Origin of the sequence: Novispirillum itersonii (assembly GCF_014205675.1) — a bacterium.
Lineage (GTDB): Bacteria > Pseudomonadota > Alphaproteobacteria > Rhodospirillales > Rhodospirillaceae > Novispirillum > Novispirillum itersonii_A.
The window spans coordinates 54,226-110,496 of record NZ_JACIIX010000013.1 but is presented as its reverse complement, the minus strand read 5'-3'; the positions used below and the strand labels follow the sequence as shown (position 1 = coordinate 110,496).

Genomic DNA, 56,271 nt, shown 5'->3' with positions numbered 1-56,271 from the left:
CGCCCTTGCCGCCGGCACCGCCGGGGCGATGGCCGGGATTCCGGTCGGCATCAAGGATCTGTTCTGCACCGAAGGCGTGCTGACCACCGCCGCCAGCCATATTCTGGATGGTTTCAAGCCGCCCTATGAAAGCACCGTCTCCGCCAACCTGAAGAAGGCCGGTGCGGTGATGCTGGGCAAGCTGAACCTTGATGAATTCGCCATGGGCGGGTCCAACCAGACCAGCTATTACGGCCCGGCGAAAAACCCGTGGAAGGCCGAAGGCTCCGATGCCGATCTGGTGCCCGGCGGGTCCTCCGGCGGGTCTGCCGCCGCCGTGTCTGCCCGCATGGCGCTGGCCGCCACCGGTACCGACACCGGCGGGTCGATCCGTCAGCCTGCCGCTTACTGCGGCATCACCGGTATCAAGCCGACCTATGGCCGCTGCTCCCGATTCGGGATCATCGCCTATGCCAGCTCGCTGGATCAGGCCGGTCCGATGACCCGCACCGTCCGCGATGCGGCGATCATGCTCGGCTCCATGGCCGGGTTCGACCCCAAGGATTCCACCTCGGCCGATATCGCCCTGCCGGACTTTGAGGCGGCGCTGACAGGCGATATCCGGAGCCTGAAGATCGGGATTCCGCAGGAATACCGCCCGGAGGGTCTGGATCCGGAGATCAACGCCCTGTGGGACAAGGGGATCGACATGCTGAAGGCCGCCGGGGCCGAGGTGGTCGATATCTCCCTGCCGCACACCAAGTACGCGCTGGCGACCTATTACATCATCGCCCCGGCGGAAGCCTCTTCCAACCTTGCCCGCTACGACGGCCTGCGCTTCGGCCTGCGGGTCGAAGGCAAGACGCTGGACGAGATGTACGCCAGGACCCGCGCCGCCGGGTTCGGCGAGGAAGTGCAGCGCCGGATCCTGATGGGCACCTATGTGCTGTCCGCCGGGTATTACGATGCCTATTACCTGAAGGCGCAGCGCGTCCGCGCCCGCATTGCCGAAGACTTCCGCAACGCTTTCAAGACCGTTGATGTCATCCTGACCCCGACCGCGCCGACCCCGGCGTTCGGCATCGGGGCCAATATGGATGACCCGATCGCCATGTACCTGAACGACGTTTTCACCGTGCCGACCTCGCTGGCCGGTCTGCCGGGCCTGTCGGTGCCGGTCGGGCTGTCGTCCACCGGTCTGCCGCTGGGCCTTCAGCTCATCGGCCGCCCGTTTGACGAAGAAACCGTGCTGCGTGCCGGTGACGTGCTGGAAAAGGCTGCGGGCTTCTCCGCCGTGCCGTCGCTGGTGAAGGGATAAGAGAATGACCTACATCATCAAAGGGGAAACCGGCGACTGGGAACTGGTGATCGGGCTGGAAGTCCACGCTCAGGTCATTTCCAACGCCAAGCTGTTTTCCGGTGCCGCCACCGTCTTCGGGGCGGAAGCCAACACCCAGGTGTCGTTCATTGATGCCGGGTTCCCCGGCATGCTGCCGACCATCAACAGCGTCTGCGTGGAGCAGGCGGTGCGCACCGGTCTTGGCCTGAAGGCGAAGATCAACAAGCGCAGCGTCTTCGCCCGCAAGAACTACTTCTACGCCGATCTGCCGCAGGGCTACCAGATCAGCCAGTTCGACCTGCCGATCATCGGTGAAGGCGAAATCATCCTCGACCTGCCGGACGGCACCAGCCGCACCGTCGGGATTGAACGCCTGCATCTGGAACAGGATGCCGGGAAGTCGGTCCACGACCAGCACCCCAGCAAGTCGTTCATCGACCTCAACCGCTCCGGCGTCGCGCTGATGGAAATCGTGTCGAAGCCGGATATGCGCACCCCGGAAGAAGCCGGGGCCTACCTGCGCAAGCTGCGGGCGATCCTGCGGTATCTGGAAACCTGCGACGGCAACATGGACGAAGGCTCCATGCGCTGTGACGTCAACGTCTCCGTCCGCAAGGCCGGGGAGCCGTACCGCACCCGCTGCGAGATCAAGAACGTCAACTCCGTCCGTTTCGTGATGCAGGCGATTGAGATCGAAGCGAAGCGCCACGTCGAGGTGTACGAAAGCGGCGGTGACATCGTGCAGGAAACCCGCCTGTTCGACCCCAGCCGCGGGGAAACCCGGTCGATGCGCAGCAAGGAACATGCGCACGATTACCGCTACTTCCCGGACCCGGACCTGCTGCCGCTGGAATTCGACGATGCCTTCGTTGAAGCCATCCGGGCGACCCTGCCGGAGCTGCCGGACGAGAAAAAGGCCCGCTTCGTCGAGACCTACGGCATGACCGGCTATGATGCCGGGGTGCTGGTGATGGAAAAGGAAACCGCCGCTTACTTCGAAGAGGCCGCCAAGGGCCGCGACGGTAAGCAGGTGGCCAACTGGCTGATCACCACCCTGTTCGGCGGCCTGAACAAGAAGGGCCTGTCGATCACCGAAAGCCCGATCAGCCCGGCCCAGCTCGGCCAGCTGGTCGATCTGGTCAACGACAACACCATCTCTGGCCGTCTGGCCAAGGACGTGTTCGAGATTATGCTGGAAGAGGGCAAGGACCCCGCCGTCATCGTCGAAGAACGCGGCATGAAGCAGGTGACCGATACCGGTGCCATCGAAGCCGCCTGTGACGCGGTGATCGCCGCCAACCCGGAGAAGGCACAGGATGTGCGCGACGGGAAGGAAAAGCTGATCGCCTGGTTCATCGGGCAGGTGATGAAGGCGACGCAGGGCAAGGCCAACCCCGGCATGCTTCAGGAGATCCTGAAGAAAAAGCTGCTGGGCTGATTTTTGTCTGCGGACAGGATACGGAAAAAGGGCTCCGGGATACCGGGGCCCTTTTGCCATGCGGAGGAGGACTGACGATGCCGGTAACGCTGCAACAGTGGGATGGCCTGTACGCGGTGGCGCAGTTGCCGCCGGATGCCCCCTTCCCCGGCTGGATCACCGGGCCGGGGATGGTGACCCTGACCCGCGCCGATGATGAACTGTCGGTGGTGTGCCGTCAGGACCGGATCCCGGCGGACGGGGTGCGGGTTGACCGGGACTGGTGCTGTCTGAAGCTGCTGGGGCCGTTTGCCTTCAACGAAACCGGCATTGTGCTGTCGGTGATCCGGCCGCTGTCGGAAAACGGCCTCGGCATCTTTGTGGTGCCCACCTTCAACGGCGACTTCCTGCTGGTGAAGGCGGCGGACCTGCCTGTGGCAGAAACCCTGCTGACGCAGGCAGGCCATACGGTCAGGCGTATTACCGGCTGAGGCCCTTGTGCGGGGCTGCCATTGGTGCCACAGGGGGCTGGATCGGCGGAACGACGGCACTGCGGCACTGATCAAGGGATGGGGCGTCTCCGTCCGCCCATGTCACCGGGATCAGGATGCCGCGATAGCCGATAGCCACCGGATACTGGTAGGTGCGGCTGAGGGTAATGCTGCCGGATCCACCCCGGGCGACCTGTGCGGAGACGCCGGGTTTGCCGTTCAGCGGGGTGATGGCCCCGCTGGCAGCAGCCTGCGCCTGAGCCGCCGCCGCCTGTGCCGGAACCGGCTGTTCTGGCGGGGTTTGCGGGGCGTCTGCACCCGGCACCGTCTTTCCGGCTGGCAGGGGCAGTTCTCCCTTCAGGCGGGCGGCGGCCTGCTCGGTCATCGACAGGGTGACGTCGAGGCTCCGGGCATAGAAAACTTCGGTGATCACCATCAGGGTCGGGCAGTCCTGCGGACTGTCCGGGCCACAGTGCCGGGGTGCCGGGGTTTCGGCGGGCAGATGGCGGAAGGTCCGCAGGGCTTCCCGCTGCTTTGGATCGGCGCAGAAGGCATCCAGCACCGTGCTGGCAGGCAGGCCATAATATTCGGCAGCGGGGACTTTGATCGCGGCGCTGTCGATATCGGCATAAGAGATCCCGGCGGCAGCGCTCAGGGCCTCGCCGGGGATGACGGCTCCGGCCTCGGCGGTGGTGGCGGTGCTGCGCATGAATTCGGGGAAGGCCACCTGCTTCAGGCGCTGGACCGTGCTCTGTCCGCTGCCGGGGAAAATCCCGGTGGGATTGGTCGGAATGGGCACCTCACCGCTATCGGAGGGGCTCCCCCCGCTGCCGCCAAAGGTGGCGGCAAAGCTGGGGCGCTGGGCGTAGAAGGCATTGACCTGACTGTTGAGGTCAACCGAGGAAATCCACTGCCCGACCGGCAGGGGCGCATCTTCGCTGGCCGGCTTGATCTGGTCCCGCAGCGGGATCGGCATCAGGTAGACATCCCCGGCCTGCACATCCTCCCGGGGTGGAAACAGCGGGTAGATATTGTATTCCCGCATGTTGCTGACCCATTGGCGGGAGACAAACCCCTCATCGGGGCCGCCGCAGGCAGACAGGCTGCCTGCCAGCAGCAGGGCGGTCAGTCCGGTTCCCCGGAGGAGATGGCGACAGAAAGGCATAGGGCCTCCGGGTATTTTAGTTGTGTTTATGAATTTTATCTCCAAATAAGGGTATCGTGAAAAATACTCTTATAGGTTTTTCTGTGTGGAAAAATCCCTCAAAGAGAATGATCGGCGATTATCGCCCCCACGGGTCGGCAAAGCGGGGATCCGTGGGCAGGGTCAGGTCGGTCAGGCTTTCGAGAAAGGCCACCAGATCGGCCTTTTCCTGTCCTGACAGATCAATCCGGGCGATCAGGCCGCTTTTGTAGGGATTGCTGCGGCCGTCTCCCGCCAGCGGGCCGGAGGTCAGCACCCGTCCGCCATCGGAATAGAGATCCACCACCCCGGCCAGCGTTGCCACCGATCCGTCGTGCATATAGGGGGCGGTCAGGGCGATGTTGCGCAGCGACGGGGCGCGGAAGGCCCCCATATCCTCCGGCTGGCCGGACAGTTCATAGAGGCCCCGGTTGGGGAAGGGGTAGGCCCCGGTGCCGCCGATGTTGTACAGGCCGGTATTATGGAAGGGCGTCTCCACCTCGCGGCTGCGGGCATGTACCACCTGATCGTTGAAATTGAAGCTGCCGTGGCAGTGATGGCATTCCGCCCGTTCCCCGAAGAACAGATCCCGCCCGCGCTGTTCGGCCGGGGTCAGCTCCAGTGTGCCCTGAAGGCTGCGGTCGTACCGGCTGTCGGCGGAGACCAGCGCCCGCTGAAAACTGGAAATCGCCTGAATGATCCGGTGCAGGGTCATGGGCTGCGGATCATCGGGGAAGGCGGCGGCAAACAGCGGCGCATAGCGCGGCTCGGCTTTCAGGCGGTCAAGGATCAGCGGTCTGGTCTGGTCGTTGACCCCCATCTCCACCGGGTCATCGCCAAACAGCGGGTTTTCCATCTGGCTTTCCAGCGACACCAGCGCCGGATTGGCCCAGGTGTAGGTGGCATGCCAGGCTGAATTGACCACCGTGGGGGCGTTGCGGTGGGTCAGCACCCCGGTGGACCCCGGCGACAGCGCCCGGCCATCAGTGAAGGCCAGCGCCTGCACATGGCAGGAGGCACAGGCGATGGTGCCGTTGCCGGACAGGCGGCGGTCGTAGAACAGGTGGCGGCCCAGCTCCACCGCCTCCACCGTCATCGGGGTGTCAGCGGGGATCCGGGGCGGCGGGATATAGTCCGGCAGGGTCCACGTCCAGGCCTCTGCCGCCGCCGGATGCGGCAGCAGAAGCAGCAGAAGCAGCAGGGCGCGGCGCATCACCGGGCCTCCACCGGGCGGAACACCGGCGGCTGCGGCGGGGCCAGCGGCTGGCCGGTGGTCAGCGACAGGCCGAGGGCGGCAAACACCGGCGGGCAGTCGGCATCGGTCGGGCCGCTCATGCAGCCGACCGCGCCGCCCTGATCGCGGGTCAGGTCGGTGCCCCGGAACAGGGCGGCCAGATCCAGCGCGACGGCCTGCCGGACGGGGTCGAAGGCGGGCAGGGTCACCGGCAGGCGGTTGGGCCGCTGACAGGTCACCGCGCCGCCCTGTACCGGGTTGCCGGTGCAGTCGGTGGAGCCAAGATGCAGGAACCATGTCGGGGCGGTGGCACCATCGGGCTTCCGCACCCCTCCGGCGGGGTTGACCTCCACCTTCATGAATTTCCGCCCGGCCTGCCAGCTCCAGTTCATCGCCACCACATCCAGCGGGGCGGGGGTGACTTCGACGCTGGTATGGTTCAGGGCCGGGGGCACCCCGACGGTAAAGCGCAGGCCGGTGTAGGATCCGGCGGGGACCGTGCCGGTAACGGCGGTGTTGACGGCGGCATTCCCGGCACAGCCGGGGCTGCCGCTTTCAAAATCCAGCAGGGCGACGCCCTGCCGCTGCCAGTCGCTGTCCGTCAGGGTCAGCGGCACGGCGGTGCCACCGGCCTCAATCAGGGCGATATCCTGCACATACAGGCGGGCATCGCGCAGGGTGACGGCGGGGCCGCCGCTGCCGGGCAGGCTGAACGGGGTGCCGCACTGGACCGGGGTGGCCCCGGCGGTCAGGGTAAAGGGGATGCGCACGGTCTGCGGACCGGGCGGAGTGGCGCAGGCGGTCAGCGTGACTGCACCAAGGGCGAGGGCGGCAAGGCCCCGGGTGAAACGGGCGGAACGGCGCATGGCGGGACTCCCGGAGGCCGGTCCGGCCCCGGGAACCCCGGAACGGCCGGACGGCGGCTCGTCATGAAAAGGCACAGGGCGTCCCCGCCCCGGAAGGCCGGAGCGGGGACAGAGTTGGGGGATCAGAAGCGGGCGGTCAGGGCCAGATTGACGCTGCGGCCTTCTTCATAGGTGTAGGTGGTGGTCTGTGACTGCTGGTAGGTCACATAGGTCTGGTCAAACAGGTTGGAGACGTTCAGGTCCACCCGCCACCAATCCTGATCGTAGGCAACGCCGATGCTGTGCAGGCCATAGCCGCTGCGCTGGCGGGTGGCGGTGCTGTCATAATCCTGCGCTGCCACAAACTGCCCCAGCCACCAGCCGGACCAGTGGCTGTCAAACTGATACCGCCCGGACAGGCTGAGGGTATCCGGCGGGGCGAACAGGTTGGCATCGGTGTTGACGTCTTCCGCCCGGATGCGGGAATACCCGGCCCCCAGCTCCAGCGGGCCGGAGGTATAGGTGCCCTCAACCTCCATCCCATAGCGTTTGGCCTTGGAGATGTTGCGGTTCTGGAACACCTGACCGGTCCCGGCGAACGGTGCGGCGCGGGTATAGGTGCCGATAACGGTGGAGGTGATCAGGTCATCGACGGTTTCGGTGAACAGGGTGCCCTTCAGGCGGGTTTTGTCCCCGGGAACGATGCTGTCGTTCAGGCTGAGGGTGGCCCCGCCTTCCCACGTTTTGCTGGTTTCCGGCCGCAGGGCGGTGTTGGGGCGGAAGTTGAACAGGGCGCGGGTGGTGTTCAGGTTCTGATAGGTTTCCGACAGGGTCGGGGCGCGGAAGCTTTCCGAGAAGCCGCCGAACAGCCCCAGCACCTCGTTGGGCTGCCAGTGGACCGTCAGCTTCGGCGACAGGTGATTGAAGGTGCTGTCGCTGCCGCCGGTCGGCGACAGGGTATAGCTGTCATTGCGCAGGGCACCGGTGATGGTCCAGTGGTCCCCGACGGCCATTTCGTTCTGAATGAAGGCCCCGACCGAGGTCTGGTCGCCATCCGGGGTGACGGCATTGGGGCTGCCGCCGTCGCGGTTGGTCAGGGTGTCTTCATAGGCATCAACGCCGTAGGTGATGCGGTGCGTCAGCCACGATGCGGTTTCAAACCGGCTGGTGTTCTGGGCGCTGATCCCGGCGGTTTCGGTGGTGATATCGGTCTGGGTGACCCCGCTGGTGTAGGGCGAGGTCTTGAAATGCAGTTTGGTGTTGTAGGCGTTGATCCTGCCATCAAACAGCTTGCGGTCGGAATCCCGGAACGTATAGCTGCCGACCACTTCATCCTGTTGGCGGTTGAGGGTCTGGAGCAGGCCGAAGGCCGGGCTGCCGCCGGGGTTGCTGGGGGTCAGCGTGCGGTCGCTGAAGCGCTGGTACGACAGTTGCAGTTTGTGCAGGTCGTTGGGGCTGTAGCTGCCTTTCAGCAGGCCGGTGCGCAGCTGGTCATCGCTCAGCAGGTCCTCGCTGGCCCCGGTGTGGATGTCCCCGGCCTCGCGCAGGCTGCCGCTGCCCAGCAGGGCGAAGCCCCCGGCCTGCGCCGCGCCGGTCAGGTTGCTGGAAAAGGATTCATCGCCGCTGCGGTAGGCGGTGCGGATCCGCCCGCCGTGGGTCTGCCCATCCTGAAGGATATCCCCGGCTTCCAGCGTGCGCAGGGCGATCACCCCGCCGATGCCGCCGCTGCCGTACAGGGCGGAGGTGGAGCTCCGCACCACGTCAATCTGCTGCACCATGTCGGGGTCGATCAGCAGGGGGGAACGGATGCCGTCCACATGGTTGCGGCGGGCACCATCCACCGACAGGATCACCCGTGGCCCCTGAAGCCCACGCACGGAGGGGATCTGTCCGGCGGCCCGGGCTCCTCCGCCCATATTTACCCCCGGCACGGTGCGCAGCACCTGAAGGGACGATGCCTGTGCCTCGTCCAGCTGCTGCCGGGTCAGCACGGAGACCGAGGCCGGGACCTCAAACGGGTCACTCTCGGTGCGGGTGGCGGTCACGGTCATCGGGGTCAGGGTCTGGCTGTCGGCAACGGCGGCGGACGGCAACAGGGCCAGCAGCGGCAGGGCTGCACAGGCGGTGCGGGCAAAGAAAGGGGTACGGGACACGGTGGTCCTCCCGTCTGATCATCCGGAAAGCTATAGGGTGCGGTCAGGCGATATTACGGCCACACCGCAGGAGTGGGGCCGGGATGCCGGGCGCCGGGGATGGAAAATCAGACGGTGGGCGGCCCACGGGCCTGCCGGGTGGACAGAAACCAGCCGGTGGCGGCCAGATCGTCGGGCAGGGAAACAGCGGTGATCCGCTGCGGCGGTGGGGAAATGGACGGGGGCGGCGGGGGCAGGGCCAGACCGCCGACCAACGGGCACAGCGGGCAGTGCCCGCCGGTTTTCAGGGGGGCCGTCGTGTCGTCATTGGTGGGGGAGAAGGTGCCATCGGCGGTCTGATAGACAATGCCGTCGGCGGTACAGATTGCCACGGTTCCGGCCGGAGCCGCCATGGCGGCGGGCATCAGCAGGCCCCAGGCCAGACTCTGGATCAGCAATGCCAGCGCGGCGGCCAGAAGGCCGCAGCGGCGGAGCATGCGGAACAGGGGCAGGCGACGGGCCATGGCGGGCAGCGGGTAATCCAGAGTAGAAACAGGCTGATGGTAGCCGATTGCCACAGGAAAGCCATATTTTAATTATGGGCGCAGGATCCGGCTCCCGCCGTGGGTACAGGATCCGGCTCCCGCCGTCAGGCCCCGGTGGCCTTGCGGGACGGCAGCGTCATCAGCATCACCCCGATCAGAACGCAGGTCAGACCGGGCCACAGGGTCGGGCTGAGGCTTTCGCCCAGAAACACCACACCAATGGCGACGCCGATCGGCACCCGCAGATAGGCCTGCGATGTGGTGCCGACCGATCCCAGCGTATGGACCAGCCGGAAGTAAATCGCAAACGCCAGTGCGGTGGAAAACACCGCCAGCCCCAGCAGCGCCATCAGGGAGTCCAGCGAGGGCGACAGCGTCCACGGCTGATCGACGATCAGGCTCAGCGGCAGCAGCAGCGCCGCCCCGCACAGCAGCGATCCGGCGGCGGGCATCATCGGGTCCAGCCCCTTGAAGCTTTTGCCCAGAATGGCGGCCCCGCCATAGCAGACGGAGGCAGCAACCACGGCCAGCTGCGCCCACAGATCCTTGCCCAGCCCGTTCAGGGCCTGTAACCCGATGATCAGGCAGATGCCAAGGATGCCTGCCGCCACGCCGCACAGCTTGCGCAGGGTGACCGGCTCGTGCCGGATGATCAGGGCGGTCAGCAGGAAGGCGAAGATCGGGGTGGTGGAATTCAGGATGGTGGTCAGCCCGGCATCGGTGGTCAGCTCCGCCCAGGCAATCAGGGTGAAGGGAACGGCGCTGTTCAGCAGCGCCTGTGCCAGAAAGCGCCGCCACGTCGCCGCATCGCGCGGCAGGCGCAGGCCGCGCAGGGCGAGGATGGCAACCAGCACCGCCCCGGCGATCAGGGTGCGGGCCGCAATCAGGGTGACCGGGGGGATGGTTTCCACCCCGATTTTGATGAAGGTATAGGCCGCCCCCCACAGGGTGGACAGCGTCAACAGCAGGGCAAGGTCTTTCAGCGATGCGCGCTCGGTCATGGTGGGGCCTGACGGAAGAGGGGGAAGACAGGCCGCTGTTATAGACCGGCGGACACCCCGAATGCTTCGGATCCGGTCGAAGTGTCGCTGTGGGGGCCGAAGGCCTCGCGGTAGGCCCCGGGGGTGGTGGACAGCACCTGCCGGAAGTGATGGCGCAGGGTGGCAGCACTGCCGAACCCGGCGACGACGGCGATTTCCTCGATGCTGGTCTGGGTGGTTTCCAGCAGGCTGCGGGCCCGGTTCAGCCGTTCCGTCAGCAGCCAGCGGGCCGGGGTGGTGCCGGTGGCGGCCTCAAACCGGCGCAGGAAGGTGCGGCGGCTCATCCCCACCCGGCGGGCCAGCGCCTCCACCGTGTGGGTGCCGTCCAGTGTGCGCCGCATGTGGTCCAGCAGCGGGCCGAGGCGGGTGCTCTCATGCGGGCGCGGCACCGCCTGCCGGATGAACTGGGCCTGCCCGCCGTCGCGGTGGGCGGGCAGGATCAGCCGCCGGGCGACACTGTTGGCGGCATCGGTGCCAAAATCACGGCGGATGATGTGCAGGCACAGGTCCAGCCCGGCGGCGGTCCCGGCGGAGGTCATCACCGTGCCGGTATCGACATACAGCACATCCGGGGTGACATGGATGGTGGGAAACCGCTGGTGCAGGGTGTCGGTGTACCGCCAGTGGGTGGTGGCCTGTCGCCCGTCCAGCAGGCCGCTGGCGGCCAGAACGAACACCCCGGAACAGAAACTGATGACCCGCGCTCCCCGCTGGTGGGCGGCGCGCAGGGCGGTACACAGGGCCTCCGGCACCGGTTCGTCGATCCCGCGCCAGCCGGGGGCAATGATCAGGTCGGCCTGTTCCAGCAGATCAAGGCCGCCATCGACGGTGAAGGTCAGGCCACCGGTGGCCCGCATCGGCCCGGCATCGACCCCGGCGACGGCAAAGCGGTACCAGCCGCTGCCCATTTCCGGCCGCGACAGGCCGAACACTTCGACGGCGATGCCGAATTCAAAGGTGCACAGCCGGTCATAGGCCAGTGTGACGACCAAAGGGCCGGTAAGGGCGGAAGACGGAACGGGGGGCTGATCGTTTGGCATGATTTTGATGATAGATGGCAAAAATGCCATCTGCAAGCCGGAACCGGTCTGGCGTAGCCTGTGGACATTGGATTTCCCCAGAGACACCGGAGACCCCGATGAGCTACGTGACTGATTATCCCGCCGCCACCCCGGAACAGACTGCCGCCCACTTTCTGGCCCGGCTGTCGGTGGAAACCGATTGCGCCGACGTCGCCCATGCCCTGCGCAGCGGTGATGTGGATTTTGTGCTGCTGCATGTGGTTGGCTCGCCGGAAGCCTACGCCCGGCGGCATGTGCCGGGGGCGCTGCACCTGCCGCACCGCAACATTACGGCGGACCGGATGGCGGAATGGCCGGACGACACCCTGTTTGTGGTCTACTGCGCCGGCCCGCACTGCAACGGGGCCGATCAGGCAGCGCTGAAGCTGGCCCGGCTGCGTCGCCCGGTGAAGATCATGATCGGCGGCATCACCGGCTGGGCCGATGAGGGCAACCCCTTCGCCACCGGGGCGGAACCGGGCAGCATGGCGGGGGCCGCATGATCATCCGGCCCTTTACCCCGGCGGATGTGCCGGTGGTGTGGGGGATGATGCGGGATCTGGCGGTGTTTGAAGGCTACATCGACCGCTTCCGCGTCACCCCGCAGGATGTGTTGACCCACGGCTTCGGCCCGCAATCGCGCTTTGGCGTGCTGGTGGCGGAGCAGGAGAAAGGCCTGAGCGGGATGGCGGTGCATTACACCATCCCGTGGACCTTTGATCTGCGGCCGGTGGTGGTGCTGAAGGAGCTGTTCGTTCAGCCCGCCGCCCGGGGGCAGGGGGTGGGGCAGGCGCTGGTCCGGGGGCTGGCGGAGCATGCCGCCAGCCTCGGCGCTTCCGCCCTGCGCTGGACCGTCCTGCCCGACAACGCCCCGGCGCAGGCGCTGTATGCCGGGCTGGGCGGGCGGAAGGACCCGGACTGGGACCATTGGGTGCTGGCGCTGTAGGGAACCGTCAAAGCGGGGCTGTCACCCCGGGGCCGCCCCGTGCCCGCAGGGCTTCGTACAGGCAGGCGTCGTTGATCAGGATATCCCGCAAGCCTTCGCGGACCTTTTCTGATCCCAGAGCCTGTCTGCTCATGGCGCTGTGCGCGGTCAGGGCATCCATGATGGCGTTCATCAGTTCCCGCCCCAGATCGGGCGAGGCGGCGAACTGCTCCTTGGTGTTGTTGGCAGCCTGTTCGGCCAGCACCGGGGATTCCAGCAGTTTTCCCATCAGCACGTTGTTGACGTAGATCAGCTTGTCATCGTCGGTCAGGTCGCCGTCAAACAGGTCGTTCACCTTTTCGATGATCGCCGCCAGAAGATCCTTCTTTTTATCCTGCACCTCGCCGGTGCCGGGGGCTGTCATGACTTTCAGGGGTTTACTCTCCCCCTGATTCAGCGGCAGGGGAAGCCTGCCCTGACTGCGCAGGCTGTGATGGGTCATGGTGATGCCGGTCAGGTCCACGCCGTCGCGTTCCCGCCCGAATTCCAGCAGCGGCAGCAGGCGGCGGAAGAAGATCCAGCGTTTCTCGATGTCGGTGCTGCCGTAGTCGAAAATCTGCGACAGAAAGGAATAGACCCGCTGGAACGCCCCGAGATCCCGTTTAAACAGGATCAGGGCCGCCAGTTCATCCTTTGCATCTTTTTCGGCGCGGCGGTCCTGCGCCGCCTGTGCGGCGGTCAGGGCCTGTTGCAGGGCACGGTAGCGGCGCAACAGCCGGTCCGCCACCGGGGCGATGGCGGCGGCAAGCTGGGCCTGCGTGGCGCGGGGGTTCAGGTCTGCCGTCACCACCCGCTCCACCTCTGCATCATCGTAATGGCCGAGGGCATCCAGCTTGGCCCGCAGGTCAAACACCAGATTGGGATCCGTGACGCCTTCCAGCTCCGCCGTTTCGTAATAGGTCTTGAAGGCGGCCAGAATGTCCTTCGGCTGATTGGCGAAGTCGAGAACGTAAGTGGTGTCCTTGCCGGGGTGGGCGCGGTTCAGGCGCGACAGGGTCTGCACCGCCTGAATGCCCGAAAGTTGCTTGTCAACGTACATACCGCACAGCAACGGCTGATCAAAGCCGGTCTGGAACTTGTTGGCCACCAGCAGGATCTGAAACTCGTCGGTGGCGAAGGCGCGGCGGATATCGCGGCTGCCAAGGGTCGGGTTCAGGGCCGGGCTGGTTTCGGTAAAGCCGTCCTCGCCCAGTTCGCTGTCGCGCACCTCGCCGGAAAAGGCCACCAGCGTGCCGATCTTATACCCCTGTTCCTTGATGTAGCGGGCCATCGCCAGTTGCCAGCGCACCACTTCCTGCCGGCTGCCGGTCACCACCATGGCCTTGGCCTGCCCCTTCAGCAGCGGGGCGACGGTATCGCGGAAGTGTTCCACCACCACCTTGACCTTCTGGCTGATGTTGTAGGGGTGCAGCCGCACCCACTGCATGATGCCCTTCAGGGCCTCGCCGGTTTCAACCTCGGTCTCGCTCCATTCCCGGCCACCGCTGGCCAGCCGGAACGCCAGCCTGTACGGCGTATAGTTGCGCAGCACATCAAGGATAAACTTTTCCTCAATCGCCTGCCGCATGGAATACACATGGAACGGCTGCGGCAGGTTGCCCGGCCCGGCGGGCTGTGACGGATCCGGCCTGCGGCCGAACAGTTCCATCGTCTTGGCCTTGGGGGTGGCGGTAAAGGCGACATAGGTCACACCGCCCCCGCCGGTCCCCCGGTTGGCACGGGTGGCCATCTGGGCCGCCAGCAGGTCTTCGGTGCTGACCTCGCCACCGTCGGCAAGGTCCTTCAGCTCTTCCGCCGACAGCACCTGCTTCAGGGTGGCGGCGGCGGCCCCGGTCTGCGAGGAATGGGCCTCGTCGGCAATCACCGCAAAGCGTTTGCCCTCGGTGGCGGCCAGCTGCTGGACCTCGGCCAGCGCGAAGGGGAAGGTTTGCAGGGTGCAGACCACCACCTTCTTGCCCTCTGCCAGCGCCTTGGCCAGCTGGCCGCTTTTGCTGCCGTGTTCGTCGGTGATGGTGGCAACCACACCGGCCGTGCGCTGGAAGGAGAAAATCGCTTCCTGCAACTGGGTGTCCAGCACCGTGCGGTCGCTGACCACCAGCACGGAATCAAACACCTTGGTCTGGTCGGCGTCGTGCAGCTCTGCCAGAAAATGCGCGGTCCAGGCGATGGAGTTGGTTTTGCCCGACCCGGCGGAATGCTGGATCAGATAGGCCTGTCCCGGCCCTTCGGCCAGTATCGCCCGGATCAGGGCGCGGGTGGCATCCAGCTGGTGGTAGCGGGGGAAGATGATCTTCTCGATCTGCTTTTTTCTGTCGCGGGTGGTGACGACATAGCGGCCGAGGATTTCCAGCCATGGGTCCGGGGCCCACACCTGTTCCCACAGATAGGCGGTGGCATGGCCGGATGGGTTGGGCGGGTTGCCTGCCGCCCCGTCATGCCCCCGGTCAAACGGCAGGAACACCGTTTCCGGCCCCAGCAGCCGGGTGGTCATCCGCACCAGTGTGTTGCTGACGGCAAAATGCACCAGCGCCCCACGGGGGAAGTCCAGCAGCGGTTCTGCCGCCTGCCCCTTGGGGCGGGGGTTGCGGTCCAGCCGGTACTGGTCCACCGCGTCATCCACCGACTGGGTGAAATCGCTTTTCAGCTCCACCGTCGCCATCGGGATGCCATTCAGGAACAGCACCAGATCAAGGCAGTTTTCGTTGTGCAGGCTGTACCGCACCTGCCGCACCACCCGCAGGCGGTTGGCACCGTAGCGGGCAAGAAGATCGGGGTTGAGGCCGAAGGCGGGCCTGAACTGGGCCAGAACCAGCTTCTGCCGCAGGCCCAGCATTTCCACCCCCTGCCGGATCACGTCCAGCGTGCCAAGGTCATCCAGCTGGCGGCGGATGCGGTCCAGCAGGGTGGCTTCCGCCGCCGCGCCATGGCTTTTCACCAGACTGTCCCACGCCTGCGGCTGGGTCTCCCGCACCCATGCCAGCACATCAGCCGGGAACAGGGCGCGGGCACGGTCATACCCGGCGGCATCGGCAGGATGATACAGCCAGCCCTGTGCCGCCATGGCGGTGCAGATATCGTCCTCGAACGCGATTTCCTTATGCAGGGTGCTCATGCGGCAGCCTCCGGGGCAGGGGCAAGGCCGCGCACGTCGATCTTCCCGGTGACGGCGGCGGAAATCAGCGCGGAGCGGTGTTCCTTCAGCAGCGCAATGGCGCGCTGGGCTTCGGTGATGAGGGTGTCGAACCTATCTATTTTTAATTCAAGATAAGCAGATATGGCAGACTGTTCATTTGGTGGTGGCAGGGGAGTCTTGGTCCGGCAAAGTTGCTCGCATGTAATAGCTCCTTTAGTGCTACCTCCCCCGTCGCTTTCAAAACGCAGGCGATCATATGCCATATCGAAGAAACGCCGCAGATATCCAACATGCAGACTTTCATCTAACGGCTTTATGTATGCGACATGCTGATTAATCGTTGCCTCGAATAGGAGGGTCGTCGCCATTCCTCTCGTTCGCCCTTCTCCAGTGATGCCGACAAGGATTGCAGGGGGCTTGACACGAGGCAGGCTGCATTCAGCCAAAGCGGTTTCAGTGATAAACGTTTCCGAGCTTCGAACTGACTCATCGTTCACTACGGAACTGTTAAGCCAAGGGTATGTACCATTCTCCCAATATCGAGGCTCATCTTTCAGCGGTGTTGCCCCGTTTCCAATCTTGGAAATGCGCTTTAACGGCTTCACCTCCCAATGCTCCGGCACCTGACCCAGCCAGTCGATGCCGCTGTCCTTCAGGGGGGCGGAGGGATCCAGCCCCTTGGTGACAGCATGGGAGATAACGGCCTGCCGCTTTTCCTTCAGCAGGTCGATCAGCCTTTCCTGTTTCGCCATCAAGGCATCAATCTTCCCCGTCTCCCGGTCGAGGAATGCAGCGATGGTGGATTGCTCTTCAGTCGTGGGAATTGGGACATTGAAAGCCGCTAACGCATCACCCGAGAGTTCCAGGAATGTTGTCCCCTTGCCCTGAATATTCAGTTCATATGTTACGGATTTTAGCAGATAAGCATAGAATTTTGACGAGACAGGTTTATTTGGAACTAATGCCTTGCATCCCTGATTAGTGCATAGGGGAGCAATAGAAATTCCAATCGACCCGATCGGAGCGCGAGTTGATAGGATAATACTGCCTTCGGGCACCATGCTTGCGCCGCATGATGATAAGCCTGCATCAGTAATTTGACGGTATGATGTTGTAATATAAAAATCGTTCAAGCCGCTCAGATCGGCGGGTGTAACCCACACGATATCGCCTTCCCAATACGAACTTACGTCTGATTTGGGCGTTGATCCTCCGACCACAGAGAATTTTCTTTTAAGTCCTGCGACTTTCCAATGCTCCGGCACCTCGCCCAGCCATTCAATGCCGCTGTCCTTGTAAGCGGGATATCGGGGGAAACTCATTCTTCATCTCCCTGCGTGGCGGGGTCGGTGATCTGCCCGTCCTGCCATTGGGCATAGGTGGTTTTGCTGCCTTTGATCCGCCACGACACACGCCCGTTGTCCTGCCGCCCAAGGATGACGGCAGAGGCGGCGCTGGGCTTGCTGAAGGCATAGTCCCGACTGAACCGCAGGGGGCCACCGGCGTTATCCGCCACCAGAACCCCTTCCTCGATCAGGCGTTGATGCAGGGGGCGGTAGCTGTTGGTCGGAACGCCGATCCACGATGGCTGGGCCTGTGACCCGGCCAGAACGACAAATTCTCCATCGACTTCCAAGGCTGCCGCTGACAGATCATGTTTCGGGCTTGTCAGTTCAAACAGGGGGCAGGTCGCCGGGGCCGGGGGATCAGCATCCTGTGCCGTCAGCAGCCCCTGCGCGGCTAACGGCGGTAAGCCGCCGGCTATCGGCAGAAGGAGGGGGGTGTCCTTCTGGGACAGCAGAGTATCCGCCGGGGTATCGGGTTGGGAGGGGGGTAGATTCGGGGACCGGATGGTCTGTTCCTTCAGTAAATCCAGTCCCAGCACCGGCAGCACCACACGAAGCTGGTCGATAAAGACTTCCATGTCCGACAGATCGGCCTCGGGCAACATCGGCACGTCCGGGGCGGTGCTGTTGGCCAGTCTGGCCCGTCCGGCCCCGGCCGCTATCTGAATCAGACGGCTTTCCAGATAGCGCACATGGGCCTTGGTCAGGTTCTGGTCCTTGCTGGTGACGATGCAGGTCTGTTCCCAGAATTCCTTGGCATCGTCCTTGTTGTGCTGGGCCAGACGTTTGCCGACGCTGTCGGTTTCGCCCACATAGATAGTGGGCTTATAGCCACCATCGGTGCCGGACAGGATGTAGATGCCGGTGCGCCCGGCCTCAGGCCGCCGCACCAGATCCGGCAGCCGGGACCGTGGCGCGGTCATCACATGCCCGGTCCAGTTCATGATTTCCGCCGTGATGATCCCGCCGGGCGTTCCGTCAACCAGAAACAGGCGGATGGAGCGGCCCTTGGTCATGGCTGGGGTTTCCTTCCGGCGGCCCGGGTGGCGCATGTGGCGGTGTCGATGGCAAAGCCTTTCCGAAGGTATTCCTGCAACACCGCCGTTGCCCAGCGGCGGAACTGGCTGCCACGCGGGCTGCGGACGCGGTAGCCGACCGGGAGAACCATTTCCAGACGGTAGATGGAAATCCGGCGTTGGATCTGTCGCCCGCCCTCGGTCTGAACGTGTAAGAAATCCTTACAGGTTGCCTCGCGGTCCAATCCGCCATCGCCATAGAGGGTGCGGATATGCTGGGTGATGTTCTGCGGCGTGGTCTGGAACAGTTCGGCCATCTCCGCCTGAGACAGCAAGACGGTCCCATCCTGACGTTTCAGGCGCAGGTGGGTGCCACCGTCCTCGCTGTTGTAGAGGATCACGGAATCATTCATCCCGCGATCTCCCCCAGCATGGCCTGAATCCGCCCGACCACCTGTTTCAGGTCGGCATCAATCGCTTCCAGCGGGCGCGGCGGCTGGAAGACGTAGAAATGCCGGTTGAAGGGGATTTCGTAGCCGATCTTGGTCTTGTCGTGATCAATCCACGCATCGGGCACATGGGGCAGCACCTCCCGCCGGAAGTATTCTTCCACATCCTGATCCAGCGGCACGTTCTCGGTATCGCGCAGTTTGGGGTCGGGCTGGATTTTGCCCTTGGCCTTGCCTTTCTGGCCGACCACCGGCTTGCCGTCTTCCATCAACGGGCGTTCCACGGTGATGGTGCGGTAGCCGAAATCGCTGTTGCGGAAAATCCGGCTGACCGGTTTGCCGTCCTCGTCGGCCTCGACGCACTGGCCGAACAGCCGGGTGATCCGGTCAATATGGTCGTCGGACAGTTCCTTGCGCTTTGACCCCAGGCTTTTGCGCATTTTCTGCCACATGCCGGACGCGTCAATCAGCTGGACGCGGCCCTTGCGGTGGGCCGGTTTGCGGTTGCTGACCACCCAGACATAAGTGCTGATGCCGGTGTTGTAGAACATGTCGGTCGGCAGGCCGACAATGGCCTCCAGCAGGTCATTTTCCAGCACATAGCGGCGGATTTCGCTTTCCCCGCTTTCCGCCCCGCCGGTGAACAGCGGCGATCCGTTCAGCACGATGCCGAAGCGTGATCCGCCTTCCGCCGCCGGGCGCATCTTGGAAATCAGGTGCAGCAGGAACAGCATCGACCCGTCGGACACGCGCGGCAGGCCGGGGCCGAAGCGGCCGGTGTAGCCCAGAGTCTCCCGTTCCCGCCGGACTTCCTTCTCCACCTTCTTCCATTCCACCCCGAACGGCGGGTTGGACAGCATATAGTCAAACCGCGTTGCCGGGTGGCCGTCTTCCGACAGGGTATTGCCAAAGGCGATGTTGGAGACATCCTGCCCCTTGATCAGCATATCGGCCTTGCAGATGGCGAAGGATTCCGGGTTCAGTTCCTGCCCGTACATGCTCAGGCGGGCCTTGGGGTTGTGCTCGGCCAGATACTCTTCGGCGATTGACAGCATGCCGCCGGTGCCCGCCGTGGGGTCATAGATGGTGCGGACCACGCTGGGTCTGGAGAGAACATCGTCATCTTCAATGAAGATCAGGTTGACCATCAGGCGGATGACTTCGCGCGGGGTGAAATGCTCCCCGGCGGTTTCGTTCGACAGTTCGGCAAACTTGCGGATCAGCTCTTCAAACACCAGCCCCATCTGATGGTTGCTGACCCGGTCGGGGTGAAGATCAACCTGCGCGAAGCGTTCCGTCACCTGATACAGCAGCCCGGCCTTGGCAAGGCGTTCGATCTGGGCATGGAATTCAAACCGTTCGAAGATATCGCGCACGGCGGGGGAAAAGGCGTTGAGGTAGCTGTAGAGGTTCTCGCGGATATGGTCGGGGTCGCCGATCAGCGTCTTCATATCCAGCGGCGAGACGTTGAAGAAACTTTGCCCGGCCACCCGTTCCACGAACGGATCGGGGACAATGCCCATGGCCTGCTTGGCCTGATATTCGGCCAGAACGGCGGGCTTGGTTGCTTCCAGCACGCAATCAAGGCGGCGCAGCACGGTAAAGGGCAGGATGACCCGCCCGTAGTCGGACTGTTTGTAATCCCCGCGCAGAAGATCGGCGACAGACCAGATGAAGGCCGACAGGGACTGCTGGTTCATGGGGGAACGATCCTCGGGTGAGTTTGTAACGCTTTGGTCTGGCACGATACAGGGGAACTACCAAAGCGGGCAAGGGCGGGATGCCGCGCCTGAATGCGCAAAGCCATCTGCCCAAAGCAAAACCCCCGCCGGTTGCCCGGCGGGGGTCTGCAACACAGTGCTGGTTCCGCAGGAACCGACCGGTCTGCTTACGCAGAGTAGTACATTTTGTACTCGATCGGGTGCGGGGTGTGTTCGTAGGCGTACACTTCCTGATACTTCAGCTCGATGTAAGACTCGATGAAGTCCTTGGTGAAGACGTCGCCACGGGTCAGGAACTCGTGGTTGGCCTTCAGGGATTCCAGCGCTTCACGCAGCGAACCGCAGACGGTCGGCACCTGAGCCAGTTCTTCCGGCGGCAGGTCGTACAGGTTCTTGTCCATCGGGTCGCCCGGGTGGATCTTGTTCTGGATGCCGTCCAGACCGGCCATCATCATGGCGGTGTAGGCCAGATACGGGTTGGCGGTCGGATCCGGGAAGCGCACTTCCACGCGCTTGCCCTTCGGGCTGGCAACGTGCGGGATACGGCAGGACGCGGAGCGGTTGCGGGCGGAATAGGCCAGCAGCACCGGGGCTTCGAAGCCCGGGATCAGGCGCTTGTAGGAGTTGGTGGACGGGTTGGTGAAGGCGTTCAGGGCCTTGGCATGCTTGATGATGCCGCCGATGTAGTACAGCGCCATGTCCGACAGGTCGGCATAGCCCGAACCGGCGAACAGCGGCTTGCCGTCCTTCCACAGGGACTGGTGAACGTGCATGCCCGAGCCGTTGTCGCCGGCCAGCGGCTTCGGCATGAAGGTCGCGGTCTTGCCATAGGAATGGGCGACCATGTGCACGACGTACTTGTAGGTCTGCATCCAGTCAGCAGCCTGCATCAGGGTGCCGAACTTGAAGCCCAGTTCGTGCTGCGACGCGGCCACTTCGTGGTGATGCTTTTCCATGGGCAGGCCCATGTCCATCATCACGGTGCACATTTCGGCGCGCAGGTCGACGGCGTTGTCAACCGGCGGAACCGGGAAGTAACCACCCTTGACACCCGGACGGTGGGCGTAGTTGCCCTGTTCGAAGGTCTTGTCGGTCACCCACGGGGCGTCTTCGGAATCCAGCTCGAAGGAAACCTTGTGCATATCGACGGTGTAGCGCACGTCGTCGAACACAAAGAATTCAGCTTCCGGGCCGAAGTAGGCGGTGTCGGCGATGCCGACGGACTGGGCGTAGGCCAGACCCTTCTTGGCAACGGCGCGCGGGCAGCGGTCATACAGCTGGCCGGTGGCCGGATCGACGACGTCGCAGACGATGATCAGGTGCGGCTGGGCAGCGAACGGATCCAGCACGGCGGTGGACAGATCCGGCATCAGGATCATGTCGGATTCATTGATTTCCTTCCAGCCGAGGATGGAGGAACCGTCGAACATAACGCCTTCGGTCAGCAGGTCTTCATCAACGGTGGAGACGTGCTGGGCGGTGTGCTGCCACTTGCCCTTCGGGTCGGTAAAGCGGAAATCGACATACTTAACGTCGTTTTCCTTGATCATCTCGAGAATGGTATTGACGTCGGACATTGTCCTGCTTCCCGTTATCAGTGGCGAAACATAGGGTTAGGTAGGGGTTCCGGAGCAGCCGGGCGGGGCGGGGCGGCGGATCAGACCGCTTCGTCCCCGCGTTCCCCGGTGCGGATCCGGATGGCATCTTCGATGGTGGAAATGAAAATCTTGCCGTCGCCGATGCGACCGGTCTGGGCGGCGGACTGAATGGCTTCGATCGCCCGTTCGACCAGCGCATCCTGAATGACCAGCTCAATCTTCACTTTCGGCAGGAAGTCGACGACATATTCGGCGCCGCGGTACAGCTCGGTATGCCCCTTCTGACGGCCAAAGCCCTTGGCTTCGGTCACGGTCAGGCCCTGCAGGCCGATTTCATGAAGGGCTTCCTTCACTTCGTCCAGCTTGAACGGCTTGATGATGGCTTCGATCTTCTTCATGAGCCGGTCGTCTCTTCCCTTGGTCAGGCGCGCCGGGGTGGTATTCCGGTGCGGTGAACTGGTTTGCGGATCTTACATATCACGTTGCGTGCCAACTCGCCAACGCTATTGAAAATAAACGGAAATTTCACAGGCTGCCGCAAGTTTGGGCGAGTCGGAAAACGGAATCTGATTAAATTTACGGCAGATATGCCTGTTTTTTAACCGGACTCCGCCGCCGGGGAGGGGGTGCAGATGCCTAAGTCTTGTGCTATGGGGAAGGCACGGACCCCCATAACGACCGGAGTCGGACAGGAGACCCCCATGGTGAAAGCGGCCAACAGCATTCTTTCCTCCTACGGAACCACGATTTTTGAGGTGATGTCGCGTCTGGCGGTGGAACATGGCGCGGTGAATCTCGGGCAGGGCTTTCCCGCCGGGCTGGAACCGGCTGACATTATCGCCGCCGCCGCCCGGGCCGTGACCGAGGGCCCGCACCAGTATCCGTCGATGCTGGGTCTTCCGGCGCTGCGGCAGGCGATTGCCGCCCACGAGAAGACCTTCTGGGGTCTGGATGTGGACTGGCAGTCGGAGGTGCTGGTGGTGTCCGGCGCGACGGAAGCGCTGGCGGACTGCCTGTTCGGCCTGATTGAGCCGGGCGATGAGGTGATTGTGTTCGAGCCGCTGTACGACAGCTACGTGCCGATCATCCGCCGCGCCGGAGGGGTGCCGGTGCCGGTGCGCCTGTCGCCGCCGGACTGGACCCTGCCACGGGCCGAGCTGGCGGCGGCGTTCTCGGACAAGACCAAGCTGGTGCTGCTGAACACCCCGATGAACCCCTGCGCCAAGGTGTTCAGCCGCGATGATCTGGCCTATGTCGCCGGGCTGGTGCAGCAGCACGATGCCTATGCTCTGTGCGACGAGGTTTATGAACATCTGGTGTTCGACGGGCAGGACCATGTGCCGATGATCACCCTGCCGGGCATGCGGGAGCGCTGCATCCGCATCGGATCGTTCGGCAAGGTGTTTTCACTGACCAGCTGGAAGGTCGGCTATATCGTCGCCGCCCCGGCGCTGATGCAGCCGATTGCCCGTACCCACCAGTACATGACCTTCACCACCCCGACCGCCTTGCAGGCGGCGGTGGCGTGGGGGCTGGAACACCGCGATGATTATGTGCGGGGTCTGGCCGGGCAGCTTCAGGCCCGCCGCGACCGGCTGGCCGCCGGGCTGGCAGAGCTGGGCTACCGCCCGCTGACGGCGCAGGGCACCTACTTCCTGACGGTGGACTTTTCCGCCCTTGGGCAGGAAGGCGATGCCGATTACTGCCGCCGCCTGACCACCGAAGCCAAGGTGACGGCGGTGCCGCTGTCGCCGTTCTACCTCGACCGGCCGGGGGTGGAGACGCCGCGCAGCTTCATCCGCTTCTGCTTCGCCAAGACCGATGCGGAAATTGACGAGGCGCTCATCCGCCTGCGGGCATACGGCGCCACAGCGTAAACGGCTGGCTGCGGTCCGGCTGGCGGTACAGGGCAACCTCCGTCAGCCGCAGCGCGTCCAGTCCGCATGGGGCAAACAGGGCGGTCAGATCCTGCGTCAGCGCGGCGATCCGGTCGCCCTGACCGTTTGCAAGGGCAGCCAGCGGCCCGGTCAGCGTCATGTGAAAACGGAAAGTCTCCAGCACATAGGGATAGCCCCAGCGGCTGAGATGGGCGTCTTCCGCCGGGGTCAGGCCCTTGGCGCGGCGTTTGGCCTGCTGCTCCGGGGTTTCCGGGCAGCGGAACGGGTCCAGTTCCGTCACGCAGCGCCCGGCGAAGGCCTGAAGTGGGGCGGAAGGTTGCACCGGGATCAGGGCTAGAAATCCGCCCAGCCGCGTCACCGCCAGCGGTGGCAGGGCAAACGCGGGCTGATCGGCCATCAGGACGGCCACCGCCTTCAGCAATCCATCCTCATCGGTGCCGTCGGCCAGCGCGAACGGGGCCTTCAGGGTGGCATGAAAGCCGTAGAAGCGCGGGGCTTCCGTCAGCGCCCGGGTCTCATCTGTGGTCAGTCCGGCCAGTTCCGGTTGATCCTGCGGCGTGCCGTCCACCGCCCGCCCCAGCCAGCGGGCCGCCGTCTGTTCCAGCGCCGATCCGGCCGGAGGAGCGTAGTAGATGGCATAACGGGCGGTCATGGTGGGATGTGTCCTGAGGAGAGAGAAAGAGAACGGGGCGCTGCCCCGTGACCCCGCAAAGGGCCTTCAGGCCCTTTGATCCCGTTGTTGGGGGAGGGGGATATGTTGTTTTTTGGGGTGCGGGCAACGCCCGCTGAACAAAGAGGGAGGCCTGACCGAAAAGCGATCTCCGGTCAGGTTGAAACAAAAAACAGAGGTGAAGGAGGCTGGGCCTCCTTCTGGGGTGTGGGGAAAAGCCCCGCGTTCCCCTTTCCCTTTCTCTCTTAATACACCACCGCGCCATCGCGCCAGACGCGGCGGACGAGGGGGGTGTTGTCCTGCACGGTGACGCGCACAAGGTCGGCGCGCAGGCCGGGGGTGATGCTGCCCCGGTCGGTCAGGCCGACCATGGCGGCGATGTTGGCGGAAACGCAGGCGACGGCGTCATGCAGGGCCATTCCGGCCTTTTCGGTCAGCAGGATCACCGACTGAAGCAGGGAATAGGGCACATAATCCGATGACAGGCCGTTGAGCAGGCCGCGCTTGGCCAGATCAAGGGCGGAAATATTGCCGGAGTGGGAGCCGCCGCGCACGACGTTGGGGCCGCCCATGATGGTGCCCTGCCCATGTTTGCGGGCCAGTTCGGCGGCTTCGAAGGTGATCGGGAATTCCGAGATCACGCAGCCGTCGGCGAGGGATTCCAGAACATGGGCCTCGGTGGCGTCGTCATGGCTGGCCAGCGGCAGGTTACGCTGGCGCGACAGGGCGACGATCTCGCGGCGGTGCTTGTTGGAATACTTGTCCTGATCTTCGCGGCACTGGGCGAGGATGCCTTCCAGCTGCTCCGGGGTCCAGCTTTCACCCTTGTAGTACTGGACGAACTTGGAGATGTCGCTCCACTGGCGCTGACCGGGGGTGTGGTCCATGACCGAGACCAGCTTGGTCAGCGGGTGATCGACGAAGGGCTCGAACAGCTCAACCACGCAGGGGTCGGAGACCTCGCAGCGCAGGTGGAACAGGTGGTTGGCGCGCAGCATGCCGCTGGTCTGGGCGTGCTGCACGGCGGCAAGGGACTGGTTGAGGATTTCGCGCCGCATGCCGCGGCCCCGGTATTCCCCGACTGAGACGGCATCGTAGACGGTGGTGATGCCGGCCCCGATCACCTGGGTGTCGTGGGCGGCGGCGGCGGCCAGTGCGTTGGGCCACAGCACGCCGGGGCGCGGCTCAAAATGCTTTTCCATATTGTCGGTGTGCATTTCGATCAGGCCGGGCAGCAGCAGGTCGCCGCCCAGATCGACAGCGCCGGGGGCAGCGCTGGGGGTGTCGGCCACTTCGGCGATCAGGCCATCCCGCACGACGACGGTGCCGGTAAAATCGGCGTCGCGGGTGACGACGCGGGCATTGGTCAGGATCAGTTCTGCGCTCATGATGGGGAGTCTCTTCAAGCAGCCTGGGACGGAACGGGGAGGACATCAAACAGCCGGTCGGCGACGGCGGCACGGGCGTCGGCATCGTGGAAGATACCGATCACGGCGGCCCCGCGCTGCTTGGCTTCGGTGATCAGCTCCAGCACGGTGGCGCGGTTGGCAGCGTCAAGGCTGGCGGTCGGTTCGTCAAGCAGCAGCACCGGGTAGGGCACGCTGAAACCCCGGGCGATGTTAACGCGCTGCTGTTCGCCACCGGAGAAGGTGGCCGGGGCGAGGGACCACAGCCGTTCGGCAATGCGCAGGCGGGTCAGCAGGGCACGGGCGCGGTCGCGGGCCTCCTCCGGCGCGGTGCCGAGGGTGATCAGCGGTTCCGCCACAATGTCCAGCGTGCTGACACGCGGGATGACGCGCAGGAACTGCGAGACATAGCCCATGGTGTGGCGGCGCACGGCGAGGATCTGGTGCGGGGTGGCGCTGACCATATCGACGGTGCCGCCGTCATGGCGGACCAGTACCTGACCGGAGCCGGGCTTGTAGTTGGCATACAGTGACCGCAGCAGGGTGGATTTTCCGGCCCCGGACGGCCCGTGCAGGGCGACGCATTCGCCGGGAAAGACATCCAGCGTCAGCCCGGCAAACACCGGCAGGCGGGCCCCGCCCTGCGTGTGCAGGACGAAGGTTTTCTCAAGGTTGCGCACGGCAACGGCGGGGAGGGGGGCGTTGGTTTGGCTTGTCATCATCACACCTGCAACACCGAGGAGACCAGAAGCTGGGTATAGGGGTGGTGCGGGTCATCCAGCACCTGATCGGTCAGGCCGCTTTCCACCACCCGGCCTTCCTTCATCACCATCAGGCGGTGGGCCAGCAGGCGGGCGACGGCCAGATCGTGGGTGACGATGATCACCGACAGGCCAAGGCTGCTGACCAGCCCGCGCAGCAGATCCAGCAGGCGGGCCTGCACGGAAACGTCAAGGCCGCCGGTCGGTTCATCCATGAACACCAGACGCGGCTGGGTCACCAGATTGCGGGCAATCTGCAACCGCTGCTGCATGCCGCCGGAGAAGGTGCGCGGCAGGTCATCGGTGCGGTCATCGCTGATTTCCACCCGGCCCAGCCAGTCGATGGCCTGATCGCGGATCTCGCCGTAATGGCGCGCCCCGACCGCCATCAGCCGTTCGCCGATGTTGGCCCCGGCGGAAACGGTCATCCGCAGGCCGTCACGGGGGTTCTGGTGGACAATGCCCCATTCGGTGCGCATCAGCAGGCGGCGGCGCGGCTCGGAGACACTGTACAGGTCGATCTCGCCGTCATGGCGGCTTTGGTACAGCACCCGGCCGCCGCCGGGCTCCTGCCGGGCCGACAGGCACGACAGCAGGGTGGACTTGCCGGAACCGGACTCCCCGACAATGCCCAGCACCTCGCCGGGGTAGAGATCAAACGACACATCGCCGCAGCCAAGGCGGCTGCCGTAGTAGTGGGTCAGCCCTTCAACCCGCAGCAGCGGGGCGGGAGGGGTCATGGTCATGATCATGATCCTTATTCGGCGGCGGTGGCGCGCTGATAGGCGTCGGCATCCACGCCCTGCGGGCCGACATGCCCGGCGGCGCGGCGGTCGCCGCAGTAATCGCTGTCGGAACAGACGTACATCCGCCCGCCCTTATCGTCGGTGATGACTTCATCGAGGAAGCTGTCGGTGGCCCCGCACAGGGCGCAGCAGTCATCCCAGCGCTGGACCTCGAACGGGTGATCGGTGAAATCGAGGCTTTTGACCGGGGTATAAGGCGGTACGGCGTAGATGCGCTTTTCCCGCCCGGCCCCGAACAGTTGCAGCGCCGGGCTGTTGTTCAGTTTGGGATTGTCAAACTTGGGGATCGGCGACGGGGCCATCAGGTAGCGGTCGTTGACCATCACCGGGTAGTCATAGGTGGTGGCGATATGGCCGAAGCGGGCGATATCCTCGTACAGCTTGACGTGCATCACCCCGTATTCCTGAAGGGCGTGCATCTTGCGGGTCTCGGTCTCACGCGGTTCCATCCAGCGCAGCGGCTCCGGGATCGGCACCTGATAGACCATGATCTGGTTTTCGGTCAGCGCCGTTTCCGGGATGCGGTGGCGGGTCTGGATCACCGTGGCCTCCACCGTCTTTTCCGTGGTCTTCACGGCGGCGGTGCGGGCGAAAAAGCGGCGGATCGACACGGCATTGGTGGTGTCATCGGCGCCCTGATCGATCACCTTCAGGGTATCGTCCTGCCCGATGATGGCGGCGGTGACCTGAATGCCGCCGGTGCCCCAGCCGTAGGGCAGCGGCATCTCGCGCCCGGCAAACGGCACCTGATACCCGGGGATTGCCACCGCCTTCAGGATGGCGCGGCGGATCATCCGCTTGGTCTGTTCATCAAGGTAGGCGTAGTTGTAGCCGGTATCAGTCATTGCGGCTCTCCTGTTCGCCGTTTTGGGCGGCGCGGCGGCGGGCTTCGTATTCGGCACGCAGGGCGCGCACCGCCACCAGTTCGGACTGGAAGTCAACGTAGTGCGGCAGCTTCAGGTGCTGGGTGAAGCCGGAGGATTCGACGGTGTCGCCATGGCTGAGGACGAATTCCTCATCCTGCGCCGGGGCGGTGATATCCTCGCCCAGCTCCCGGGCGCGCAGGGCCCGGTCAACCAGCGCCATCGACATCGCCTTGCGCTCACCGTGGCCGAAGGTCAGGCCATAGCCACGGGTGAACTGCGGCGGCGTGGTCTTCGACCCCTTGAACTGGTTGATCATCTCGCATTCGGCAACCTCGATGCTGCCGATGCGCACCGGGAAGCCGAGTTCTTCGGGGATGATCTCCACATCAACGCTGCCGATGCGGATTTCCCCGGCGAAGGGGTGGCTTTTGGCATAGCCGCGCTGGGTGGAATAGCCGAGGGCCAGCAGCCAGCCTTCATCGGCACGGGCGAGGGTCTGCAACCGCACCGCCCGGTCCGCCGGGTACAGCGGCGGTTCGCGGGTGATGTCGCCGGGGTCGGCATCATCGGCAGCGGTGTCCGGCTCGATCAGCCCTTCGGCATTCAGCAGGGCGGTGACGCGCGGGCAGGCCTCCAGCGGGGCGGCATCGGCGGGCACCGGCACCGGGGTGTCTCCTTCGGCGGCCAGCGCGAAATCCAGCAGGCGGTGGGTGTAATCGAAGGTCGGCCCCAGCACCTGCCCGCCGGGCAGATCCTTGAAGGTGGCGGAAATGCGCCGGATGATCCGCATGGTGTCGGTGTCCAGCGGCTCTGTCGTCGCCAGACGCGGCAGGGTGGTGCGGTAGGCGCGCAGCAGGAAAATCGCTTCCATCAGGTCGCCGCGCGCCTGCTTGATCGCCAGTGCCGCCAGATCCCGGTCGTAGAGGGACCCTTCGGTCATCACCCGGTCAACCGCCAGCGTCATCTGGTTTTTGATCTGCTCCAGCGTCAGTTCCGGCACGGCGGCATCACCGCGCCGCTGTTCGGCCAGAAGCTGGTGGGCGGTGTCGATGGCCTTTTCGCCGCCTTTGACAGCTACATACATCGGTGTGTCTCCTTAACCGGCGGCCGTAAGGGTGGCGTGGGTGGTGCGTGGCAGGCCACACACCGCCTCCGGGGTGGTCAGCAGCACGTCCACCCCCTGCGGGAACAGCGGGGCGAAGGCTTCGCGGTCAGCCCAGAATGCGTCCGGCAGGCCGGAGACGGTCAGGCTGAGGCTGCCGTCAATGCCCGGTCCGGTCAGGGTGCGGGCCGGGGATGTGGCATCCTGCGGCGGCAGCTGCACAATCAGGGTGGCGGCCAGATCCGGGGCCTCGGCGGTGCCAAGGCTGAAGCGGTCCAGCGCCGTCAGGGCGGCACAGTCGGCAATCACCGCGAAGGCGGCCTGTTCCGGCAGCGACACCAGCGGGGCCCCGGTATGGAAACGGACCCAGCCGGTGACCTCCGGGGTGGACAGCACCGGGTCCAGCCACAGCGGGGTATCCATGTCGGCCAGCGTCAGGATCATCGCGGCGGCAGCGGCGGACAAGGGGGCCGGAGCCGGGGGCAGGTGCGGCACGGTGGCCCACTGGCCGGGGCGGCTGAGGGCCGTCAGCGCACAGCGGAACACCGCCTGCGACTGATGCACGGCATCGCTGAAACCGGGGGTGAGGGAGGATGCGGCAAGTGTCATTCGTTTTCTCCCCGCACCAGCGTGAAGAAGTCCACCCGCGTCGCCGCCGCCTTGGCGGCGGTGCTGTGGCGGGCGGCATCACGCCGCTGTTCCGCCGGGGTGATCAGGGTGCGGTCAAGGCTGTCGGACAGGGCGGGATCCTGCATCAGGGCATCAAACACGGCGGCCAGCTCGGCGTGGCGGCGGTCACGCCCGGCCACCCATGAAAAGCCGGTCAGGCCGCTGTCGAGGCGCACGGCGCAGCGGGTCAGGGTCATTTCCCCCAGATTGAAGCGGCTGCCGGTGCCGCCGGAGCGGGCACGGACCAGCGCGGAACCGGTTTCCGGGGTGCGCAGGAAGGTATAGCGCGGCGGCTGCGGCAGGGCGGTGACAGCGGCTTCCAGCACCGGCAAGGGGGTTTCGGCCAGAAGGCCGATCCAGCGCTGGCGCGCCTGCTGATCGGCGGAGAGGGGAGTGGCGGTGGCGGACATGGGAACTCCATGGCGGACAGGATGGGAGCAACAGGGCGAGAAAGAACGGACGGAGATCTCTGGACAGGTCGCCGATTTGTCTGTGGGGAGCGACAACCGCAAAAATTTGTCTAGACATCTAAACTAATCTCTTTATATTGGCAGTTATGCAGCCGGACAAGCGCCTTTGCGTGACTGTTTCGTTGCACTGCCTTTGCCCCGCTTTTTCAGGAGGATGGAATGCCGCCGTCTGACCCGTCTGTCCCCCCGCTGCCGCTGTCGGCCGACCTCAGCCGTGAAAACGGAGTCGCCCTGTGGAAGCAGATCCAGCAGGTGCTGGAGGCGGAAATTGCCCAGGGCGTCTGGCCGCCGGGCGAGAAACTGCCGACCGAGTTCCAGCTTGCCGAACGCTTTGACGTTAACCGCCACACCGTGCGGCGGGCGCTGGCGGGCATGGAGGAAAAGGGCCTGCTGCGGGTGGAGCAGGGGCGCGGCATCTTCGTGCATGAGCATGTCATTGATTACATGGTGACCAAGCGCACCCGCTTCACCGAAAACCTGCGCCGCCAGAACCGCAGCACCGACGGAAAGTTCCTGTTCGTGGAGATGGAAGGCGCTTCAGAGAAAGTGGCGAAGGCGCTGGGCCTGCGCGAAGGCGACCCGGTGATCTGCTGTGCCAAGGTGTCCTATGCCGACGGGCGGCCGATCAATGTATCGGAAACCTATTTCTCCGCCGTGCGCTTTCCCGGCATTGAGGACGTGCTGCGCGAGTGTGAATCGATCACCGAGGCGTTGCAGCGCTGCGGCGTGCGTGACTACACCCGCAAAAGCACCCGGGTGATTGCCCGCCTGCCATCGCAGGCCGATGCCGACCACCTGCGTCAGCCGCGCAACCGCCCGGTTCTGGTGACAGAAGGTCTGGATGTGGACGAAAACGGCCGTCCGGTCAGCTTCGGCGCATCGCGCTGGGCCAGTGACTGGGTGCAGATTGTGTTCGAGAACTGAAAATATAGAGAGATAAAATTGAAACAATAAGTACATTGTAAAAATCAAAATTTTTTTGTCATTATTTGAATTGAAGATAATGTATCGCGTCAATTCAAAGGATGACTGTTATGTTTGTTCTGTCTGGTGGTCGGGTATTGTCCGGTGACGGTGTGGTCTGTGATGGCAGCCTGCTGGTGCGCAATGGCCGTATCGAGGGAATCCTGCCGGATAGCGCGGCGGCCCCGGACGGGGCACGGGTGCTGGATGTCGGCGGGGCACTGATCCTGCCCGGCATCATCGACCTGCACGGCGATGCCTTTGAACGGCAGCTGATGCCGCGCCCGGATGTGCATATGCCGATGGCGGTGGCGCTGATGGAAACCGACCGCCAGATGTTGGCCAATGGCATCACCACCGCGTATCACGGTCTGACGTGGTCGTGGGAACCCGGCCTGCGCGGTCGCGAGGCTGCCCGTACCTTTATTGCTGAACTGGCCCGCCTGCGTCCGCATCTGGGCTGTGACACCCGCCTGCACCTGCGCCACGAAATCGCCAATCTGGCCGACGAGCCGGAACTGACGGCGCTTCTGGCCTCCGGGCAGGTCGATCTTCTGGCCTTCAACGACCATATCGACAGCATCCGGCGGTCTTTGGACAAGCCGGGCAAGGCCGGGGCCTATGCCGCCCGCACCGGACTGACCGTTCCGGCACTGTATGCGTTGATTGACAGCCTGCTGGAGCAGCGGTCGGAGTGGATTCCCTCTCAGGCGCGGCTGGCGGCGGTGGCGGCAGAACACGGGGTGGCGATGGCCAGCCATGATGATCCGTCCCCGGCCTTCCGGCAGGAGATGCAGGCGATGGGATGCACCATCTCGGAATTCCCGCTGGATGCCGAGACGGCGCGGGCGGCGCGGGACATGGGCAGCCCGGTGGTGCTGGGGGCGCCAAACATTCTGCGCGGCGGCAGCCACTGCGGGCGGCTGAACGCGGCGGAGGCGATCGGCGCCGGTCTGGGGACGGTCCTGACGTCGGATTACTACTATCCGGCCCTGTTGCTGGCGGCGTTCCGGCTGGCGCAGGACGGGGTGTGCTATCTGCCCGACGCCTGGGGGCTGGTGTCGTGGAATGCCGCCGATGCCGCCGGGTTGACCGACCGGGGCCGCATTGCCCCCGGCCTGCGGGCCGATCTGACGGTGGTGGATGACAGCCTGCCCGAATGTCCGCGGGTACAGGCCACCTTTGTCAACGGCCACTGCCTGTTCAACGCGCTGGGCCTGCGGGCACAGTCGGTCAGCGGGAAGACTGCCGTGGCGGCGGCCTGAGTGTCCTGACCCGTTCCGGTTATCCGGGGCGGGTCTGCTGTTCCCAGAAGCGGTACAGGCCGCTGATATCGCTGGATGACAGCAGGGGTACCGCCTGTGCGATGCGGTCATCCGGCCAGTCCCACCACGCCATTTCCAGCAGGCGGGCGATATCCTCTTCGCCAAAGCGGGGGCGGATCGTCCGCGCCGGATTACCGCCGACGATGTGATACGGCGGCACATCCCGGCTGACCAGAGCCCGGCTGCCGATGATTGCCCCGTGGCCGATGGTGACGCCGGGCAGAATCATCGCCTCGGTCCCGATCCACACATCACTGCCGATCACCGTGTCCCCGGCGGGGCAATAACCGCTGGGGGCTTCGGCATGTCCGGGGGCTTCCGGGGCGAAATGAAAGGGATAGGTGGAAATCCAGTCCGCCCGGTGCCCCTGATTTCCGGCCATGATGAAGCTGACCCCCGACCCGATGGAACAGAAGCTGCCAATGATCAGGCGGTCAACGTCGCTGCGGTCCGGCATCAGATAGCGGGCGCAGTCGTCAAACGGAACCCCGTGGTAATAGCCCGAATAATAGCTGTACCGCCCGACGATGATGTTCGGGTTGGTGACATGCTCTGACAGCATGACGCCTTTGTACGGGCTTTCAAACGGGTTGATGGTCGGGCGTGTCATGGCATGTCCACAGAAACAGGAGGGGGCGGAAAGCACAGAGGTAAGGCCGGGAATAGACCCTTGCAAGACTGGGGTAAATCTCCGTCCCGGTGCGGCAGATGTCGAAGGCAGAGGACAAAAGGGCGATTGGTACAGAGGCCCTCCCGTAAAAGTCTCGACAAATCGCCTGCCTGTCTAAGTGCGGCGGCGGAGATCGTGCCGTTAAGGTCAGTATTTCCGCCGGTTTATGATTGTTTCCGCATGATTAAACAAAGCTTCACAACCCTGAAATGGAACTGTCACGGACCATCAGTAAGACCACTCCTGTCGCTGCCGGGTCTGCCCCGGTGGGCTGACATGTCATCCTGACCCGATGTGGAGTGTTCCCTGTGACAGCGATTTATGTCTCCAACCTCAGCAAGTCCTTTCTGTCCGACCGCAAGGCGCTGGACGGCGTAACGCTGACGATTGCTCCGGGGGAGATGGTGGCGCTGATCGGGGCGTCCGGCTCCGGCAAATCCACCCTGCTGCGCCATATTGCCGGTCTGGTGGCGGGCAGCCGCCCGCAGCCGACGGAAGAACCGTCCGTGGTCTCCGTTCTGGGCAAGGTGGTGCAGAAGGATGGCCGCATCGCCGGATCAATCCGCAGCGTGCGGGCCGATCTCGGCTTTGTGTTCCAGCAGTTCAATCTGGTGTCGCGCCTGACGGTGCTGACCAATGTGATGCTGGGCTTTCTTGGCCGGATCCCGGCGTGGCGCGGCTGCCTCGGGCTGTTCACCCATGCCGAGAAGCAGCGGGCGATGGACGCCCTGAATTCGGTGGGCATTGCCCCCTATGCGCTTCAGCGGGCCTCCACCCTCTCCGGCGGGCAGCAGCAGCGCGCTGCCATTGCCCGGGCGCTGGTACAGCAGGCGCAGGTGCTGCTGGCCGACGAACCGATTGCCTCCCTCGATCCGGCGTCCTCGACCCGGGTGATGGATACTCTGGCGCAGATCAACCGCGACCGTGGCATCACCGTGCTGGTGTCGCTGCATCAGGTTGATTACGCCATCAAATATTGCCCGCGCACCGTCGCCATGCGCGACGGCAAGGTGGTCTACGATGGCCCGTCCTCGGCCCTGACCCCTGATTTCCTGCGCGAACTCTATGGCGCGGAGAGCGAGGACCTGCTCCTCGGCCGCACCAGCCGCCCGGGGGCCGATGACGAACCGGCCCCGCTTGCCAGCGGAGACAGCAAGCCCGCCGACCCGTCGGTGGCCGGGGGCGCTCTGGCTATGGTTGCCCCGTAACAGCAGTTACGGGGGAGGGGACCACCGCCGCGATGATCTCCCGTCTTCCTTTTTCTCTTCCTGTCCGTGTCTTACCCAACCCGGAGACTCTCTGATGTTCCGCACTCTGTTCACGGCTGCGGCCGTTGCCGTGGCGATGACCCCGGTTGCCCATGCCGAAGCCCTGAAAGAAATCAACTTCGGCATCATTTCCACCGAAAGCACCCAGAACCTGAAGACCATGTGGGACCCGTTCCTGGTCGATATGGAAAAGAAGCTGGGCGTGAAGGTGAAGGCGTTCTTCGCCCCCGACTATGCCGGGGTGATTGAAGGCATGCGCTTCAAGAAGGTCGACGTGGCATGGCTGGGCAACAAGGCGGCGATGGAAGCGGTGGACCGCGCCAATGCCGAAGTGTTCGTGCAGACCGCCGCCTCCGACGGGGCCCCGGGGTATTGGTCGCTGCTGATTGCCCACAAGGACAGCCCGCTGAACGACCTGAAGGACGTGCTGAAGTGCGATAAGTCGCAGACCTTCGGCAACGGTGACCCGAATTCCACCTCCGGCTTTCTGGTCCCCAGCTATTACGTGTTCGCCCAGAACAATGTGGACCCGAAGGACTGCTTCAAGAACGTCCGTTCCGCCAACCATGAAACCAACCTGATGGCGGTGGCCAACAAGCAGGTGGATATCGCCACCAACAACACCGAAAACTTCGACCGCCTGAAGAAGACCAATCCGGCGGCGATCGAGAACGTCAAGGTGCTGTGGAAGTCGCCGCTGATCCCGGCGGATCCGATTGCCTGGCGCAAGGATCTGGACGACAGCGACAAGAAGAAGTTGTCCGATTTCTTCCTGACCTATGGCACCAATTCCGACAAGGCGGAAGCCGACCGCGAAATGGCGGTGCTGAAGGGTCTGACCTGGGGCCAGTTCCGCAAGTCCGGTGACTATCAGCTGATCCCGATCCGCCAGCTGGCCCTGTTCAAGGACCGCGCCAAGGTTGCCGGGGATACCACCCTGTCGGACGCTGACCGCAAGGCGAAGCTGGCTGAGCTGGATGCCAAGCTGGAAGACCTGAAGGCGCAGGCCGCCAAGGCCGGTCTGTAAGGTTTCCTGCACTGCTGCGGGGGCTGCCGCGTCCGGCGGCCCCCGTTTTTCTGTAATGCGATGATTTTCAGGACAGGATTGTTCGATGGCTTCCTACGCCGCCACGCCGCCGGTTGCGGTTCCGCACAAACCGCTGCGTCAGTCCCTTGGCTATTACTTCGGCTGGGCCGTGGTGCTGGCCCTGCTCGGCTGGTCGTGGGAAGGGGCGGATATGCGCCCCGGCGACCTGATCACCTACAGCGATAATATGCTGCTGTTCGGGGCCGGGTTTTTTCCGCCCAAGTTCGGCGACTGGCAGGCCTACCTCAGCGAAATGGTGGTGACCGTCCAGATTGCTCTGTGGGGGACGGTGCTGGCGGTGGTGCTGTCGATCCCCTGCGGCATCCTGTGTTCGGAAAATCTGGTGCCGTGGTACGTGTATCAGCCGATGCGCCGCCTGATGGATGCCTTCCGCGCCATCAACGAAATGGTGTTTGCCATGCTGTTCGTGGTGGCGGTGGGGCTGGGGCCGTTCGCCGGGGTGCTGGCGCTGTTCATCCACACCACCGGGGTTCTGGCCAAGCTGTTCTCCGAAGCGGTGGAAAGCATGGACCCGCGTCCGGTCGAAGGCATCCGCGCCACCGGGGCCAACTGGTTGCAGGAAGTGATCTTCGGGGTCATTCCGCAGGTGCTGCCGCTGTGGGTCAGCTATTCGCTGTACCGGTTTGAATCCAACGTCCGCTCCGCCACCGTGCTGGGCATTGTCGGGGCCGGGGGCGTCGGTCAGCTGCTGTGGGAATACGTGCGTGGCTTCTATTACGGCGAAACCGCCGGGGTGATGCTGGTGATCATCGTCACCGTGTCGCTGCTGGATGTTCTCAGCCAGCGCCTGCGCAAACTGTTCCTGTGACCGGGGGGAAAGACACCATGAGCACCAAGACTTTGGGCGATACCCCGCTGATTGACCCGACCGCCGAGGTCCGGGACTGCACCTTCGGGCGGTTCTGCGAGGTCGGGGCCCGGACCTCGATCAGCGAGACGGTGATGGACGACTACTCCTACGTCGTCAACGACAGCGAGATCATCTACACCCGCATCGGCAAGTTCGCCAATATCGCCGCCCACACCCGGATCAATCCGGGGCAGCACCCGATGCAGCGGGCCAGTCAGCATCACTTCCTGTACCGGTCGGAAATGTACGGCATGGGGCAGGATGATGACACCTTCTTTGACTGGCGACGCTCCAGCCCGGTGGAAATCGGCCATGATGCGTGGATCGGCCACGGGGTGGTGATCAAGGGCGGGGTACGGATCGGTATCGGCGCGGTGATCGGCTCCGGGGCGGTGGTGACCCGCGATGTGCCGGATTATGCCATCGTCACCGGCATGCCCGGCACCGTGCTGCGCTACCGCTTCCCCGAAGCGGTGCGGGCGGCGCTGCTGGACCTGCGCTGGTGGGACTGGGATCACGCCACCCTGACAGCGGCACTGCCGGATTTCCGCAGCCTGTCGGCGGAAGAGTTCTGCGCCAAATATGCCGGAACCCGCTGAAACAGCCCTGTCACTTCACAGAAACAGAATGGCCGCCCGATCTGACCGGGCGGCCATTCTGTTTCTGCGCTCGGTCAGAGCGGGATCAGTCATCAAATTCAATCAGTTCAATCCGCTGGGCGGTGCCGGGCTTGACCGCCGGGGGTGCCTCCGCTGCGGGAGCCGGTGCAGCAGCAGCCGGGGCGGGCTGCGGAGCCGGGGCACCGGGGGCGGCCGCCGGGGCCGCAGCGGCCGGTCTGGCCGCCGGGGCGGCGGGTTTGGCCGGGGTCCGCGGGGTCGGGGACTGAAGGTCTTCCGGCTTGCGGCTGCGGGCAATGGCAGCGCGGCGGGCTGCCTCATCCTTCAGGTTGGTGATGTCCTGCTCGATGGTGCCAAGGCGGCGCTGGATCGACTCAACGCTCTGGCGTATCTCCTGCCGTTCGCCGCGCACCAGTTCGTCCAGCTGGGCCACGGTTTCGCGCAGGCGGGTTTCGATGGAGGTCAGGCGGCGGTCATTCTCGGTCTCGACGCTGGACTTCATCTTGCTGACGTCTTCGCCCAGTTCGGCACGCATCCATTTGGATTTTTTGGTCAGCTCGTCTTCGATCTTGCGGAAGTTGGCTTCCATGTCATTCCGCATCTCGACTTTGATCTGGTAGGCGTTCTTGACCAGATTGGACATGTACGAGATCAGGAAAAAGCCCAGAACCACAACAGCGGCGACACCGATGGTGACAACTGTCAGTGTCATGTAGTCCATTCAACGGGCCCTTTCTTCAGCCTGCCTGCCGGGGCGTTCTGCCATCCGTGCCGCCCCGGTGTGTGCGTTGCGGTGGCCGGCCGGTGTTCCGGTCTTGGTTTTAAACGGTCTGCGGTTAAAAAAGGACTGTTATCGGTGCCATGTGTCCGGTTGCCGGTCCGGGGCGTCGGGTATGTGGCACCGCACAAATCTTGATACGGCAGCATGGGTATATAATCCTGCCCCTTGGCGGGAAGATCAAGCTGATTGCGGTCAGCTTTCCCAGTTATCCAAAGAATTTAATGCATCTGCCCTATCCCCGTTCGGGGGGCAGCGGATTTCTGCACCGGGGCAGGGGGATATTGCATGGTCCCCGCTTCGCAAAGGCGGTTTCGACGGGTATAGTCGAACTGTTTTAATCTCTCTTGCAAAGAGGCATTTCATGTCCGCGAGCAAAGCCGGTACCACGGGTGACACCACGGGTATTCCGGCGTCTGTGGAGCCCGAGACACCGGGCGTCCAGACAACCGAAGATCTTATTGCCTGGATTCAGGCGCGGGGCATCACCGAGATTGAATGTCTTGTGCCCGATATGGCCGGGGTCCCGCGTGGGAAGATCCTTCCGGCCCATAAGTTTATTTCCGGCCTGCGCGACCGCGGCCTGCGCCTGCCGGAAAGCCTGTTCATCCAGACCATCACCGGGGATTACCCGGAAGAGGATGTGATGGATGACGTTGATCAGGATATGTACCTGCGCCCTGATCCCGCCACCGTCCGCGTCGTGCCGTGGTACAACGAGCCGACCGCGCAGGTGATCAACGACTGTTTTTACCGCGACGGCAGCCCGGTGGACATGGCCCCCCGGCAGGTGCTGCGCCGGGTGCTGCGCCTGTACGAGGAAAAGAACTGGAAGCCGGTGATCGCGCCGGAACTGGAATTTTACCTCGTCAAGATCAACACCGACCCCGATTACCCGCTGGAGCCGCCGGTGGGCCGCTCCGGCCGCCCGGAAATCGGCCGTCAGGCCTTTGGCATCGACGCGGTCAACGAGTTCGATCCGCTGTTTGAGGACGTCTACGACTACGCCGAGGCGCAGGGACTGGATGTGGATACCCTGCACCACGAGTCCGGCGCGGCGCAGATGGAGATCAACTTCGAGCACGGCGATCCGCTGAGTCTGGCCGATCAGGTGTTCCTGTTCAAGCGCACGGTCCACCAGACCGCGCTGCGCCACAACGTCTACGCCACCTTCATGGCCAAGCCGTTGCAGGGCCAGCCGGGCAGTGCCATGCACATCCACCAGTCGGTGGTGGATGCGGTGACCGGCAAGAGCCTGTTCATCACCGATGACGGCATCGAAAGTGACCTGTTCCGCTGGCACATCGGCGGTCTGCAAAAGTATCTGCCGCAGGCGATGCTGCTGCTGGCACCGCACGTCAACAGTTACCGCCGTCTGGTGAAGAACTTCTCGGCCCCGATCAACATGCACTGGGGCCGGGACAACCGCACCGTCGGCCTGCGGGTGCCGAATTCCGATGCCCGCAACACCCGCATCGAAAACCGGCTGTCGGGGGCGGATGCCAATCCGTATCTGGCGATCGCCGCGTCGCTGCTGTGCGGCTATCTCGGCATGATTGACCGTCATGATCCGTCGAAGCCGATCAGCGGGTCGGGCTACACCAAGGCCCACGCCCTGCCGAAGCATCTGCCGGATGCCATCGAGAAGTTCCAGCAGTCCAAGCGCCTGCATGATCTGTTCGGCGAGACCTTCTGTTCCGCCTTCGCTGCCGTGAAGTGGGCGGAGTGGGACGCCTATCAGGACGTGATCAGTTCGTGGGAGCGGGAATTCCTGCTGCTGAACGTCTGAGAACACGCTACGCCGCAGGCCGGTCACCGGTCTGTGGTATGAAGGACCGGAATGTCGGGCGGGGCCGCAAGGTTCCGCCCGATGCTGTTCCGGTCAGGAAAAAAACGGCGGATGCGCGCCGCCGGACGGGGAGAAGAAACATGACCGCAGTCACCGCCACCGCCACGCCGGACAGGGCGCGGGCCGTCACCGTGTTTGCCGGAATTGCCCACTTTTTCAATCATCTGGTGGAACCGGCGTTCTACGTGGTGGCTCTGGTGCTGCCCACGGCCTTCGGGATGCCGTATGAGGCGGTGCTGCCGCTGATTCTGGGTGGCAAGATCCTGACCGGGCTGGCGGCCCCGCTGGCCGGGTGGCTGGCCGACCGCTGGGGGACCCTGACCCTGATGGGGATCTATTTCTTCGGCATGGGGCTGGCGATTATCGCCACCGGCTTCAGTCAGGCCCCGTGGCAGATGGCGGTGGCGCTGGCGGCGTGGGGGCTGTTTGCCGCCATCTATCATCCGGTCGGCATTGCCTGGGTGATTTCCGCCTCGGCCCGGCAGGGCAAGGCGCTGGGGGTCAACGGGGTGTTCGGCAGCCTTGGCCCGGCGCTGGGGGCGGTGATGGCGGGGGCGCTGATTGATGGGTTTGGCTGGCGGGCCGCTTTCGTGGTGCCGGGACTGGCGCTGCTGGTGACCGGGGTTCTGTTCACGCTGGCGGCCCGCAGCGGGAACGTTCCGGCCGGGGAGGGGCGCCGCAAGGATGCCGCCGCGACGGCGGACACCGCCCCCGCCGGATGGCAGCGGGCCTTTGTGCTGCTGGCGCTGTCGATGATCTGCGGCGGCCTGATCTATCAGTCTACACAGGCGGCGCTGCCCAAGCTGTTCGATGAACGATCGGTCGGGGCCGCCCTGTCCGGCGGGGTGCTGGGGGATGGGGCGTTCGGCCCCGGTCTGGCGGTGATGCTGGTCTATGGCTTTGCCGCCGTCATGCAGGTGGCCTGCGGCATGCTGGCCGACCGCTATCCGCTGAAATGGGTGTATCTGGGCACGCTGATCCTTCAGGCCCCGCTGCTGGCACTGGCCACCTTTGCCAGCGGTCTGCCGCTGCTGGGGGCGGTGATGCTGATGGTGATGCTGAACACCGGCAGCTTCCCGGCGGAGAATTCGCTGATTGCCCGCTTCACGCCGTCGCGCTGGCGGGGGACGGTGTTCGGCGGCAAATACCTGCTGTCGTTCGGCATCAGCAGTCTTGGGGTGCCGATGGTGGCGGTGCTGCGGGGCTGGACCGGGGATTTCACCCTGTTGCTGTCGCTGCTGGGCGGGGCAGCGGCCTTTGCCGGGCTGATCCTGCTGCTGCTGCCGGATCCGCCGGAGAGAGGATGACGCAAGCGTCATTTTTATATCTCATACGCTAATACTTTTGCGCATTCGGAATATTGATTCCGTATAGGACATATAACGCAACTTTCGGTACTGTTTCCCTCCATCCGGGTGGTTTTGTTGCGCCCGGATGGAAACGCTGCCACCGGCCCGGATCAAGAGGCCGGGGCGGAACAGGGGCCGTCCCGGCAATGGGATCCGGCAGGAAATAGCCCAAGAGGATGCGACAATGTCAGCCTTGGATGCGTCGGAGCTTCACGCTCTGCGGCAAAATCTCAGCCGCATACTTTTTCCGGTGATGTGGGCCCATGTGGCGGCGGCGGCGCTGCTGGCGTGGGCCTGTGACGGCCCGGTGGCAACCGCACTGGCGGTGTCCGGGGCGGCGGCGCTGGCGGGCACGGTGGCACGGCGGAGCGATCCGGTCGGCCTGCCGTTCCGCCTGACCAGCGCCCTGATTATGGCGGTGCTGCCGGTGCTGTTTACCGCCCTGACGGCGGGGACAGCCTGGCAGGATGCGGCGCGGATGTATTTCTTTCCGCTGCTGGCCGCCACGGCGATCTGGTGCGACTGGCGGGTGACCTGCCTGATGGTGGCAACCAGTCTGTCGGCTCTGACGCTGGGGGTGACTGTTTTTCCCGGCCTGCTGTATCCGCCGCAGGCCGGAGCCGGGGACGTGCTGGTCCATGCCCTGATCATGGGGTTCGAGGCCGGGCTGCTGATGCGGCTGGCCCACAGGGTGCGGCAGTCGTTCACGGCGGCGGCCTGTTCGGTGGCGCAGGCGCAGGAAGCCCTGACCCGCGCCGAGCATCACGCCGGGGAGGTGGAGGCGGCGCGCCGCAGCCACGAGGTCCGGGGGGATCTGGTCAGCGGCATCGCCCGGGAGTTTGATGTAGCGGCGGAAGGGCTGCTGGGCCGGGTGTTGCAGGCGGTCAGCGGGTTGGAAACGGCGGCCCGCAGTATGGCGGGGGAGGCTGACCGCACTGCCGACTGCACCCGTGCGGTGTCGGTGGCTTCCGACAGCGCCAGCGCCAATGTCCGCAACGTGGCGGCAGCAGCAGAGCAGATGAACGCATCGATCCGGGGGGTGGCGGAACAGATTTCCCGGGCGGCGGCGATTGCCGGGCAGGCCTGCGGGGCGGCGGAACAGTCCACCCGCACGGTCACCAGCCTCAGCCGGGCGGTGGCGGAAATCGGTGCGGTGGTGCGGATGATCACCGATATTGCCGACCGCACCAATCTGCTGGCCCTGAACGCCACCATCGAGGCGGCCCGGGCCGGGGATGCCGGGAAAGGGTTTGCCGTGGTCGCCAACGAGGTCAAGCTGCTGGCCAACCAGACCGCCCGCGCCACCGGGGCGATCGCCGCGCAGATTGAATCGGTGCAGGATGCCACCGGGCAGGCGGTGCAGGCGATGGGCGACATCAGCCGCACCATCGCCGATATCAGCACCATCAGCTCGGCAATTCTGGAGACCGTGGAGCAACAGGCCGCTGCCACCACCGAGATTGCCCGGCAGGCGGAACACGCCGCCGGGAACACCGGGGCCGTGGCCGGAACTCTTGGCGAGGTGGCGGCCTCCACCGCCGAAACCGGCCGGACCGCCGGGGTGGTGCTGACCGCTGCCGAAGACCTTTCGGACGTTGCCGATACCCTGCGCCAGACCCTGTCACGGTTTCTCGGGCAACTGCGGACGGCGTAGGGGGGCGGGGGGACGGGCGATAAAGCCTCCATCATCTTTTTGCCATCTTTGCCCCGGTATTAAGACCCATCGTTAAGACCCGCCGTGCGCGCGGCGGGTCTGCGGTGTCAGGATGATGGGGTGAGGTGGAAAAATGCGGGATCCTCGGGTTGATGTCTGGCGTGGTCTGGCGCTGGTGTTCATCTTCTGGGATCACATTCCCGGCAACCGGCTGGGGGAGTTGACCCTGCGCAACATCGGCCTGTCCGATGCGGCGGAGCTGTTTGTGTTTCTGGCCGGATTCGGCGCGGCGAAGGCGTGGGGGCCGCTGCTGCTGCGGCAGGGCTACGCCGCCGCCTGCCGCCGGATTCTGAAGCGGGCCGCCACCCTGTATGTGGCGCATATCTTCCTGATGGTGCTGCTGCTGGCGGTGGTGTTTGTCGCCAATGCCCATGTGGAAACCCGGGATTTTATCACCGAGATGCATCTGGAACCGTTCCTGACCAGCCCGGACCGGGTGCTGGTGGATGCGGTGCTGCTGCGGTTCCGCCCGGTGCTGCTGGACCCGCTGCCGCTGTATATCGTGCTGGTGCTGGCGATGGGGGCGGTGTTGCCGCTGCTGGTTCACCGTCCGCTGCTGCTGCTGTCAGGGTCTGTGGCGCTGTATGCGCTGTGGCCGGATCTGCCGGGGCAGGCGAGGTTCGGCGGGCCGGGGTGGTTTTTCAATCCGCTGGCGTGGCAGGTCCTGTTTTTCCTCGGCGCACTGGTGGCCCTGCACGGGCACCGTCTGGCCCGGCTGACCGGATCACGCCCGGCGCAGGTGGTGGTGGCGGGGATTCTGGTGCTGGCGGCGGCCTTGGCGTTGAGTTGGCGGGTGCCGGACCTGCACGACCGGGTGGTGCCGCAGGCGGTGGCGCAGTGGCTGTATCCGATCGATAAGACCAATCTGGATGTTCTGCGGCTCGGGCATTTCCTGCTGCTGGCATGGCTGGCCTCGGTCTTGATTCCGGCGGGGCGATGGACCGACTGTGGCCCGGCCCGGTTGCTGCGGCTGCTGGGGCGGCAGTCGCTGCCGGTGTTCTGCGCCGGGGTGGTGCTGGTTCCGGTGGCGGATGCGCTGGCGACGCTGGCGGGATCGACACTGGCGGCGGACCTGCTGGTGGGGGCGGGGGGTGTGCTGGTGCTGGCGGCGCTGGCACTGCTGGTGGACTGGCTGTCCCGCCCGCTGCCGGAACCCCGGACCGCGTGAGAGCCCGCGCCCGCCGTCTGAGGTGCCCATCAAACAAACGGAGGCCCGGCGTTGCCGGGCCGACTGGCCCATTGAGGGCCCGCGCGATCATTCGCGCGTAAGCCAAGCGGACGGATGTCCGCGCCCGGCGTGTGAGGGACCCATCAAACAAAGCCCCGCCCGCAGGGCGGCCTCACTGGACGGAACGGCCTGCTTGGTCTATACCCTGTGCCATCGCCGGACGGGTGCCGTTCCGGGTCCTGATCCTGCCCGAACGGGCGGGGCGGCGGGAGAGGCCGCAGGAACCGGAGGCAGACCGCCGGATGCCTGTCTGTTCCGGGCCAACTTCAGGAAAGCCGCCATGATCGACGCCGCCTTTGCCGAGATGTTTCCGCTGTCCGATGACACCACCCCGTACCGCAAGCTGGACGGTGATTTCGTCACCACCGAAAAATTTGCCGGTCAGGATATGGTGGTGGTGGATCCGCAGGCGCTGACCCGGCTGACCGCTGAAGCCTTCCGCGATGTGTCGCACCTGCTGCGCCCCGGCCATCTGGCCCAGCTGCGCGCCATTATTGATGATCCGGAAGCCTCGCCCAACGACCGTTTCGTGGCGCTGGAACTGCTGAAGAACGCCAATATCTCCGCCAGCGGCATCCTGCCGATGTGTCAGGATACCGGCACCGCCATCATCATGGGCAAGAAGGGCCAGCGGGTCTGGACCGGTGCCAACGATGCGCTGTACCTGTCGGAAGGGGTGGCCGAGGCCTACACCCGCCTGAACCTGCGCTATTCGCAGATGAGCCCGGTCAACGCCTTCGACGAGGTTAACACCGGCAACAACCTGCCGGCCCAGATCGACCTGTACGCCACCGAAGGCGGGGCCTACAAGTTCATGTTCATGGCCAAGGGCGGCGGGTCTGCCAACAAGACCTTCCTGTTCCAGGAAACCAAAGCCGTCCTCAATCCGGCCAGCATGGAAAAGTTCCTGCGCGAGAAGGTGCAGTATCTCGGCACCTCGGCCTGCCCGCCGTACCATCTGGCGGTGGTTATCGGTGGCACCTCCGCCGAAACCGCGCTGAAGACGGTTAAGCTGGCCTCGGCCCGCTACCTCGACGGCCTGCCGACCAAGGGCGGCAAGTTCGGCCATGCCATCCGCGATCTGGATCTGGAACAGCAGATTCTGGACATGACCCGCACGCTGGGCATCGGCGCCCAGTTTGGTGGCAAGTATTTCTGCCACGATGTGCGGGTGATCCGCCTGCCGCGTCACGGGGCAAGCTGTCCGGTCGCCATCGGCGTGTCGTGCTCCGCCGACCGCCAGATGTGGGGCAAGATCACCAAGGACGGCCTGTTCCTTGAGGCGCTGGAAACCGATCCGGCCAAGTACATGCCGGAGGTCCGGGTCGATAAGCTGTCGGATACCGTGGTCAATATCGACCTCAACCAGCCGATGGAGCAGATCCGCGCCACCCTGTCGCAGTACCCGATCAAGACCCGCGTCAACCTGACCGGCACCATGATCGTCGCCCGCGACATCGCCCACGCCAAGCTGAAGGACCGGCTGGATTCCGGGGCCGGGCTGCCGGACTACTTCAAGAACCATCCGGTGTATTACGCCGGTCCGGCCAAGACCCCGGAAGGCTATGCCTCGGGCTCCTTCGGGCCGACCACCGCCGGGCGCATGGATGCTTATGTTGATCTGTTCCAGAAGCATGGCGGCTCGATGGTGATGGTGGCCAAGGGCAACCGTGGCCAGACCGTCACCGATGCCTGTAAGGCTTACGGCGGCTTCTATCTCGGTTCCATCGGCGGCGCGGCGGCCCAGCTGGCCCAGCAGTCGATCAAGAAGGTCGAGGTGCTGGAATACCCGGAACTGGGGATGGAAGCGGTGTGGAAGATCGAGGTCGAAAACTTCCCGGCCTTTATTATTGTCGATGACAAGGGCAACGACTTCTTCAAGCAGCTGTAATCTTCCGCCTGAGCGCGATCGCCCCGTGTTGTCTGGCGGCCTGTCTGGCGGCCTGTCTGGCGGGCTGTCAGGGCCGGGGAGAAAAGCATAGGGAATAACAATCGCCCCGGAGCAGACCATGCGGTCGGTTCCGGGGCGATTTTGTTTGTCGAATTTGAAATATTCGCAAGTGCAAACCGGGAAAAACCAACTTTTCCATAGAAAAGATGCCAAAAAGCGGGGGGCACGCCGGTGTCGGTGATTGACGGATGCGTCAGGCGATGCCTACACTTCCGCCTCAGACCACGTGCCGGGAAGAACCCGGCCTTCCTCAATCTCGGCCTCAATGAAGACCAAGGGAGCTTCCCGTGAACAAGAATGACCTGATCGCCGCCATTTCTGACAAGAGCGGCCTGTCGAAGACCGATGCCGGTAAGGCGCTGGACGCCACCCTGTCGGCCATCACCGAGGCGCTGAAGGGCGGCGATGATGTGCGTCTGGTCGGCTTCGGCACCTTCGAAGTGGCCGAGCGTGCCGCCAGCGAAGGCCGTAACCCGCGCACCGGCGAGCCGATCACCATCCCGGCGTCGAAGCAGCCGAAGTTCAAGGCCGGTAAGGGCCTGAAGGACGCCGTGCAGTAAGCCTGCCCCGGTGTCCGCGCCGCCCCTGAGGGTCTGGGAGGCCCCCCGGGGCGACGTTCCCGTGCTGACAGGAAAACACCCCGGACGCCCTGTGCGCCGGGGTGTTTTTGTGTCTGCCGGATCGGGCGGGTCAGGCTGTTGCCAGCCCGTCAGTCCGGGTAGCGGATTTCCAGCACTTCCAGCGTATCGGCCCCGGCCGGGGTGCGCACCGGCACGGTATCGCCGATCCCGGCCTTCATCAGGGCCTTGGCCACCGGTGACAACCACGAGATGCTGCCCGCCGTCATGTCGGCCTCGTCCTGCCCGACGATGGTGACGGTGACTTCTTCATCCCGGATGTTCACATAGGTGACGGTGGCCCCGAAGAACACCTGACGGCGGTTTTTCTGTAAGGCGGGATCGACCACCTCGGCACAGTCCAGCCGTTTGGTCAGGAAGCGGATGCGGCGGTCAATCTCGCGCAGGCGCTTCTTGCCATAGATGTAGTCGCCGTTTTCCGACCGGTCGCCATTGGCGGCAGCGCGCGAAACCGCCTCCACCACCTTCGGGCGTTCCACGGTCCACAGGGTTTTGTATTCCGCCCGCAGGCGTTCCAGCCCCTGCGGGGTGATCAGGTTGCGCGGCGGCGGCGGGGCCTCTGCGGTGGCAGGGGCCGCAGCGGCGGCCTTGGGGGAAATGCGGCGCATGGTCGTCAGGCGATGATGTCGGGCAGCATTGCGCTTTCCAGCTTGATGATCTCATCCTTCAGGATCAGCTTGCGCTTTTTCAGCCGGGACACCTGAAGCTGATCAAACGGCATCTGCTCCGTCAGGCGGGCAATGACGTCGTCAAGGTCGCGGTGCTCGGTCTTCAATTCCGCCAGTCTGGCCAGCAGCCGGGACTGGGTTTCGTCGTCGATCATGCTTGTTGTTAACCCTGCTGAAAACGGGGTGGCGGAGGGAAAGGTTTCCCGGCCGGAACCGAACTATACCAATTTTCAGGAAAAATAGGGCAGTATTTCCAGACCTGTCTGCGGCAGTGTCCGGCAAAACCGTAATCCGGTCATGGGAATGCCACTGGAGGATTGGCCCCGGACGCGGTATGGCTTAGGCATGGTATGGTTTATGGGCCGTTGGCCCGCCTGTTTCCCCCATTCCATGGCAGTGTGACGAAAGGATCCAGCGGATGAGAGAGATCAAGACCATCGGTGTGATGACCAGCGGCGGCGACTGCGCGGGCCTGAACGCGGTGATCCGCGCGGTCACCACGGCGGCGGTGGAACGCTACGGCTGGAAGGTTTACGGCATTCAGGATGGCAGCATGGGGCTGATCAGCCGCCCGCTGCGCTTTCAGGAACTCAGCCCGGCCAATCTGGGCAACACCCTGCGCGAAGGCGGCACGTTCCTCGGCACCACCAACAAGGGCGACCCGTTCAACTTCCCGATGCCGGACGGCAGCTTCAAGGACCTGTCGGGCGATTTCGCCGAAGGGGCGCGGATGCTGGGGCTGGACGCACTGGTGGTGGTCGGCGGGGACGGCTCGATGCGGATCCTGTCCCGGCTGTGCCAGCAGGCCGGTCTGGGCATGGTCGGGGTGCCGAAGACCATCGACAACGACGTGCACGGCACCGAATATGCGGTCGGCTTCGCCACCTCGATCAATGTGGTGACGGAGGCACTGGACCGTCTTCAGCCGACAGCGGCCAGCCACCACCGGGTGATGATTCTGGAAGTGATGGGCCGCGATGCCGGGCACATCGCCATCAATGCCGGGATTGCCGGCGGGGCCGATGTGGTGCTGGTGCCGGAAATTCCCTACACGCTGGATGGGGTGGCGGGCAAGATCCGCTCCGTTCTGGCCCGCGGGCGCACCCATGCGCTGGTGGTGGTGGCGGAAGGCGTGAAGACCGCCGAAGGCACCAATGCCACGATTTCCCACGTTGGTGGCGAACAGCGCTATGGCGGTATCGGCCATTACCTGACCCAGAAAATCGCCGACCTGACCGGGGCGGAAACCCGGGTGACCATCCTTGGCCACGTCCAGCGCGGCGGCACCCCGTCAACCCGCGACCGCATTCTGGCGTCGGCTTTCGGCACCCATGCGGTGGATCTGGTGGCGGAACGCCGCTTCCATCACATGGTCGGCTGGCAGAACCGGGGCGTGGTGGCGGTGCCGCTGGAGAAGGTGACGATCGGCGCCTGCTCGCTGGACCCGAATGACACGCTGGTCCGCACCGCCCGCGCGCTGGGCATGTATGTCGGCGAGGAACCGGCGGTGGATGCCGGGGATTCGGCGGGCCTGTAAGGCTGGCGCAGGCAGACTGAAAAAAGGCCCGGCGGAGGGTTTCGCCGGGCCTTTTACCGTGTGGGGTGGAAATCCCCGGGTCACCACCGGGGAGATTTGAGAAACCGAACGGCTTCAGGCCTGTTCCGGCGGCAGCTTGACCCACTCCGGCAGGGTGACCGTCAGCGGGATAGTGCCGGCGGTCAGGGCCGATCCGGCGCGGACCGGGGCCAGCTTCAGAAAGGCAAGAGCCAGCGTGCCGCCCTGTCCGTCCTCAACGGTGGAGCGCAGGGTGCCGATTTCGATGCCGCCATTGTCCAGCACCGGGGTTCCGGCGGCGGGGGACGGGCCTTCCAGATGCACCGGCAGCAGGCGCTTGCGGGTCAGGTGCTTCCACTTCATGCGGGCGGTGGTTTCCTGCCCGATGAAGCAGCCCTTGCGGAAATCGACCCCTTTCAGATCATCGAAGCCGTATTCCAGCGCAAAGCCCTGTTCCGGGGCCAGATCGGCACTGCCCTCCGGCAGGCCGAGGCGCAGGCGGTGGCGCTGCCAGATCAGGGTCTCGGTGTCGCTGCCCGGGGGCAGGGCATCAGCGGGGCCGATCAGGCGGGTGCCGCCCAGCGGGTGGCGGGGATCGGTGAAGGCGGTGACGCCGGTCTGTGCCGCCGGGGCGCTGTCGGTGACGGCGACCGCCAGATCGGTGACGGTCAGCGCCACTTTGGCCCGCAGCCGGAACCGCCCGAGGCGGCTGCGCAGGTCATCCAGACGGTCGGCGTCGGTTTCCAGAAACAGGCAGGCAGTGCCGTCCGCCGTATGGCCGGGCACCACGAACAGATCGGCGATCACCTTGCCCTGCGGCGTCAGGAAGGCCGTCCAGACCGCCGCACCGTCCGCCGTCGGGCTGACGTCGTTGCTGACCAGTCCGTTGAGGAAGGTCACGCGGTCGTCTCCGGTCAGGAGCAGGACGCCCCGGTGGGGCAGGCGGGCCGCGAAGGTGGCAGGCATGGAAAACCTCATTGGCAAAATGCAGGGATGAAATACAGGGGCGGCAGGCCAGGGGGCAAAACCCGATGCTGCCGGTAGGTTATCTTACAGTATCTGGGGGCATTCCGCAGCGAAAGCAAGGGCATCCCTCATTCCGGGCCTGATTTTGCCTTGAAAAGGCCGGATTTTCGGCCCTTGCGGTCACCGGTTTATCACTGTCTGTTCCGCCCGGGGGACTAGCCATTTGCCGGGCGGCACCCTATAAGAAGGGCACCGTCCGCCCCTGCCGGAGCAGGGCCAAACCAGCGCGGAGCCGTACCGCATGCGTATCGTGTTTTTCGATGATTCCCTTCCCTTCGATGGATCGACGCCGGACAACCGGCCGTTGGGCGGGGCAGAGAAAGCATTGGCCGCATTGCCGGGCGCGCTGGCGGCGCGCGGGCATGATGTGATTGTCTATAACCGCACCCCGGATGCGGTGCCGGTGGCCGGTGTGAAATGGCAGCCGCTGTCCGGGCCGAAGGTGGCCAGCGCCGATGTGCTGGTGGCCTTCCGTCGCCCCGGCCTGCTGGATGAAACCGTCAACGCCGGGCGGCGTCTGCTGTGGGCCACCGCCCACCCGTCGTATCTGCATACCGAGGCGGCGGACAGCCTGCTGGTCCGCCACAACGCCGTCATCCTGTTTTCCAGCGAGGCGCAGCGCGCCGCCTATGGCGGGCAACGGCCCAATCTGGTGATTCCGCCGGGGGTGCGGATGCCCTATCTGGCGGCGGTGGAGCGGGAAAATGCTCCTGCCCCGGTGGCGCTGACCACCGTTCACCCCGGCCCGGAACTGGAATGGCTGATCGCGGTGTGGACCGAGATGATCCATCCGCAGATCCCCCATGCCCGCCTGAAGGTGTTTTCGGCGCTGCTGGCCCGCGCCCAGCGGGGGGAGGCGATCCCCGAGGCCCTGCATGGCCTGTATGCGCAGGCCCGGCTGGCGCAGGTGAAGGGGGTCGAGATCTGCGAACCGCAGGGCGACCGGGCGATGGCGGAGGAATACCGCAACGCCCGTGTGCATCTGTACGTGCCGCCGATGGAAGACCTGATCAACTGGACCCTGCTGGAAAGCCAGTCCTGCGGAGTGCCTGCCGTCGCCCTGTCGCGTGGCGCGGTGGAGGAACGGCTGTCCAACGGCCAGACCGGCTATGTGGTGCCCGATGCCGATGCTTTCGCCAATGTGACGGCACAGATCCTGTCCGATGACGGGGTCCATGCCAGCCTGTCGGAGGCGGCGGGAGACCTCAGCCGCAAGCGGACCTGGGATCAGGTCGCCGGACAGATGGAACTGATGCTGGGGTTTGACCGGCAGCCGGAAAGCCTGATGGAGCCGGACGATCGGGCTGAAAACCCGTTGGGGGCCGGGGAATGAAACGGCTGCTGTTCGTCACCGCCACCCGCATCGGCGACGGGGTGCTCTCCAGCGGTCTGCTGGAGGCCCTGATCGCCGAGATGGGCAACAACGGGACGGAAGAGGTGCGGGTGACCGTTGCCTGTGGCCCGGTGGCCGCGCCGCTGTTTGAAGCGGTGCCGGGGCTGGACCGCATCATTGTGATGACCAAGCGCAAACGTGGTGCTCACTGGCTGGACCTGTGGAAGCAGGTGGCTTTGACCCGCTGGGATACGGTGGTGGACCTGCGGCGCTCGGCGCTGGTGTGGACGCTGCCGCTGGTGCGCCGCCGTCTGGTGCTGCCTTACCCGAAGGAGCCGATGCACCGGGTGACTCACCTTGGCGCGCTGCTGGGGCGTCAGGATGCCCCGCCCGCGCCGCACCTGTGGCTGACCGAGGTCCACCGGGCGAAGGCGGCGGAGCTGATCCCCGATGGCGTGCCGGTGCTGGCGCTGGGGCCGACCTCCAACTGGAAGGCCAAGACCTGGCGGCCGGAACGCTTCGCCGACCTGATGCAGCGCCTGACCGGAGTCGGCGGCATCCTGCCCGGGGCCCGCGTCGCCCTGTTCGGTGGCCCGGGGGAGCGGGAGCAGGCACAGGCGCTGATTGATGCGGTGCCCGCCCCGCTGCGGATCGATCTGGTCGGCGGCGTTGACCTGCTGACCGCCTATGCCTGCCTGAAGCGCTGTGCGCTGTATGTCGGCAACGACAGCTCGCTGATGCATCTGGCCGCCACCGCCGGAATCCCGACCCTTGGCCTGTTCGGCCCCACCAACGAGGTGCATTACGCCCCGTGGGGCCTGCGCGCCGCCGTGGTGCGGACCGAGGTCCCCTTCGCCGAAATCTTCCCGCCCGGTTTTGACCACCGCACCTGGGGCACGCTGATGGATAGCCTTTCCGTCGATGCCGCCGAAGCCGCCGCCCGGCGGCTGTGGGCGGATTGCGTGGCCCTGGAGGCCGAAGGCCGAGGGTAAAGGCAGGCCGAAGGCCGAGGGTAAAGGCAGGCCGAAGGCCGAGGGTAAAGGCAGGCCGAAGGCCGTGGGTAAAAGACAGGCCGAAGGCCGAGGCGAAGGCAGGCCGGAGGCTTGGATGTCGTGGAACGCCGGGGCTTTGCCCCGCGCCCCGCAAGGAGCCATCGGCTCCTTGACCTCTTTTTGGGAATGATCAGGATAATCGGGATCGGAGAGCCGAAGAGTCCAACCGGGCGAAGCCCGGTATTTTTGTAGAACGGGCGAAGCCCGGTATAATCAAGGGATCCAAGGGCCTAAGGCCCCAACCGGGCGAAGCCCGGTATAATCAAGGGATCCAAGGGCCTAAGGCCCCAACCGGGCGAAGCCCGGTATAATCAAGGGATCCAAGGGCCTAAGGCCCTTGGCGGGTCCGGGCAGCGCCCGGAGATGGTTTCAGGGGTGGCAGCGCCCGGTGCGGTTCCTCTCACGACGGGCGCGTCAGCCCCGCCGCCCGGCGATCAGGTCCGTCAGGCCCTGTTGCAGGGTATGGGCGGGGGTGAAGCCGACCTCGTGGTGCAGGCGGGTGATGTCGGCGACCAGCCGGGGCGGCTCGCCGGGGCGCATCGGCAAAGCACCGATGCGCAGCAGGTCGGGGCGGCCGGTCAGGGTGCCGATCAGGGTCATCACCGCATGCAGGGCCACCGGCTGACCGCTGCCGATATTGACCGCCCCTTCGACGCCGCTGGTCAGCAGGGCGGCGAAGGCGGCCCCCTGATCGCGGCTGTCGAGCAGATCACGGATCTGGGTTCCGGCGGTGGCCGGGGCCTCGCGCCCGGCCAGCAGGGCGTCGGTCAGGGAGGGGACCAGCCGTTCCGGGCGTTCCCCCGCCCCGAACGAGAAGAACAGCACCCCCCAGGCCGACGACAGGCCACAGGCCCCGGCATAGGCTTCGATCAGGCGGCGGGTGGCATCCTTGGCGGCACCGTAGAGGGTGGAGGGGGCGCGGGCGCTGTCTTCCCGCAGGGCGTCCGCCGGAGTGGTCCAGTCGTATTCGGCGCAGGTTCCGGCGCTGACGAAGCGGCGGCCCCCGGCCTGATGGAAGGCCCGCAGCAGGGTCAGGGTGGCGGCGGTCCAGTCCAGATTGGCCGGAGTGGTCCAGAAGCCGGGGCTGACATCCCACGCCAGATGCAGGCAGGCTTCGGCGGCGATGCTGTGGACCACGGCGGGCAGATCCGGCCCCAGCAGGTCGGCGCGGTGGTGGATGATCCGGCCCGGACCCGCGTGCGCCTCTGCCGTGGCGGGGGCAGTCCGCCCGATCACATGCACCTCATGCCCGGCGGCGATCAGCGGCGGCAGGGCATGGCGGCCGATGAAGCCGGTGCCGCCGGTGACGAGGATCCGGGTCATGGGCCGCCTTTATGCCGGAAAATCGGGATAGGTGGCGTCGCGCCCGGACAGCAGCACCGGGGCCTGCGGCCAGTGGATGCCGAAGGCGGGGTCGTTCCAACGCACCCCGCTGGCCAGACTGCCGTCGTAACGTTCCCCCATCTGATAGAACACCTCGGTGGCGTCCTCCAGCGTCAGGAAGCCATGGGCGAAACCGGGTGGAATGTAGAGGGCGCGGCGGTTGTCGGCGGACAGCTCCAGCCCGAACCACTGGCAGCGGGTGGCGGAGCCGGGGCGCAGGTCCACCGCCACGTCAAAAATCCGGCCCCGGGTGCAGCGCACCAGTTTGGGTTCCGGTTTCGGTTCGGCCTGAAAGTGCAGGCCGCGCAGGGTGCCGCGCCGGGGATTCCACGAGGTGTTACACTGCGGCCACTGCACCGGCAGCCCGGCGGCGGCGAAGACATCGGCATCAAAGGTGCGGGCGAACAGGCCCCGGTCATCGGCATGGGGGGTGGGTTCCACCACCATCAGGCCGTCGAGCCGGGTCGGATCCAGCCGCATGGTTACAGCACCTTCAGGGTCGGGACCGGTACGGCGAAACGCCCGCCCCAGCCCGGAACCTCGGGGTATTGGGCGACGATTTCCGCCGTCAGGTTCCACGGCAGGATCAGCACGAAATCGGGTTTGCGTTCGGCCAGCACCTCCGGCCCGACCACCGGGATGCGGCTGCCCGGCAGCAGGTGGCCCTGCTTGTGCGGGTTGCGGTCCACCACGAAGGAAATCAGGTCGGCGGTGACGCCGCAGTAGTTCAGCAGGGTGTTGCCCTTGGCGGCGGCACCATAGGCGGCAACGCTGCGGCCCTGCGCCTTGCAGTCGTGCAGGAAGGCCAGCAGGGCATCGCGCACCGCTTCCACCTTCGGGCCGAAGCCGGTATAGGCGGCATCGGTGTCCAGCCCGGCGGCCTGTTCGTCGGCACGGACCTTCTGAAGGCCCGGACCCTCGCTGTGGGCGGCCGCGGCGCGGCAGGCGAGGATGCGCAGCGATCCGCCATGGGTCGGCAGCTCCTGCACGTCAAACACCCGCAGTCCATGGGCGGCGAACACCTTTTCCACCGCATAAAGCGACAGGTAACAGAAGTGTTCGTGGTAAATGGTGTCGAACTGTACGTCTTCCATCAGGCGCAGCAGGTGCGGGAATTCCACCGAAATCACCCCCTCCGGCTTGATCAGGATGGCGAACCCGGCGACGAAGTCGTTGATGTCCGGCACATGGGCCAGCACGTTGTTGGCCACCACCAGATCGGCGGCCAGTCCGCGCCCGACCAGATCCCGCGCGGTGGCGGTGCCGAAGAACACCGAGTCCGTCGGCACGCCGATGGCGCGGGCGGCCTCGGCGACGTTCAGCGCCGGTTCGATCCCCAGCGCCGGAATGCCCTGCTTCACGAAGTGCTGGAGCAGGTAGCCGTCGTTGGAAGCCACTTCCACCACCTGCGAGGCGGTGGTCAGGCCGAAGCGCTCCGTCATCGCCACAGTAAAGCGGCGGGCGTGCTCCACCCATGACGAGGCGTAGCTGGAGAAATAGGCGTAGTGGCGGAAGATGTCTTCCGGGGTTGCCACGTCATCGACCTGCACCAGACGGCACGACCCGCAGACGCGGGCATGCAGCGGAAACACCGGATCCGGGGTTCCGGCCTTGTCCGCCGCCACATAGGAGTTCGCAAGCGGGGTCTTCCCGAGATCGACGAAGGTCTGAGTCAGCGGTGCGCCGCAGAACCGGCAGGAAGGGGTGTCGGTCACGGGAGAAGGTCCTGATACTGTTCGATCTGTGAAAGGGTCAGGGCGCGGGCGTCCTGCCCGGCGCGCCAGCCGCTGTACCATCCGGCGGTCCAGTCCACGGTCTGCGCCGTGGTCAGGCGCGGCTGCCAGCCGAGGGTGCGGGTGGCAAGGCTGTGGTCAAGGGTCAGGTGCCCGGCTTCCGGCGGCAGCGGGCCGCTGTCGGGCACCCAGCTCCGGCCTTCCGGGAAGTGGGCGGCAAAGGCGTCCAGCAGGTCGGCAACGGTCAGGAAGGCATCGGCGGGCGGGCCGAAGTTGACCGCCTCCGGCGCGCTGTCCGGGCTTTCCACCAGCGCCTGCGCCAGCCGCAGGTATCCGGCCAGCGGTTCCAGCACATGCTGCCATGGCCGCACCGACTGCGGGTAGCGGATCACCAGCGGGGTGCCGCTGTCCAGCGCCCGGATCAGATCGGGGATCAGCCGGGCCTCGGCCCAGTCGCCGCCGCCGATGACGTTCCCGGCGCGGGCGGTGGCGACGGCGGTGCCGGTGCCGGCGAAGAAGGAGTCCCGCCAGCAGCGGGTCACCAGCTCGGCGCAGGCCTTGGAGGCGGAATAGGGATCCTTGCCGCCGAGGCTGTCGCCTTCATGGAACGGCAGGCCGTGTTCGGGGTTGTCATAGACCTTGTCGCTGGTCACCGACACCACGGCCTGAAGGGTGGCCTGCGGGCGGTGCGCCAGCGTCCGGGCGGCCTCCAGCACGTTGGCGGTGCCCATGACGTTGCTGGCGAAGGTGCCGAGCGGATCACGGTAGCCGGGCCGCACCAGCGCCTGCGCCGCCAGATGCAGCACCACCTGCGGATCGGCGCGGTGCATCGCCTCCGTCAGGGCGCGGGCATCGGCCAGATCGCCCTGCACATGGGTCTGTGCCGCCCACGGCCCGGCCAGACCATACAGCGACGGATCGGTGGCCGGGGGCAGGGCATAGGCGGTGACGTGTGCCCCCAGCCGTTCCAGCCACAGGCACAGCCAGGCCCCTTTGAAGCCGGTCTGCCCGGTGACGAACACGCGGCGGCCATGCCAGAACCGCTGCATGG

Annotated in this window: 52 protein-coding genes (2 of these 52 cut by a window edge); 21 read left to right on the top strand and 31 right to left on the bottom strand. The window is 65.1% G+C overall.

Translation table 11 applies throughout. The annotated features are described in order from the left end of the window. The 3 genes from gatA to FHS48_RS15995 all read left to right on the top strand — a co-directional run. Positions 1-1,297, top strand: partial view of an Asp-tRNA(Asn)/Glu-tRNA(Gln) amidotransferase subunit GatA gene (gene gatA / locus FHS48_RS16005; RefSeq protein ID WP_184264840.1) — the 3' portion only. The gene continues 179 nt to the left of window position 1, outside the view; 1,297 of the gene's 1,476 nt are visible here — the last part of the coding sequence; its start codon lies beyond the left edge, outside the window; the stop codon is at positions 1,295-1,297. A gap of 4 nt (positions 1,298-1,301) precedes the next feature. Then, entirely contained in the window at positions 1,302-2,756 is a 1,455-nt protein-coding gene (gene gatB, locus FHS48_RS16000; RefSeq protein ID WP_184264838.1) for an Asp-tRNA(Asn)/Glu-tRNA(Gln) amidotransferase subunit GatB, read from the top strand. A 77-nt stretch (positions 2,757-2,833) separates the two neighbouring features. Continuing rightward, complete coding sequence (locus FHS48_RS15995; RefSeq protein WP_184264836.1) at positions 2,834-3,226, top strand: ACT domain-containing protein; 393 nt, start codon at positions 2,834-2,836, stop codon at positions 3,224-3,226. On the opposite strand, the gene FHS48_RS15990 is transcribed toward FHS48_RS15995, so the two are convergent. From FHS48_RS15990 to ftrA, 7 genes are all read right to left on the bottom strand, one after another. After that, positions 3,216-4,391: a hypothetical protein gene (locus tag FHS48_RS15990; protein WP_184264834.1), complete on the bottom strand. Its 1,176-nt coding sequence runs from the start codon at positions 4,389-4,391 to the stop codon at positions 3,216-3,218. The genes FHS48_RS15995 and FHS48_RS15990 overlap by 11 nt on opposite strands. 118 nt (positions 4,392-4,509) lie before the next feature. Next, positions 4,510-5,622, bottom strand: a complete 1,113-nt coding sequence (locus tag FHS48_RS15985) for a methanobactin export MATE transporter MbnM (RefSeq protein ID WP_184264832.1) — start codon at positions 5,620-5,622, stop codon at positions 4,510-4,512. Continuing rightward, positions 5,622-6,509 (bottom strand): MbnP family copper-binding protein, encoded by an 888-nt coding sequence (locus tag FHS48_RS15980; protein WP_184264830.1) that lies wholly within the window; start codon positions 6,507-6,509, stop codon positions 5,622-5,624. Before FHS48_RS15980 ends, FHS48_RS15985 begins: the two co-directional genes overlap by 1 nt. Before the next feature lie 122 nt (positions 6,510-6,631). Continuing rightward, positions 6,632-8,641, bottom strand: a complete 2,010-nt coding sequence (locus FHS48_RS15975; protein ID WP_184264828.1) for a TonB-dependent receptor domain-containing protein — start codon at positions 8,639-8,641, stop codon at positions 6,632-6,634. A 107-nt stretch (positions 8,642-8,748) separates the two neighbouring features. Continuing rightward, positions 8,749-9,198, bottom strand: coding sequence for a DUF2946 family protein (locus FHS48_RS15970; RefSeq protein ID WP_184264826.1), 450 nt, complete (start codon positions 9,196-9,198; stop codon positions 8,749-8,751). A gap of 71 nt (positions 9,199-9,269) precedes the next feature. After that, positions 9,270-10,166, bottom strand: a complete 897-nt coding sequence (locus FHS48_RS15965) for a DMT family transporter (RefSeq protein ID WP_184264824.1) — start codon at positions 10,164-10,166, stop codon at positions 9,270-9,272. 38 nt (positions 10,167-10,204) lie between these two features. Beyond that, the gene (gene ftrA, locus FHS48_RS15960; RefSeq protein WP_260402523.1) at positions 10,205-11,245 is read right to left on the bottom strand and encodes a transcriptional regulator FtrA; all 1,041 of its coding nucleotides are present in this window, start codon (positions 11,243-11,245) and stop codon (positions 10,205-10,207) included. Positions 11,246-11,343: 98 nt separating this feature from the next. Here ftrA and FHS48_RS15955 point away from each other — a divergent pair, with 98 nt between their 5' ends. Both FHS48_RS15955 and FHS48_RS15950 read left to right on the top strand, forming a co-directional pair. After that, positions 11,344-11,769, top strand: a complete 426-nt coding sequence (locus FHS48_RS15955) for a rhodanese-like domain-containing protein (protein ID WP_184264821.1) — start codon at positions 11,344-11,346, stop codon at positions 11,767-11,769. After that, entirely contained in the window at positions 11,766-12,212 is a 447-nt protein-coding gene (locus FHS48_RS15950) for a GNAT family N-acetyltransferase (RefSeq protein WP_184264819.1), read from the top strand. The genes FHS48_RS15955 and FHS48_RS15950 overlap by 4 nt, the downstream gene beginning before the upstream one ends. A gap of 7 nt (positions 12,213-12,219) precedes the next feature. On the opposite strand, the gene FHS48_RS15945 is transcribed toward FHS48_RS15950, so the two are convergent. From FHS48_RS15945 to FHS48_RS15915, 7 genes are all read right to left on the bottom strand, one after another. Then, a complete protein-coding gene (locus FHS48_RS15945) occupies positions 12,220-15,363 on the bottom strand; it encodes a type I restriction endonuclease subunit R (RefSeq protein ID WP_184264817.1) in 3,144 nt (1,047 codons plus the stop codon). Further along, positions 15,360-16,706 (bottom strand): restriction endonuclease subunit S, encoded by a 1,347-nt coding sequence (locus FHS48_RS15940; protein ID WP_184264815.1) that lies wholly within the window; start codon positions 16,704-16,706, stop codon positions 15,360-15,362. The genes FHS48_RS15945 and FHS48_RS15940 overlap by 4 nt, the downstream gene beginning before the upstream one ends. After that, complete coding sequence (locus FHS48_RS15935; protein WP_184264813.1) at positions 16,703-17,746, bottom strand: GIY-YIG nuclease family protein; 1,044 nt, start codon at positions 17,744-17,746, stop codon at positions 16,703-16,705. Before FHS48_RS15935 ends, FHS48_RS15940 begins: the two co-directional genes overlap by 4 nt. Next, positions 17,743-18,159: a virulence RhuM family protein gene (locus FHS48_RS15930; protein ID WP_184264811.1), complete on the bottom strand. Its 417-nt coding sequence runs from the start codon at positions 18,157-18,159 to the stop codon at positions 17,743-17,745. The genes FHS48_RS15935 and FHS48_RS15930 overlap by 4 nt, the downstream gene beginning before the upstream one ends. Next, positions 18,156-19,895 carry a type I restriction-modification system subunit M gene (locus FHS48_RS15925; protein WP_184264809.1) on the bottom strand — a complete coding sequence of 580 codons (1,740 nt, stop codon included), beginning with the start codon at positions 19,893-19,895 and terminating at the stop codon, positions 18,156-18,158. The genes FHS48_RS15930 and FHS48_RS15925 overlap by 4 nt, the downstream gene beginning before the upstream one ends. 188 nt (positions 19,896-20,083) lie before the next feature. Further along, positions 20,084-21,493: a type I glutamate--ammonia ligase gene (gene glnA / locus FHS48_RS15920; RefSeq protein ID WP_184264807.1), complete on the bottom strand. Its 1,410-nt coding sequence runs from the start codon at positions 21,491-21,493 to the stop codon at positions 20,084-20,086. 80 nt (positions 21,494-21,573) lie between these two features. Further along, positions 21,574-21,912, bottom strand: a complete 339-nt coding sequence (locus tag FHS48_RS15915) for a P-II family nitrogen regulator (protein WP_019644820.1) — start codon at positions 21,910-21,912, stop codon at positions 21,574-21,576. Between the two features lie 303 nt (positions 21,913-22,215). Here FHS48_RS15915 and FHS48_RS15910 point away from each other — a divergent pair, with 303 nt between their 5' ends. Further along, positions 22,216-23,391, top strand: a complete 1,176-nt coding sequence (locus tag FHS48_RS15910; RefSeq protein ID WP_221443552.1) for an aminotransferase — start codon at positions 22,216-22,218, stop codon at positions 23,389-23,391. Here FHS48_RS15910 and FHS48_RS15905 read toward each other — a convergent pair. The 8 genes from FHS48_RS15905 to phnG form a co-directional block, all read right to left on the bottom strand. After that, entirely contained in the window at positions 23,357-24,064 is a 708-nt protein-coding gene (locus FHS48_RS15905; RefSeq protein WP_184264805.1) for a DUF1045 domain-containing protein, read from the bottom strand. The genes FHS48_RS15910 and FHS48_RS15905 overlap by 35 nt on opposite strands. A gap of 263 nt (positions 24,065-24,327) precedes the next feature. Then, positions 24,328-25,470 (bottom strand): alpha-D-ribose 1-methylphosphonate 5-triphosphate diphosphatase, encoded by a 1,143-nt coding sequence (locus FHS48_RS15900; protein WP_184264803.1) that lies wholly within the window; start codon positions 25,468-25,470, stop codon positions 24,328-24,330. Between the two features lie 14 nt (positions 25,471-25,484). After that, positions 25,485-26,210, bottom strand: a complete 726-nt coding sequence (gene phnL / locus FHS48_RS15895) for a phosphonate C-P lyase system protein PhnL (RefSeq protein ID WP_184264801.1) — start codon at positions 26,208-26,210, stop codon at positions 25,485-25,487. Next, on the bottom strand, positions 26,210-26,995 hold the full coding sequence (gene phnK, locus FHS48_RS15890; protein WP_184264799.1) for a phosphonate C-P lyase system protein PhnK: 786 nt from the start codon (positions 26,993-26,995) through the stop codon (positions 26,210-26,212). Before phnK ends, phnL begins: the two co-directional genes overlap by 1 nt. Positions 26,996-27,006: 11 nt before the next feature. Continuing rightward, positions 27,007-27,900 carry an alpha-D-ribose 1-methylphosphonate 5-phosphate C-P-lyase PhnJ gene (locus FHS48_RS15885; protein ID WP_184264797.1) on the bottom strand — a complete coding sequence of 298 codons (894 nt, stop codon included), beginning with the start codon at positions 27,898-27,900 and terminating at the stop codon, positions 27,007-27,009. Then, positions 27,893-29,005 carry a carbon-phosphorus lyase complex subunit gene (locus tag FHS48_RS15880; protein WP_184264795.1) on the bottom strand — a complete coding sequence of 371 codons (1,113 nt, stop codon included), beginning with the start codon at positions 29,003-29,005 and terminating at the stop codon, positions 27,893-27,895. Before FHS48_RS15880 ends, FHS48_RS15885 begins: the two co-directional genes overlap by 8 nt. Positions 29,006-29,017: 12 nt before the next feature. Continuing rightward, positions 29,018-29,632 (bottom strand): phosphonate C-P lyase system protein PhnH, encoded by a 615-nt coding sequence (phnH, locus tag FHS48_RS15875; protein WP_184264793.1) that lies wholly within the window; start codon positions 29,630-29,632, stop codon positions 29,018-29,020. Then, positions 29,629-30,102, bottom strand: coding sequence for a phosphonate C-P lyase system protein PhnG (gene phnG / locus FHS48_RS15870; RefSeq protein ID WP_184264791.1), 474 nt, complete (start codon positions 30,100-30,102; stop codon positions 29,629-29,631). The genes phnH and phnG overlap by 4 nt, the downstream gene beginning before the upstream one ends. Before the next feature lie 219 nt (positions 30,103-30,321). On the opposite strand from phnG, the gene phnF reads away from it, so the two are divergent. Continuing rightward, positions 30,322-31,086: a phosphonate metabolism transcriptional regulator PhnF gene (gene phnF, locus FHS48_RS15865; protein ID WP_184264789.1), complete on the top strand. Its 765-nt coding sequence runs from the start codon at positions 30,322-30,324 to the stop codon at positions 31,084-31,086. A 110-nt stretch (positions 31,087-31,196) separates the two neighbouring features. After that, complete coding sequence (locus FHS48_RS15860; RefSeq protein WP_184264787.1) at positions 31,197-32,390, top strand: alpha-D-ribose 1-methylphosphonate 5-triphosphate diphosphatase; 1,194 nt, start codon at positions 31,197-31,199, stop codon at positions 32,388-32,390. A gap of 19 nt (positions 32,391-32,409) precedes the next feature. Here the strand turns inward: FHS48_RS15860 and catB are convergent, their stop codons facing one another. After that, complete coding sequence (gene catB / locus FHS48_RS15855) at positions 32,410-33,060, bottom strand: type B chloramphenicol O-acetyltransferase (RefSeq protein ID WP_184264785.1); 651 nt, start codon at positions 33,058-33,060, stop codon at positions 32,410-32,412. 368 nt (positions 33,061-33,428) lie between these two features. On the opposite strand from catB, the gene phnC reads away from it, so the two are divergent. The 4 genes from phnC (at position 33,429) to FHS48_RS15835 (ending at position 36,945) form a co-directional block, all read left to right on the top strand. Beyond that, entirely contained in the window at positions 33,429-34,328 is a 900-nt protein-coding gene (gene phnC, locus FHS48_RS15850; protein ID WP_184264783.1) for a phosphonate ABC transporter ATP-binding protein, read from the top strand. A 94-nt stretch (positions 34,329-34,422) separates the two neighbouring features. Further along, positions 34,423-35,415 (top strand): phosphonate ABC transporter substrate-binding protein, encoded by a 993-nt coding sequence (gene phnD / locus FHS48_RS15845; RefSeq protein WP_184264781.1) that lies wholly within the window; start codon positions 34,423-34,425, stop codon positions 35,413-35,415. A gap of 85 nt (positions 35,416-35,500) precedes the next feature. Continuing rightward, the gene (phnE, locus tag FHS48_RS15840; protein ID WP_184264779.1) at positions 35,501-36,304 is read left to right on the top strand and encodes a phosphonate ABC transporter, permease protein PhnE; all 804 of its coding nucleotides are present in this window, start codon (positions 35,501-35,503) and stop codon (positions 36,302-36,304) included. Between the two features lie 17 nt (positions 36,305-36,321). Beyond that, positions 36,322-36,945 carry an LbetaH domain-containing protein gene (locus FHS48_RS15835; protein WP_184264777.1) on the top strand — a complete coding sequence of 208 codons (624 nt, stop codon included), beginning with the start codon at positions 36,322-36,324 and terminating at the stop codon, positions 36,943-36,945. 85 nt (positions 36,946-37,030) lie between these two features. Here the strand turns inward: FHS48_RS15835 and FHS48_RS15830 are convergent, their stop codons facing one another. Then, the gene (locus tag FHS48_RS15830) at positions 37,031-37,684 is read right to left on the bottom strand and encodes a hypothetical protein (protein ID WP_184264775.1); all 654 of its coding nucleotides are present in this window, start codon (positions 37,682-37,684) and stop codon (positions 37,031-37,033) included. A gap of 421 nt (positions 37,685-38,105) precedes the next feature. Between FHS48_RS15830 and FHS48_RS15825 the strand changes: the two genes are divergently transcribed. The 6 genes from FHS48_RS15825 to FHS48_RS15800 all read left to right on the top strand — a co-directional run bounded on the left by FHS48_RS15825 (position 38,106) and on the right by FHS48_RS15800 (position 46,392). After that, complete coding sequence (locus FHS48_RS15825; protein WP_221443551.1) at positions 38,106-39,530, top strand: glutamine synthetase family protein; 1,425 nt, start codon at positions 38,106-38,108, stop codon at positions 39,528-39,530. Positions 39,531-39,670: 140 nt separating this feature from the next. Further along, the gene (locus tag FHS48_RS15820; RefSeq protein WP_184264773.1) at positions 39,671-40,897 is read left to right on the top strand and encodes an MFS transporter; all 1,227 of its coding nucleotides are present in this window, start codon (positions 39,671-39,673) and stop codon (positions 40,895-40,897) included. A 226-nt stretch (positions 40,898-41,123) separates the two neighbouring features. Then, entirely contained in the window at positions 41,124-42,593 is a 1,470-nt protein-coding gene (locus tag FHS48_RS20510; protein WP_184264771.1) for a methyl-accepting chemotaxis protein, read from the top strand. Positions 42,594-42,726: 133 nt separating this feature from the next. Beyond that, a complete protein-coding gene (locus FHS48_RS15810) occupies positions 42,727-43,821 on the top strand; it encodes an OpgC domain-containing protein (protein ID WP_184264770.1) in 1,095 nt (364 codons plus the stop codon). Between the two features lie 340 nt (positions 43,822-44,161). Continuing rightward, complete coding sequence (locus FHS48_RS15805) at positions 44,162-45,772, top strand: fumarate hydratase (protein WP_184264768.1); 1,611 nt, start codon at positions 44,162-44,164, stop codon at positions 45,770-45,772. A 347-nt stretch (positions 45,773-46,119) separates the two neighbouring features. Further along, positions 46,120-46,392 (top strand): HU family DNA-binding protein, encoded by a 273-nt coding sequence (locus tag FHS48_RS15800; protein ID WP_184264766.1) that lies wholly within the window; start codon positions 46,120-46,122, stop codon positions 46,390-46,392. A 149-nt stretch (positions 46,393-46,541) separates the two neighbouring features. On the opposite strand, the gene greB is transcribed toward FHS48_RS15800, so the two are convergent. Next, positions 46,542-47,078: a transcription elongation factor GreB gene (greB, locus tag FHS48_RS15795; protein WP_184264764.1), complete on the bottom strand. Its 537-nt coding sequence runs from the start codon at positions 47,076-47,078 to the stop codon at positions 46,542-46,544. A gap of 5 nt (positions 47,079-47,083) precedes the next feature. Then, entirely contained in the window at positions 47,084-47,293 is a 210-nt protein-coding gene (locus tag FHS48_RS15790) for a YdcH family protein (protein WP_019644845.1), read from the bottom strand. A 263-nt stretch (positions 47,294-47,556) separates the two neighbouring features. Between FHS48_RS15790 and FHS48_RS15785 the strand changes: the two genes are divergently transcribed. Further along, a complete protein-coding gene (locus FHS48_RS15785) occupies positions 47,557-48,675 on the top strand; it encodes an ATP-dependent 6-phosphofructokinase (protein WP_184264762.1) in 1,119 nt (372 codons plus the stop codon). A gap of 114 nt (positions 48,676-48,789) precedes the next feature. On the opposite strand, the gene ygfZ is transcribed toward FHS48_RS15785, so the two are convergent. Further along, entirely contained in the window at positions 48,790-49,659 is an 870-nt protein-coding gene (gene ygfZ / locus FHS48_RS15780; RefSeq protein WP_260402522.1) for a CAF17-like 4Fe-4S cluster assembly/insertion protein YgfZ, read from the bottom strand. Between the two features lie 301 nt (positions 49,660-49,960). On the opposite strand from ygfZ, the gene FHS48_RS15775 reads away from it, so the two are divergent. Both FHS48_RS15775 and FHS48_RS15770 read left to right on the top strand, forming a co-directional pair. Continuing rightward, positions 49,961-51,052 (top strand): glycosyltransferase, encoded by a 1,092-nt coding sequence (locus FHS48_RS15775; protein WP_184264758.1) that lies wholly within the window; start codon positions 49,961-49,963, stop codon positions 51,050-51,052. Further along, a complete protein-coding gene (locus FHS48_RS15770) occupies positions 51,049-52,044 on the top strand; it encodes a glycosyltransferase family 9 protein (protein ID WP_184264757.1) in 996 nt (331 codons plus the stop codon). Before FHS48_RS15775 ends, FHS48_RS15770 begins: the two co-directional genes overlap by 4 nt. A 474-nt stretch (positions 52,045-52,518) precedes the next feature. On the opposite strand, the gene FHS48_RS15765 is transcribed toward FHS48_RS15770, so the two are convergent. The 4 genes in view from FHS48_RS15765 to rfbG are tightly spaced (at most 9 nt apart) and all read right to left on the bottom strand, a layout consistent with a single transcriptional unit that may run on beyond the window. Beyond that, the gene (locus FHS48_RS15765; RefSeq protein WP_184264756.1) at positions 52,519-53,427 is read right to left on the bottom strand and encodes an NAD-dependent epimerase/dehydratase family protein; all 909 of its coding nucleotides are present in this window, start codon (positions 53,425-53,427) and stop codon (positions 52,519-52,521) included. Between the two features lie 9 nt (positions 53,428-53,436). Continuing rightward, complete coding sequence (gene rfbC / locus FHS48_RS15760) at positions 53,437-53,967, bottom strand: dTDP-4-dehydrorhamnose 3,5-epimerase (RefSeq protein ID WP_184264755.1); 531 nt, start codon at positions 53,965-53,967, stop codon at positions 53,437-53,439. Between the two features lie 2 nt (positions 53,968-53,969). Then, a complete protein-coding gene (locus tag FHS48_RS15755) occupies positions 53,970-55,202 on the bottom strand; it encodes a class I SAM-dependent methyltransferase (protein WP_311769153.1) in 1,233 nt (410 codons plus the stop codon). Then, on the bottom strand, positions 55,199-56,271 hold the 3' portion of the coding sequence (gene rfbG / locus FHS48_RS15750) for a CDP-glucose 4,6-dehydratase (protein ID WP_260402521.1). It continues 46 nt past the right edge of the window; 1,073 of the gene's 1,119 nt are visible here — the last part of the coding sequence; its start codon lies off the right edge, out of view — the gene reads right to left on this strand; it ends in the stop codon at positions 55,199-55,201. Before rfbG ends, FHS48_RS15755 begins: the two co-directional genes overlap by 4 nt.

Excerpts from the sequence above, each read along its gene's own strand:
- gatB (WP_184264838.1), top strand. The coding sequence starts at position 1,302 with ATGACCTACATCATCAAAGGGGAAACCGGCGACTGGGAACTGGTGATC.
- FHS48_RS15995 (WP_184264836.1), top strand. The coding sequence starts at position 2,834 with ATGCCGGTAACGCTGCAACAGTGGGATGGCCTGTACGCGGTGGCGCAG.
- FHS48_RS15990 (WP_184264834.1), bottom strand. The coding sequence starts at position 4,391 with ATGCCTTTCTGTCGCCATCTCCTCCGGGGAACCGGACTGACCGCCCTG.
- FHS48_RS15985 (WP_184264832.1), bottom strand. The coding sequence starts at position 5,622 with ATGCGCCGCGCCCTGCTGCTTCTGCTGCTTCTGCTGCCGCATCCGGCG.
- FHS48_RS15980 (WP_184264830.1), bottom strand. The coding sequence starts at position 6,509 with ATGCGCCGTTCCGCCCGTTTCACCCGGGGCCTTGCCGCCCTCGCCCTT.
- FHS48_RS15965 (WP_184264824.1), bottom strand. The coding sequence starts at position 10,166 with ATGACCGAGCGCGCATCGCTGAAAGACCTTGCCCTGCTGTTGACGCTG.
- ftrA (WP_260402523.1), bottom strand. The coding sequence starts at position 11,245 with ATGCCAAACGATCAGCCCCCCGTTCCGTCTTCCGCCCTTACCGGCCCT.
- FHS48_RS15955 (WP_184264821.1), top strand. The coding sequence starts at position 11,344 with ATGAGCTACGTGACTGATTATCCCGCCGCCACCCCGGAACAGACTGCC.
- FHS48_RS15950 (WP_184264819.1), top strand. The coding sequence starts at position 11,766 with ATGATCATCCGGCCCTTTACCCCGGCGGATGTGCCGGTGGTGTGGGGG.
- FHS48_RS15945 (WP_184264817.1), bottom strand. The coding sequence starts at position 15,363 with ATGAGCACCCTGCATAAGGAAATCGCGTTCGAGGACGATATCTGCACC.
- FHS48_RS15940 (WP_184264815.1), bottom strand. The coding sequence starts at position 16,706 with ATGAGTTTCCCCCGATATCCCGCTTACAAGGACAGCGGCATTGAATGG.
- FHS48_RS15935 (WP_184264813.1), bottom strand. The coding sequence starts at position 17,746 with ATGACCAAGGGCCGCTCCATCCGCCTGTTTCTGGTTGACGGAACGCCC.
- FHS48_RS15930 (WP_184264811.1), bottom strand. The coding sequence starts at position 18,159 with ATGAATGATTCCGTGATCCTCTACAACAGCGAGGACGGTGGCACCCAC.
- FHS48_RS15925 (WP_184264809.1), bottom strand. The coding sequence starts at position 19,895 with ATGAACCAGCAGTCCCTGTCGGCCTTCATCTGGTCTGTCGCCGATCTT.
- glnA (WP_184264807.1), bottom strand. The coding sequence starts at position 21,493 with ATGTCCGACGTCAATACCATTCTCGAGATGATCAAGGAAAACGACGTT.
- FHS48_RS15915 (WP_019644820.1), bottom strand. The coding sequence starts at position 21,912 with ATGAAGAAGATCGAAGCCATCATCAAGCCGTTCAAGCTGGACGAAGTG.
- FHS48_RS15910 (WP_221443552.1), top strand. The coding sequence starts at position 22,216 with ATGGTGAAAGCGGCCAACAGCATTCTTTCCTCCTACGGAACCACGATT.
- FHS48_RS15905 (WP_184264805.1), bottom strand. The coding sequence starts at position 24,064 with ATGACCGCCCGTTATGCCATCTACTACGCTCCTCCGGCCGGATCGGCG.
- FHS48_RS15900 (WP_184264803.1), bottom strand. The coding sequence starts at position 25,470 with ATGAGCGCAGAACTGATCCTGACCAATGCCCGCGTCGTCACCCGCGAC.
- phnL (WP_184264801.1), bottom strand. The coding sequence starts at position 26,210 with ATGATGACAAGCCAAACCAACGCCCCCCTCCCCGCCGTTGCCGTGCGC.
- phnK (WP_184264799.1), bottom strand. The coding sequence starts at position 26,995 with ATGACCATGACCCCTCCCGCCCCGCTGCTGCGGGTTGAAGGGCTGACC.
- FHS48_RS15885 (WP_184264797.1), bottom strand. The coding sequence starts at position 27,900 with ATGACTGATACCGGCTACAACTACGCCTACCTTGATGAACAGACCAAG.
- FHS48_RS15880 (WP_184264795.1), bottom strand. The coding sequence starts at position 29,005 with ATGTATGTAGCTGTCAAAGGCGGCGAAAAGGCCATCGACACCGCCCAC.
- phnH (WP_184264793.1), bottom strand. The coding sequence starts at position 29,632 with ATGACACTTGCCGCATCCTCCCTCACCCCCGGTTTCAGCGATGCCGTG.
- phnG (WP_184264791.1), bottom strand. The coding sequence starts at position 30,102 with ATGTCCGCCACCGCCACTCCCCTCTCCGCCGATCAGCAGGCGCGCCAG.
- phnF (WP_184264789.1), top strand. The coding sequence starts at position 30,322 with ATGCCGCCGTCTGACCCGTCTGTCCCCCCGCTGCCGCTGTCGGCCGAC.
- FHS48_RS15860 (WP_184264787.1), top strand. The coding sequence starts at position 31,197 with ATGTTTGTTCTGTCTGGTGGTCGGGTATTGTCCGGTGACGGTGTGGTC.
- catB (WP_184264785.1), bottom strand. The coding sequence starts at position 33,060 with ATGACACGCCCGACCATCAACCCGTTTGAAAGCCCGTACAAAGGCGTC.
- phnD (WP_184264781.1), top strand. The coding sequence starts at position 34,423 with ATGTTCCGCACTCTGTTCACGGCTGCGGCCGTTGCCGTGGCGATGACC.
- phnE (WP_184264779.1), top strand. The coding sequence starts at position 35,501 with ATGGCTTCCTACGCCGCCACGCCGCCGGTTGCGGTTCCGCACAAACCG.
- FHS48_RS15835 (WP_184264777.1), top strand. The coding sequence starts at position 36,322 with ATGAGCACCAAGACTTTGGGCGATACCCCGCTGATTGACCCGACCGCC.
- FHS48_RS15830 (WP_184264775.1), bottom strand. The coding sequence starts at position 37,684 with ATGGACTACATGACACTGACAGTTGTCACCATCGGTGTCGCCGCTGTT.
- FHS48_RS15825 (WP_221443551.1), top strand. The coding sequence starts at position 38,106 with ATGTCCGCGAGCAAAGCCGGTACCACGGGTGACACCACGGGTATTCCG.
- FHS48_RS15820 (WP_184264773.1), top strand. The coding sequence starts at position 39,671 with ATGACCGCAGTCACCGCCACCGCCACGCCGGACAGGGCGCGGGCCGTC.
- FHS48_RS20510 (WP_184264771.1), top strand. The coding sequence starts at position 41,124 with ATGTCAGCCTTGGATGCGTCGGAGCTTCACGCTCTGCGGCAAAATCTC.
- FHS48_RS15810 (WP_184264770.1), top strand. The coding sequence starts at position 42,727 with ATGCGGGATCCTCGGGTTGATGTCTGGCGTGGTCTGGCGCTGGTGTTC.
- FHS48_RS15805 (WP_184264768.1), top strand. The coding sequence starts at position 44,162 with ATGATCGACGCCGCCTTTGCCGAGATGTTTCCGCTGTCCGATGACACC.
- greB (WP_184264764.1), bottom strand. The coding sequence starts at position 47,078 with ATGCGCCGCATTTCCCCCAAGGCCGCCGCTGCGGCCCCTGCCACCGCA.
- FHS48_RS15790 (WP_019644845.1), bottom strand. The coding sequence starts at position 47,293 with ATGATCGACGACGAAACCCAGTCCCGGCTGCTGGCCAGACTGGCGGAA.
- FHS48_RS15785 (WP_184264762.1), top strand. The coding sequence starts at position 47,557 with ATGAGAGAGATCAAGACCATCGGTGTGATGACCAGCGGCGGCGACTGC.
- ygfZ (WP_260402522.1), bottom strand. The coding sequence starts at position 49,659 with ATGCCTGCCACCTTCGCGGCCCGCCTGCCCCACCGGGGCGTCCTGCTC.
- FHS48_RS15775 (WP_184264758.1), top strand. The coding sequence starts at position 49,961 with ATGCGTATCGTGTTTTTCGATGATTCCCTTCCCTTCGATGGATCGACG.
- FHS48_RS15770 (WP_184264757.1), top strand. The coding sequence starts at position 51,049 with ATGAAACGGCTGCTGTTCGTCACCGCCACCCGCATCGGCGACGGGGTG.
- FHS48_RS15765 (WP_184264756.1), bottom strand. The coding sequence starts at position 53,427 with ATGACCCGGATCCTCGTCACCGGCGGCACCGGCTTCATCGGCCGCCAT.
- rfbC (WP_184264755.1), bottom strand. The coding sequence starts at position 53,967 with ATGCGGCTGGATCCGACCCGGCTCGACGGCCTGATGGTGGTGGAACCC.